This window comes from Nonomuraea sp. NPDC049152 (genome assembly GCF_040648355.1).
Lineage (GTDB): Bacteria > Actinomycetota > Actinomycetes > Streptosporangiales > Streptosporangiaceae > Nonomuraea.
Map to the genome: position 1 here is coordinate 1 of NZ_JBEZDO010000021.1, position 56139 is coordinate 56139.

55 protein-coding genes (1 of these 55 only partly in view) are annotated in these 56139 nt (G+C 70.6%); 29 read left to right on the forward strand and 26 right to left on the reverse strand.

Annotated features, from left to right (window positions below):
- From AB0B45_RS32235 to AB0B45_RS32245, 3 genes are all read left to right on the forward strand, one after another.
- Window positions 1-463 (forward strand): ATP-binding cassette domain-containing protein (locus AB0B45_RS32235; RefSeq protein ID WP_358138283.1); only part of this gene is annotated, 463 nt, incomplete at its 5' end.
- Window positions 464-748: 285 nt separating this feature from the next.
- Window positions 749-913 (forward strand): hypothetical protein, encoded by a 165-nt coding sequence (locus AB0B45_RS32240; RefSeq protein WP_358138613.1) that lies wholly within the window; start codon window positions 749-751, stop codon window positions 911-913.
- Window positions 914-936: 23 nt separating this feature from the next.
- Entirely contained in the window at window positions 937-1128 is a 192-nt protein-coding gene (locus AB0B45_RS32245; protein WP_358138285.1) for a hypothetical protein, read from the forward strand.
- On the opposite strand, the gene AB0B45_RS32250 is transcribed toward AB0B45_RS32245, so the two are convergent.
- Both AB0B45_RS32250 and AB0B45_RS32255 read right to left on the reverse strand, forming a co-directional pair.
- The gene (locus AB0B45_RS32250) at window positions 1109-3013 is read right to left on the reverse strand and encodes a hypothetical protein (protein ID WP_358138287.1); all 1905 of its coding nucleotides are present in this window, start codon (window positions 3011-3013) and stop codon (window positions 1109-1111) included. The two genes, AB0B45_RS32245 and AB0B45_RS32250, sit on opposite strands and share 20 nt — an antisense overlap.
- A gap of 31 nt (window positions 3014-3044) precedes the next feature.
- The gene (locus tag AB0B45_RS32255; RefSeq protein ID WP_358138289.1) at window positions 3045-3257 is read right to left on the reverse strand and encodes a DUF2277 domain-containing protein; all 213 of its coding nucleotides are present in this window, start codon (window positions 3255-3257) and stop codon (window positions 3045-3047) included.
- A gap of 128 nt (window positions 3258-3385) precedes the next feature.
- Here AB0B45_RS32255 and AB0B45_RS32260 point away from each other — a divergent pair, with 128 nt between their 5' ends.
- Window positions 3386-4279 carry an SPFH domain-containing protein gene (locus AB0B45_RS32260; protein WP_358138291.1) on the forward strand — a complete coding sequence of 298 codons (894 nt, stop codon included), beginning with the start codon at window positions 3386-3388 and terminating at the stop codon, window positions 4277-4279.
- A gap of 15 nt (window positions 4280-4294) precedes the next feature.
- Here AB0B45_RS32260 and AB0B45_RS32265 read toward each other — a convergent pair whose 3' ends face one another.
- From AB0B45_RS32265 to aceB, 5 genes are read right to left on the reverse strand one after another with little or no spacing between them, the layout of a single operon-like run.
- A complete protein-coding gene (locus tag AB0B45_RS32265) occupies window positions 4295-5044 on the reverse strand; it encodes an IclR family transcriptional regulator (protein WP_358138293.1) in 750 nt (249 codons plus the stop codon).
- Complete coding sequence (locus AB0B45_RS32270; RefSeq protein ID WP_358138295.1) at window positions 5041-6297, reverse strand: heterodisulfide reductase-related iron-sulfur binding cluster; 1257 nt, start codon at window positions 6295-6297, stop codon at window positions 5041-5043. The genes AB0B45_RS32265 and AB0B45_RS32270 overlap by 4 nt, the downstream gene beginning before the upstream one ends.
- A 4-nt stretch (window positions 6298-6301) precedes the next feature.
- Complete coding sequence (locus tag AB0B45_RS32275; RefSeq protein ID WP_358138297.1) at window positions 6302-7471, reverse strand: FAD-binding oxidoreductase; 1170 nt, start codon at window positions 7469-7471, stop codon at window positions 6302-6304.
- Window positions 7471-8913 (reverse strand): FAD-linked oxidase C-terminal domain-containing protein, encoded by a 1443-nt coding sequence (locus AB0B45_RS32280; protein WP_358138299.1) that lies wholly within the window; start codon window positions 8911-8913, stop codon window positions 7471-7473. The genes AB0B45_RS32275 and AB0B45_RS32280 overlap by 1 nt, the downstream gene beginning before the upstream one ends.
- A gap of 52 nt (window positions 8914-8965) precedes the next feature.
- A complete protein-coding gene (aceB, locus tag AB0B45_RS32285) occupies window positions 8966-10543 on the reverse strand; it encodes a malate synthase A (RefSeq protein ID WP_358138301.1) in 1578 nt (525 codons plus the stop codon).
- Between the two features lie 132 nt (window positions 10544-10675).
- Here aceB and AB0B45_RS32290 point away from each other — a divergent pair, with 132 nt between their 5' ends.
- The 5 genes from AB0B45_RS32290 to AB0B45_RS32310 all read left to right on the forward strand — a co-directional run bounded on the left by AB0B45_RS32290 (window position 10676) and on the right by AB0B45_RS32310 (window position 16611).
- Window positions 10676-11368, forward strand: coding sequence for a DUF4097 family beta strand repeat-containing protein (locus AB0B45_RS32290; RefSeq protein WP_358138303.1), 693 nt, complete (start codon window positions 10676-10678; stop codon window positions 11366-11368).
- Window positions 11369-11432: 64 nt separating this feature from the next.
- Window positions 11433-12887, forward strand: coding sequence for a GTPase HflX (hflX, locus tag AB0B45_RS32295; RefSeq protein ID WP_358138305.1), 1455 nt, complete (start codon window positions 11433-11435; stop codon window positions 12885-12887).
- Between the two features lie 430 nt (window positions 12888-13317).
- Window positions 13318-14526, forward strand: a complete 1209-nt coding sequence (gene hutI / locus AB0B45_RS32300) for an imidazolonepropionase (protein ID WP_358138307.1) — start codon at window positions 13318-13320, stop codon at window positions 14524-14526.
- A gap of 13 nt (window positions 14527-14539) precedes the next feature.
- Window positions 14540-15358: a DegV family protein gene (locus tag AB0B45_RS32305; protein ID WP_358138309.1), complete on the forward strand. Its 819-nt coding sequence runs from the start codon at window positions 14540-14542 to the stop codon at window positions 15356-15358.
- A 389-nt stretch (window positions 15359-15747) separates the two neighbouring features.
- Window positions 15748-16611, forward strand: a complete 864-nt coding sequence (locus AB0B45_RS32310) for a ComEA family DNA-binding protein (protein WP_358138311.1) — start codon at window positions 15748-15750, stop codon at window positions 16609-16611.
- Window positions 16612-16855: 244 nt separating this feature from the next.
- Here AB0B45_RS32310 and AB0B45_RS32315 read toward each other — a convergent pair whose 3' ends face one another.
- The gene (locus AB0B45_RS32315; RefSeq protein WP_358138313.1) at window positions 16856-17044 is read right to left on the reverse strand and encodes a hypothetical protein; all 189 of its coding nucleotides are present in this window, start codon (window positions 17042-17044) and stop codon (window positions 16856-16858) included.
- Between the two features lie 157 nt (window positions 17045-17201).
- Here AB0B45_RS32315 and AB0B45_RS32320 point away from each other — a divergent pair, with 157 nt between their 5' ends.
- Window positions 17202-19361 carry a ComEC/Rec2 family competence protein gene (locus AB0B45_RS32320; RefSeq protein ID WP_358138314.1) on the forward strand — a complete coding sequence of 720 codons (2160 nt, stop codon included), beginning with the start codon at window positions 17202-17204 and terminating at the stop codon, window positions 19359-19361.
- Between the two features lie 74 nt (window positions 19362-19435).
- On the opposite strand, the gene AB0B45_RS32325 is transcribed toward AB0B45_RS32320, so the two are convergent.
- Window positions 19436-19876: a DUF4440 domain-containing protein gene (locus tag AB0B45_RS32325; protein WP_358138316.1), complete on the reverse strand. Its 441-nt coding sequence runs from the start codon at window positions 19874-19876 to the stop codon at window positions 19436-19438.
- Complete coding sequence (locus AB0B45_RS32330) at window positions 19873-21015, reverse strand: NmrA family NAD(P)-binding protein (RefSeq protein ID WP_358138318.1); 1143 nt, start codon at window positions 21013-21015, stop codon at window positions 19873-19875. The genes AB0B45_RS32325 and AB0B45_RS32330 overlap by 4 nt, the downstream gene beginning before the upstream one ends.
- Before the next feature lie 70 nt (window positions 21016-21085).
- On the opposite strand from AB0B45_RS32330, the gene AB0B45_RS32335 reads away from it, so the two are divergent.
- On the forward strand, window positions 21086-22042 hold the full coding sequence (locus AB0B45_RS32335; protein WP_358138319.1) for an AraC family transcriptional regulator: 957 nt from the start codon (window positions 21086-21088) through the stop codon (window positions 22040-22042).
- Window positions 22043-22430: 388 nt separating this feature from the next.
- Complete coding sequence (holA, locus tag AB0B45_RS32340) at window positions 22431-23369, forward strand: DNA polymerase III subunit delta (RefSeq protein ID WP_358138321.1); 939 nt, start codon at window positions 22431-22433, stop codon at window positions 23367-23369.
- A gap of 139 nt (window positions 23370-23508) precedes the next feature.
- On the opposite strand, the gene AB0B45_RS32345 is transcribed toward holA, so the two are convergent.
- Window positions 23509-23922 carry a MarR family transcriptional regulator gene (locus AB0B45_RS32345; RefSeq protein ID WP_358138323.1) on the reverse strand — a complete coding sequence of 138 codons (414 nt, stop codon included), beginning with the start codon at window positions 23920-23922 and terminating at the stop codon, window positions 23509-23511.
- 121 nt (window positions 23923-24043) lie between these two features.
- Between AB0B45_RS32345 and AB0B45_RS32350 the strand changes: the two genes are divergently transcribed.
- Complete coding sequence (locus AB0B45_RS32350) at window positions 24044-25216, forward strand: MFS transporter (RefSeq protein WP_358138325.1); 1173 nt, start codon at window positions 24044-24046, stop codon at window positions 25214-25216.
- Here the strand turns inward: AB0B45_RS32350 and AB0B45_RS32355 are convergent.
- The 6 genes from AB0B45_RS32355 to AB0B45_RS32380 form a co-directional block, all read right to left on the reverse strand.
- Complete coding sequence (locus AB0B45_RS32355) at window positions 25173-25871, reverse strand: ABC transporter ATP-binding protein (RefSeq protein WP_358138327.1); 699 nt, start codon at window positions 25869-25871, stop codon at window positions 25173-25175. The genes AB0B45_RS32350 and AB0B45_RS32355 overlap by 44 nt on opposite strands.
- Complete coding sequence (locus AB0B45_RS32360; RefSeq protein ID WP_358138329.1) at window positions 25861-26790, reverse strand: ABC transporter ATP-binding protein; 930 nt, start codon at window positions 26788-26790, stop codon at window positions 25861-25863. The genes AB0B45_RS32355 and AB0B45_RS32360 overlap by 11 nt, the downstream gene beginning before the upstream one ends.
- Entirely contained in the window at window positions 26787-29411 is a 2625-nt protein-coding gene (locus AB0B45_RS32365) for a hypothetical protein (RefSeq protein WP_358138330.1), read from the reverse strand. The genes AB0B45_RS32360 and AB0B45_RS32365 overlap by 4 nt, the downstream gene beginning before the upstream one ends.
- Complete coding sequence (locus tag AB0B45_RS32370) at window positions 29408-32578, reverse strand: ABC transporter permease (protein WP_358138332.1); 3171 nt, start codon at window positions 32576-32578, stop codon at window positions 29408-29410. The genes AB0B45_RS32365 and AB0B45_RS32370 overlap by 4 nt, the downstream gene beginning before the upstream one ends.
- A 282-nt stretch (window positions 32579-32860) precedes the next feature.
- On the reverse strand, window positions 32861-33133 hold the full coding sequence (rpsT, locus tag AB0B45_RS32375) for a 30S ribosomal protein S20 (protein ID WP_358138334.1): 273 nt from the start codon (window positions 33131-33133) through the stop codon (window positions 32861-32863).
- 247 nt (window positions 33134-33380) lie between these two features.
- Entirely contained in the window at window positions 33381-34385 is a 1005-nt protein-coding gene (locus AB0B45_RS32380) for a hypothetical protein (RefSeq protein ID WP_358138336.1), read from the reverse strand.
- Between the two features lie 56 nt (window positions 34386-34441).
- Here AB0B45_RS32380 and lepA point away from each other — a divergent pair, with 56 nt between their 5' ends.
- Window positions 34442-36271, forward strand: coding sequence for a translation elongation factor 4 (lepA, locus tag AB0B45_RS32385; protein WP_358138338.1), 1830 nt, complete (start codon window positions 34442-34444; stop codon window positions 36269-36271).
- A 138-nt stretch (window positions 36272-36409) separates the two neighbouring features.
- Window positions 36410-36718, forward strand: coding sequence for a hypothetical protein (locus tag AB0B45_RS32390; protein ID WP_358138340.1), 309 nt, complete (start codon window positions 36410-36412; stop codon window positions 36716-36718).
- 347 nt (window positions 36719-37065) lie between these two features.
- On the opposite strand, the gene AB0B45_RS32395 is transcribed toward AB0B45_RS32390, so the two are convergent.
- Window positions 37066-38313 (reverse strand): glycoside hydrolase family 18 protein, encoded by a 1248-nt coding sequence (locus AB0B45_RS32395; protein ID WP_358138342.1) that lies wholly within the window; start codon window positions 38311-38313, stop codon window positions 37066-37068.
- A gap of 123 nt (window positions 38314-38436) precedes the next feature.
- Between AB0B45_RS32395 and hemW the strand changes: the two genes are divergently transcribed.
- The gene (gene hemW, locus AB0B45_RS32400; RefSeq protein WP_358138344.1) at window positions 38437-39657 is read left to right on the forward strand and encodes a radical SAM family heme chaperone HemW; all 1221 of its coding nucleotides are present in this window, start codon (window positions 38437-38439) and stop codon (window positions 39655-39657) included.
- 201 nt (window positions 39658-39858) lie between these two features.
- On the opposite strand, the gene AB0B45_RS32405 is transcribed toward hemW, so the two are convergent.
- The 3 genes from AB0B45_RS32405 to AB0B45_RS32415 are packed head-to-tail and all read right to left on the reverse strand — an operon-like array spanning window position 39859 to window position 41934.
- Window positions 39859-40527 (reverse strand): DUF4870 domain-containing protein, encoded by a 669-nt coding sequence (locus AB0B45_RS32405; protein ID WP_358138346.1) that lies wholly within the window; start codon window positions 40525-40527, stop codon window positions 39859-39861.
- Window positions 40524-41333 carry a DUF3097 domain-containing protein gene (locus tag AB0B45_RS32410; protein ID WP_358138347.1) on the reverse strand — a complete coding sequence of 270 codons (810 nt, stop codon included), beginning with the start codon at window positions 41331-41333 and terminating at the stop codon, window positions 40524-40526. Before AB0B45_RS32410 ends, AB0B45_RS32405 begins: the two co-directional genes overlap by 4 nt.
- Window positions 41320-41934 (reverse strand): hypothetical protein, encoded by a 615-nt coding sequence (locus AB0B45_RS32415; RefSeq protein ID WP_358138349.1) that lies wholly within the window; start codon window positions 41932-41934, stop codon window positions 41320-41322. The genes AB0B45_RS32410 and AB0B45_RS32415 overlap by 14 nt, the downstream gene beginning before the upstream one ends.
- Before the next feature lie 141 nt (window positions 41935-42075).
- Here AB0B45_RS32415 and hrcA point away from each other — a divergent pair, with 141 nt between their 5' ends.
- The 3 genes from hrcA (at window position 42076) to AB0B45_RS32430 (ending at window position 45087) form a co-directional block, all read left to right on the forward strand.
- Window positions 42076-43080, forward strand: coding sequence for a heat-inducible transcriptional repressor HrcA (hrcA, locus tag AB0B45_RS32420; RefSeq protein WP_358138351.1), 1005 nt, complete (start codon window positions 42076-42078; stop codon window positions 43078-43080).
- A gap of 11 nt (window positions 43081-43091) precedes the next feature.
- Window positions 43092-44228, forward strand: coding sequence for a molecular chaperone DnaJ (dnaJ, locus tag AB0B45_RS32425; RefSeq protein WP_358138353.1), 1137 nt, complete (start codon window positions 43092-43094; stop codon window positions 44226-44228).
- Window positions 44229-44355: 127 nt separating this feature from the next.
- A complete protein-coding gene (locus tag AB0B45_RS32430; protein ID WP_358138355.1) occupies window positions 44356-45087 on the forward strand; it encodes a 16S rRNA (uracil(1498)-N(3))-methyltransferase in 732 nt (243 codons plus the stop codon).
- 2 nt (window positions 45088-45089) lie between these two features.
- Here the strand turns inward: AB0B45_RS32430 and AB0B45_RS32435 are convergent, their stop codons facing one another.
- Together AB0B45_RS32435 and AB0B45_RS32440 are read right to left on the reverse strand one after the other, a co-directional pair.
- Window positions 45090-45707 (reverse strand): hypothetical protein, encoded by a 618-nt coding sequence (locus AB0B45_RS32435; protein ID WP_358138357.1) that lies wholly within the window; start codon window positions 45705-45707, stop codon window positions 45090-45092.
- A complete protein-coding gene (locus tag AB0B45_RS32440) occupies window positions 45704-46183 on the reverse strand; it encodes a SigE family RNA polymerase sigma factor (RefSeq protein ID WP_183660508.1) in 480 nt (159 codons plus the stop codon). Before AB0B45_RS32440 ends, AB0B45_RS32435 begins: the two co-directional genes overlap by 4 nt.
- A gap of 300 nt (window positions 46184-46483) precedes the next feature.
- Between AB0B45_RS32440 and AB0B45_RS32445 the strand changes: the two genes are divergently transcribed.
- The 8 genes from AB0B45_RS32445 (at window position 46484) to era (ending at window position 52524) form a co-directional block, all read left to right on the forward strand.
- Window positions 46484-46828, forward strand: coding sequence for a histidine triad nucleotide-binding protein (locus tag AB0B45_RS32445; RefSeq protein WP_358138359.1), 345 nt, complete (start codon window positions 46484-46486; stop codon window positions 46826-46828).
- Window positions 46829-46918: 90 nt separating this feature from the next.
- Complete coding sequence (locus AB0B45_RS32450) at window positions 46919-47953, forward strand: PhoH family protein (protein ID WP_358138361.1); 1035 nt, start codon at window positions 46919-46921, stop codon at window positions 47951-47953.
- Between the two features lie 40 nt (window positions 47954-47993).
- Window positions 47994-48470, forward strand: coding sequence for an rRNA maturation RNase YbeY (gene ybeY / locus AB0B45_RS32455; protein WP_358138363.1), 477 nt, complete (start codon window positions 47994-47996; stop codon window positions 48468-48470).
- Complete coding sequence (locus tag AB0B45_RS32460; RefSeq protein ID WP_358138365.1) at window positions 48467-49759, forward strand: hemolysin family protein; 1293 nt, start codon at window positions 48467-48469, stop codon at window positions 49757-49759. The genes ybeY and AB0B45_RS32460 overlap by 4 nt, the downstream gene beginning before the upstream one ends.
- Before the next feature lie 380 nt (window positions 49760-50139).
- Window positions 50140-50793: a hypothetical protein gene (locus AB0B45_RS32465; RefSeq protein ID WP_358138367.1), complete on the forward strand. Its 654-nt coding sequence runs from the start codon at window positions 50140-50142 to the stop codon at window positions 50791-50793.
- A gap of 9 nt (window positions 50794-50802) precedes the next feature.
- The gene (locus tag AB0B45_RS32470) at window positions 50803-51123 is read left to right on the forward strand and encodes a cytidine deaminase (RefSeq protein WP_358138369.1); all 321 of its coding nucleotides are present in this window, start codon (window positions 50803-50805) and stop codon (window positions 51121-51123) included.
- Window position 51124: 1 nt separating this feature from the next.
- Window positions 51125-51607: an NUDIX domain-containing protein gene (locus AB0B45_RS32475; protein WP_358138371.1), complete on the forward strand. Its 483-nt coding sequence runs from the start codon at window positions 51125-51127 to the stop codon at window positions 51605-51607.
- A 14-nt stretch (window positions 51608-51621) separates the two neighbouring features.
- On the forward strand, window positions 51622-52524 hold the full coding sequence (era, locus tag AB0B45_RS32480) for a GTPase Era (RefSeq protein WP_358138373.1): 903 nt from the start codon (window positions 51622-51624) through the stop codon (window positions 52522-52524).
- A 307-nt stretch (window positions 52525-52831) separates the two neighbouring features.
- Here era and AB0B45_RS32485 read toward each other — a convergent pair whose 3' ends face one another.
- The gene (locus AB0B45_RS32485) at window positions 52832-53293 is read right to left on the reverse strand and encodes a hypothetical protein (RefSeq protein ID WP_358138375.1); all 462 of its coding nucleotides are present in this window, start codon (window positions 53291-53293) and stop codon (window positions 52832-52834) included.
- A gap of 40 nt (window positions 53294-53333) precedes the next feature.
- On the opposite strand from AB0B45_RS32485, the gene AB0B45_RS32490 reads away from it, so the two are divergent.
- A complete protein-coding gene (locus AB0B45_RS32490; protein WP_358138377.1) occupies window positions 53334-53696 on the forward strand; it encodes a DUF1304 domain-containing protein in 363 nt (120 codons plus the stop codon).
- Here AB0B45_RS32490 and AB0B45_RS32495 read toward each other — a convergent pair.
- Window positions 53645-54868, reverse strand: a complete 1224-nt coding sequence (locus tag AB0B45_RS32495) for an MFS transporter (protein ID WP_358138379.1) — start codon at window positions 54866-54868, stop codon at window positions 53645-53647. The genes AB0B45_RS32490 and AB0B45_RS32495 overlap by 52 nt on opposite strands.
- 100 nt (window positions 54869-54968) lie before the next feature.
- Here AB0B45_RS32495 and AB0B45_RS32500 point away from each other — a divergent pair, with 100 nt between their 5' ends.
- Window positions 54969-55430 carry a MarR family transcriptional regulator gene (locus AB0B45_RS32500; RefSeq protein WP_358138381.1) on the forward strand — a complete coding sequence of 154 codons (462 nt, stop codon included), beginning with the start codon at window positions 54969-54971 and terminating at the stop codon, window positions 55428-55430.
- 165 nt (window positions 55431-55595) lie between these two features.
- Here the strand turns inward: AB0B45_RS32500 and AB0B45_RS32505 are convergent, their stop codons facing one another.
- Window positions 55596-56139, reverse strand: partial view of an urease accessory protein UreD gene (locus tag AB0B45_RS32505; RefSeq protein WP_358138382.1) — the 3' portion only. Its footprint extends 374 nt past the window's final position; the window shows 544 of its 918 coding nt (coding positions 375-918); its start codon lies off the right edge, out of view — the gene reads right to left on this strand; it ends in the stop codon at window positions 55596-55598.

The following is a 56139-nucleotide window of genomic DNA, read 5'->3' on the forward strand; positions in this document are numbered from 1 at the left end:
GATCGAGGAGAACGTGCGTCTCGGCCGTCCCGACGCCGACGAGGCCCAGGTGCGGGCGGCGGCGACAGCGGCCCGGCTGGACGAGGTGATCGAGCAGCTGCCCGGCGGATGGGCGACGAATGTCGGCGAGGGCGGCGCGCTGCTGTCGGGTGGTGAGCGTCAGCGTGTCTCGATCGCGCGAGCGCTGCTGAAGAACGCGCCCATCGTGCTGCTGGACGAGGTGACCTCCGCGCTGGACCCGGTGAACGAGGCGGCCGTCCACGAGGGTATCGAGCGCCTGATGGCGGGCCGGACGGTGGTGATGGTGGCGCATCGGATGCGCACCGTCCGGCGCGCCGACCGCGTCGTCTTCCTGGACGGCGGCCGGATCGTGGAGGAGGGCAGCCACGACGAGCTGCTGCGCCGTGGCGGCCACTACGCCGATTTCTGGTCTGTCTCCGCGGCGCCCGCACTGGGTGAATGACCGATGACCTGCGCAGATCTGCTCACCTTGGGGCTGGGGCCGCGTTCGGGAGGAGGACGCCGAGTCAGTCGTCGTCCCCGTGGCGACCCCTGTCGTCGCGGCTCCTGTCGTCCCGCCCTCTGTCGTCGTCGCGGCCCTGGTCGTCCCGGCCCCTGTCGTCGTCGCGGTCCCTCTCGAACTTCACGATCCTGCCGCACCTGCCACACCTCGGTGAGCAGCTCGCGCTTGGTCACCACCTCGCCCGGCCTGGCGGCGAGGTAGAGCAGGACGTCGAACTCGCGCGGCGTGAGATCGAGCGCGACGCCCGCGAGGGTCGCCGTCCTGGCCCTCGCGTCCAGGAGCTGGTCGCCGACCGTGAGCTCCGGCTTCTCCCTGACGTCGCCCGCCCTCCTGAGCACCGCCCTGATGCGGGCGTCGAGCTGGGCCGAGCTGTACGGCTTGACCACGTAGTCGTCCGCGCCCGCCGTCGAGCCGTGGTCGCGGCGTGCGAGGCGGGCCTGGTGCGGTTGCGCTCGTGGAGCCCCGCCCAGGGCTACACCACCGACGACGTCGAGACCGAATCCCGCGACAGGGTCGAGGTCGAGTTCGAGTCGGGCGACCGCGACGTCAAGATCGAGATCAGCTGCGACGGGCAGGACCGCCCCGTCATGACATCTCGGCGCTGAGCGCCTGCTTGGTCAGTTTCGCCTGCCGGCTGATCTGGCCGAGCACGATGGGGTTGATCCCCTTCGCGGCGAACGTGGACACCATGTCGTCCATCAGGTCGAACGCGCGATCCAGGTCGCCTCCCCTCGCCACGGCCCGCGCCAGGCGGCGCGTCACCATGTTGAGCGTGATGTTGTCGACCGTCGCCTCCCTCGCCACCTGACCGAGCAGCTCGATGCTCTCCCTCGTGTCGGGCGGGCGCACGTGCAGCTTCTTGTCCGCGCCGAGGTCCTTGAACTCGCGCTCCGCGTTCAGGCCCTTCACCATCCGCGCGTAGACGGCCAGCGGGTGGTCGCCGAACCTGCCGATGACCTCCTCCAGCGCCTCGTTGCCCGAACGCAGCGTCGGGGAGTCCGAGCCCAGCAGCGAGAACAGCTTGCCCTGCTCCTCGCCCAGCATCAGCTCGCCCACCTGGTGGTCGTCGGTGGTGATCGGATGGCGCACCCGCACCAGGCAGGGGGCGGAGACGATGCGGGAGCCGTCGACCCCGATGTACTGCGCGCGCACCAGGTAGTCGCCCGGCTGCTGGAAGTAGTGCCCGTCGCGGCCGTGGCCGATGTAGGCGCTGCGGTACATCGCCGGATTGCCGGCGTCCAGCCTGATCTCGACCGATTCGTCCACGCAGTGCCGCATCATCGGGCGGTACAGGACGGTCCTGCCCGACGGCTGGGTGATGGAGAGCTGCGTGAACTCGGTGTCGGGATGCAGGTGTCCGTGCGTCGTGCGGGCCTCGCCCTTCGACGACAGCTTCAGCTCGACGACGACGGGCTCGCCGTACCCGAAGGAGTCCTTCGCCCGCACCTCCAGCAGCAGCCCCGACCGGTCGTCGACCGGCTGCTCGAACGGGTCGACCTCCGCCGCGCCCGTGCCGAAGGCGTTGGCGCCCATGACCACGTCGCGGAAGAAGCCGTGACGCAGGTGGACGAGCTCGGGGTCGGTGAACTGGAACGGGAAGGCCTGCCAGTAGGCCGGCTCGCCGCCTGGCACGTAGTTCTGCACGTAGTTCATCCACGACAGGTCGCCGAAGCCGCCGCGCGGGCCGAGTGGCTGCGGCGGGCGGGCCAGGTTCTTCTGCCAGGAGTGCAGGAGGTTGAAGGCGTGGCCGAGTTCGTGGACGTACGTGCGCAGCTGGGCCCGCTGGGCCTGCGGCGAGTCGCCCTTGATCGCGTCATGGAAGACGGCCGCGCCCTGACGCTGGCAGCCGTCGTTGTAGTCGAACATGATGCCGCGGAACCCGCCCACGTGCTTGCTGGCGACCAGTAGCCACACCCGCCACGCCGCCTGGTCGCCGAACGAGGAGAACTGCCTGGTCATCGCGTTGTGCAGTTCGGAGTCGTCCCATGCCAGATCCTCGCCCGCGCCGTCCACCGGGATCACGCCGGGCTCGGCGACGTGCAGCTCCACGCCCGCCTCCGCGTACGCCTCCGCCACCGTCAGCACCCGCCTGCCCGAAGGGCACGGCAGCGAGCCCGTGTCGTAGGACACGAACGGCACCGCCCCCGCCACCGAGTCCTGCTCCAGCAGCACGCTCCTGAAGTACGGCGACACGCGGCCGAGCCGATACGTTCTCCCCGCGACCGTCGCGGTGGCGGAGTCGGCGGTGATGGTGACGGTCACGTGCCTGTCGGGCGAGGGGAACGTGAAGGCGCCCTGCCCCTCGACCCTGTCGCCCTGCCTGGTCGTGGAGTGCACGACGAACGAACCGTGGTAGTTGGTCGTCGCGCCGGTCGTGGTGAACAGGTCGCCGCTGAGCCGCCCTGTCGGTCTCGCTCCGTCGACGTCGACTCTCAGGTCGAGCTGGGATTCACCGTCCTGGCCGCGGTACAGGCCGCTGATGGGGGGCATACGAGGAACATTCCCCCGCCCTGTGTGGCTGTCAATGGGCTCCGCGGATCTGCAGGCCCGCCAGGAGCTCCTCGGAGGCCTTGGTGACGGCCTCGACGGCGGCGTTGAAGGCTTCGGCGTTGTGCGCGGCGGGGGCGCGGAAACCGGAGATCTTCCTGACGTACTGCAGGGCGGCGGCGCGCACGTCGTCCTCGGTGACGTCGTCGGTGTACGGCGGGCGCAGCGTCTTGATGCTTCTACACATGCCTCGCACGCTACCTTCCACGACCGACCTTTCTCGGGCGCCGGGTCAAGCGGGCGGTGGCGAGCGGGTCGTGGCGAGCGGGTCACCGTCCGTCGAAGGAGTCCGAGCGCCCAGTAGGATCTCGCCGCGTGAGAAAGGGACTCTTAATCGCAGCGGCAGGTGCGGCGCTCATCGCCCTGATCGCCATCGCCACCGGCTTCTCCCGCGTCAGCACCGAACCCGACGAGGTCGTGCTCCACTACGCGGGCGGAACCTTCGAGGCGATCAAGTTCGAGCGGTGCATCAGCCCGTCCAGCGGCGCCACCTGGCTTGGTCCGGGTGACACCGACTACCACTACCCCTTCGGCCAGCGGACCTTCGACTTCTCAGGCTCGGACGAGGCGGAGTCGGGCGGGATCAGCATCGTGTCGAAGGACAACGTCGAGATGAAGGTGTCAGGCTCGGCGACCTTCACGCTCAACACCGACTGCAAGGTCCTCCAGCAGTTCCACGAGAAGATCGGCCGCAAGTTCGGCGCGTACTTCGAGGACGGCACGTCTCGTGGCTGGACCAAGATGCTCAACTTCTACTTCAAGCAGCCGCTCGACCGGGCGATGGACGCCGCCTCGCAGGAGTTCGAGTGGAAGAAGTTGTTCAACGATCCTACGGTCAAGCAGCAGTGGGAGCAGCGGGTCGGCCAGCTGGCCAGGCAGTTCATCAAGGAGACCGCCGGCGCCGAGTACTTCTGCCAGCCCAACTACTCGGGAACGGGCGACTGCGGTGACGTGGTGCTGACCATCCAGAAGCCGCAGCCGCCCGAGAGCCTCATCAACGCACTGGCCGCCGAGCAGGCCGCCAAGCAGCAGAACCTGGCCCAGCAGCAGATCAACGCCAAGGTGAAGACGGAGCTCGAGTCGATCCAGGACCTGGTCAGGGTGCTCGGGCCGAACGGCGCGATCCTCTGGAAGGCGATCCAGGACGGCAAGGTCGACGTGGTGCCCGTACCGCAGAACGGCACGATCAACATCACGCCGAAGCGCTGAGCTTCTGAGAGGGACTCACCAGCTGTTCGTGGAGCTCAGCTCGCGGCCGAAGTCGAGGGCGATCTTCCGCATGCCCTCGGCCAGCTCGTCCCTGTCGAGCGCCTCGATGCGGTCGGCGGGTCCCGACACCGACATGGCGGCCACCACGCGAACCCCGTCGTTCACCGGCACGGCGAGGCAGTGCACGCCGAGCTCCTCCTCCCCGAGGTCCATGGCGTACCCCCGGTTCCTGACCGTGGCCAGCTCGGTCCGCATGGCCTCGCTGTCGGTGATCGTGTTGGCGGTGCGCCTGGGCATGCCGGTCCGCTCGAACACCGCCATCGCCTCGCCGTCCGGCCTGTCGGCGAGCAGCACCTTGCCCACGGCCGTGCTGTGCGGCAGCACCCGCCTGCCGACCTCGGCGAACATCCGCAGCCTGCGCGGTGAGGGCACCTGCGCGACGTACACGATGAAGTCGCCCTCCAGCACGGCGAGGTTGGCGGTCTCGCCCGACAGCTCGACCATCCTGGTGAGATACGGCTGCGCCCACACCCCCACCATCCGTTCGGCGACCCCGCCCAGCCTGACGAGCGCGCCGCCGAGCGCGTACCTGCGGTCGGACTCCTGCCGCACGTAGCCGCGGGCCAGCAGCGTCTGCAGCAGGCGGTGGATCGTCCCGTACGGCAGGCCGGTGCGAGCCGCGATCTCCGACAGTCCCGCCTCGCCGCCGTGCGCGGCCAGGGCCTCGAGCACGTCCAGCGCCCGATCGACCGACTGCACGCTCACGCGCCCCTCCCAACGGCGCCGCTGAGGACAGAGGGGGAGACGCCGCGAAGGGAGGCGTCCAGCACCTCGGCCGTGTGCGCGACCCTGATCTCCTCGCCCCGCCGCCGCATCGCCGCCGCGATCTGCATCGTGCACCCGGGGTTGGCCGACACCAGCAACTCCGCCCCCGTCGACCGCACCCGCTCCGCCTTCCTGTCCCCGAGGTCGCGCGCCGCGGCGGGCTGGAAGATGTTGTACGTCCCAGCAGACCCGCAGCACAGGTCCGACTCGGGGATCTCCCGCAGCGACAGTTCGGGGATGCCGCGAAGCAGCTCCCTCGGCTGCGCCCTGATCCCCTGGGCGTGCGCCAGGTGGCAGGCGTCGTGGTAGGCCACGGTCACCGGCAGCGGATGCCGTTTCGCCACGGGACCCAGCTCGGCCAGCCATTCGGCCAGGTCGACGGTCCTGATCGCGCGCGCTCTGGCGGCCCACTCCTGCGAGTCGCCCAGCAGATCCGCGTACTCCTTCATCGAGGAGCCGCAGCCCGCCGCGTTCACCACGACGGTGTCCACCCCGGCTCGCTCGAACGTCCTGATCGTCCGCTTGGCGAACCGCCGCGCCTGCTCCGACCGTCCCGAGTGCACGCTCAGCGCCCCGCAGCACCCCTGGTGCGGCGGGATCACCACGTCGCACCCCTCCAACGCCAGCACGCGCGCGGTCGCCGCGTTCACCTGGGGGAAGAACTCGCCCTGCACGCATCCGGTCAACATCCCGACCACCGCCCTGCGCGGCCCCACGGCCGTGACGCGGCGCGGCAGCCGCTGCCGCCTGGCCGGAGGCGGCGCGAGGGCGATCATCGCGCCCAGGCTCGGGTGCGCCCGTTCGAGCAGCGGCTGGAGCCGTCTGGCCAGCCCGAGCGTCGGCCGCAGCGCGCGCAGCCTGCGCGGATAGGGGAACAGCCCGAACACCAGCCCGCGCACCGCCCGATCCTGCGGCTCGCGCACGTGCTCGCGTTCGACCTCGGCGCGGGTCTGCTCGATCAGCCGGTCGTACCGCACGCCGGACGGGCACGCGGTCACGCACGCCATGCAGCCCAGGCACGCGTCGAAGTGGCCCGCCATCGCGGGCGTGATGGGCGTGCCCTCGACGTGCTGGCCCATCAGATGGATGCGGCCGCGAGGGGAGTCCATCTCCTCGCCCCACAGCACGTAGGTCGGGCACGTCGGCAGGCAGAACCCGCAGTGCACGCAGTCCTTGATCAGCTCGGGTTCCATCGGGTCAGATCCCTCCCACGAACCTGCCGGGAGACATCCTGCGCCCGGGATCGAAACGTTCCTTCACGCGCCGCATCAGCGGGAGCGCGCTGATCTCACCCCATCTGTCCAGGCCCGGGTACGGCGGAGCGGCCACCACGGTGACCCTGCCGCCGAACTCGCCGAGCCGCTTCCGTAGCGGCGGCACGGCCTCCACGAGCCGCTCGTCGCCGCCGAGCCACAGGACCCCTGAGGCCGGCGAGCCGCGGACCGCCGCGCCGAGCCCGAGCGTCTCCTGAAGCACCTGGTCGGCCCGCGAGGGCGGGAAACGCACCTCCAGCAGTACCTGGTTGTCGGGCAGCACGCCCCACCACGACGGGGGCCGCGGCTCGATCGCGGCAGGACCGCCGAGGAGGGCGGCGATGGACTCCGCGCGAGACCGGGCGGCCGTCCCCTCCACCAGGACGGCCAGCTCGACCCCCGCGCCGTCGCCCGGCCGGTCGACCTCGATGGCCGCGGGCTCGGCCTGGGAGACGGCGAGACCGGTGGCGATGGAGCCCAAGGCGGTGGCCTGCGGTACGGACAGGGTCACCCAGCGGCGATCGGCGGCGCGAGGGTGGAGGCGGAAGGTCGCCTCGGCGATCACGCCGAGCGTGCCGTACGAGCCGGTGAAGAGCTTGCCGAGGTCGTAGCCAGCCACGTTCTTGACCACCTTGCCGCCCGAGTGGGCGACGGTGCCGTCGGCGAGGACGACGGTGATGCCGATGAGCAGGTCGCGGGCCGTGCCGTACCGGAGGGAACGCGGGCCCGCGGTCGCGGTGGCGAGGGTGCCGCCGACGGTCGCGCCCTCCACGGGGACGTCGAGCGCCAGCTCCTGGCCCTGCGCGGCGAGGGTGTCGGCCAGCGCGTCCATGGTGACGCCCGCCTGCGCCTTCACCACGAGATCACCCGAGGCGTGTTCGACGACCTGGTTGAGACAGCAGGTGTCGAGCAGCACGTCGCAGCGCTCGGGCGGCGGGCCCCAGTGCAACTTGGAGCCGCCGCCGACCGGGACGACGGCCAGGTCCCGCTCCGCGGCGCTCTTCAGGACGGCGGCGATCTCCTCGGTGGTCTCGGGCAGCGCGACCCAGCGCGGCCGTACGCCCGCCACCTCGTCGTCCGGACCCGCCTGCCTGACGGTGACCCCGCTCGGCATCAAAACTGCTCCGCCTTTCCCGACTCGACCAGCGGGTGCACGCCCTTGCGCACGCCCGGCACCTCGCCGCACAGGCGAGGTGTGGGGAACACCTTGCCCGGGTTCGACAGCCCGCGCGGGTCGAAGGCGCACCTGACGAGCTGCATGGTGTCGAGGTCGTCGGCCGAGAACATCCTCGGCATGTAGCGCGCCTTGTCGACGCCCACGCCGTGCTCGCCGGTGATCGAGCCGCCGTGCTCGATGCACAGGTCGAGGATCCGGCCGGAGACGATCTCGGCCCGCTCGCCCGCTCCCGGCTCGGCGTCGTCGAAGAGCACCAGGGGGTGCAGGTTGCCGTCGCCGGCGTGGAAGACGTTGGCGACCTTGATGCCGTGCTCCTGGGAGAGCCTGTCGATGCCGGCCAGGACCTCGGGAAGCGCCGTGCGCGGGACCACGCCGTCCTGCACGATGTAGGCGGGGCTGATCCGGCCGACGGCGGCGAACGCCGACTTGCGTCCCTTCCAGATCGCCGCCCGCTCGTCGGGCCCGGCGGCCACCCGCAGCTCGAAGGCGCCCGAGCAGATCTCCTTGAGCTGCTCGAACTGCGTGTCGACCTCCGCGCGCGGCCCGTCCAGCTCGACGATCAGTACCGCGCCCGCGTTCTCCGGGTACCGGCAGGCCACGGCCGCCTCGGCGGCGGCGATGGCCAGCGCGTCCATCATCTCGATCGCCGCGGGCACGATGCCCGTCGCGATGATCGCGGACACGGCCTCGCCGCCCCGCTCGATGCTCTCGAAGGCCGCCAGCACCGTGATCACGCTCTCGGGCGCACGGCTGAGCCGTACGGTCACCTTGGTCGTGATCCCCAGCGTGCCCTCGGACCCGATGAACGCGCCGAGCAGGTCGTAGCCGGGATCGTGCCGGTCCAGGACCACGATGTCGCCGTCGGGCGTGACGATCTCGCAGGCCTCGACGTGGTTGACGGTGAAGCCGTACTTCAGGCAGTGCGCGCCGCCCGAGTTCTCCGCCACGTTGCCGCCGATCGAGCAGATCTGCTGGCTGGAGGGGTCGGGCGCGTAGTAGTAGCCCTGGTCGCGGACCGCCTGGGTGATCGCCAGGTTCGTGACGCCCGGCTCGACGACGGCCCTGCGGTTGGGCAGGTCGATCTCCACGATCGACCGCATCCTGGAGGTGACGATCAGCACGCCGTCGGTGCGGGGGAGAGCGCCGCCCGACAGACCGGTGCCCGAGCCGCGCGCCACGAACGGCACGCCGTGCTCGTTGCACAGCCTGACCACCGCCGCGATCTGCTCAGCGGTCTCCGGCAGGACGGCCACGCCCGGCATGGCGCGGTGATAGGTGAGGCCGTCGCACTCGTAGGTGCGCAGCCGTACCGGATCGGTGATAACCGAGTCCTCCGGCAGGAACGCCCGCAGGCCCTCGGTGAGCGCGGTCGAGATCATGGGCACCTACCTCCCCGGGACCGGCCGCTCTCGCCGGCCCCGGGTCAGAAAGCTACGGCATACGGGCATAGGCGGGGAGGGTGAGGAACTCGGCGAAGTCGTCGTTGAGCGCGACCTCCTTGAACAGCGCCTCGGCCTGGCCGTACAGCCGCTCGTCGTAGCCGGGCTCGGCGGCGATCCCGGCGAGCTCCTCGGCGATGATCTGCTCGACCAGTTCCCTGGTCACCAGCGCGCCGGTGTCGGCGAGCGTGATGCCGTTGTGGATCCACTGCCAGATCTGGGAGCGGGAGATCTCGGCGGTGGCCGCGTCCTCCATGAGGTTGTGGATCGCGACCGCGCCGAGCCCGCCCATCCAGGCGGCCAGGTAGCGCAGGGCGACCTCCACGTTGTTGCGCAGGCCGTTCTCCGTGATGTCGCCAGGAGTGGCGGAGACGGCGAGCAGGTCGGCCGCTGACACCTCGACCTCCTCGCGGAGCCTGTCGAGCTGATTGGGCCGCTCGCCGAGCACGGAGGTGAAGATCTCGTCGCAGATCGGCACCAGGTCGGGGTGGGCCACCCAGGAGCCGTCGAAGCCGTCGCCGGACTCGCGGGTCTTGTCGGCCCTGACCTTGTCGAGGGCGACGGCGTTGACCTCGGGGTCCCTGCGGCTGGGGATGAAGGCGGCCATGCCGCCGATGGCGTGGGCGCCGCGCTTGTGACAGCTGCGCACGAGCAGCTCGGTGTAGGCGCGCATGAACGGCGCGGTCATCGTCACGGCGTTGCGCTCGGGCAGCAGGAACTCGCGGCCCCTGGTGCGGAACTTCTTGATGACGCTGAACAGGTAGTCCCAGCGGCCCGCGTTGAGGCCGGCGGAGTGGTCGCGCAGCTCGTAGAGGATCTCCTCCATCTCGAACGCCGCGGGATAGGTCTCGATCAGCACGGTCGCCCTGATCGTGCCGTTGTCCAGGCCGAGCGCGCGCTGGGCGTGGACGAAGACGTCGTTCCAGAGCCGGGCCTCCAGGTGCGACTCCATCTTCGGCAGGTAGAAGTACGGACCCTTGCCCTTGGCGAGCTGCCTGGAGGCGCAGTGGAAGAAGTAGAGGCCGAAGTCGAACAGCGAGGCCGAGACCTCCTGCCCGTCGACCAGGGCGTGCTTCTCGTTGAGGTGCCACCCGCGCGGCCGCACGACGATGGTGGCCAGCTCGGCGTCGGGCCTGAGCGTGTAGCTCTTGCCGCCGGTCTCGAAGTCGATCGTGCGGTCGAGCGCGTCGCGCAGGTTGAGCTGGCCGCTCACGCAGTTCTCCCACTGGGGGGAGTTGGCGTCCTCGAAGTCGGCGAGCCACACCTTGGCGCCGGAGTTGAGGGCGTTGATGGTCATCTTGCGGTCGACGGGCCCGGTGATCTCGACTCTGCGGTCCTCGAGGCCGGGCGCGGGCCGCGCGACCCGCCACTCGCCCTCCCTGACCTCCTTGGTCTCGGCGAGGAAGTCGAGCGTGCCGCCGGCGGACAGCTCGGCCTGTCTGGCCTGCCTCGCGTCCAGGAGTTCCAGGCGCCTGGCGTCGAACTTCCCGTGGAGCTCCGCCACGAAGGCCAGCGCCTCCGGCGTGAGGATCTCCTCGAACCGGTCGAGCATCGGGCCGGTGATCTCCATTGGGGCCTCTTTCCGCAATGTGGAAAACTAGTTCTGGATTATGGAAGTGACGCTACTTCACAGGGTCGGTCCGGGACAAGGCAAGGGTGATCCCCGAGGCTGCCTTTTCCTTTCCCGGGAGAACATGGAGACATGAGGACGAAAGGCGTGATCGCCCTAAGTGCGCTGGTGGTCGGCGCCACGGCGCTGACGGGTTGCGGGCTTGTCGGGATGGGCAGAGCCGCGGACGAGAAGACCGAGACCTACGTGGTGTCGGACAAGGTCGCCGGCCTGGACGTCATGAGCGGGGCAGGCGACGTCGTGGTCAGCGAGACCGAGAGGACCGGGATCAAGGTCACGGAGAAGCGGCACTGGCGCGACCGCGAGCCCGAGACCTCGCACGAGGTGAAGGCCGACACGCTCGAGCTCACCTACAGCTGCGCGACCGGCGACAGTTGCTGGGTCGACTACACGATCGAGGTCCCCAAGGGCCTCCGGATCAAGGCCGACACCGGTTCTGGCGACCTCACCATGCGCTCGCTGACAGGGGAGATCGAGGCCAAGACGGGCTCGGGCGAGATGGACGCCGACGGCCTCGGCGGCAAGCGCGTCGTCGCGGAGACCGGCTCGGGCGGTATCGAGCTGAAGTTCGCGCGCCCGCCGGACAGCATCGAGGCGGAGGCGGGGTCGGGCGACGCCACGCTCTACCTCCCGCAGGGCCCCTACGACGTCACCACCGAGGTCGGCTCGGGCGACGCCGAGGTGAAGGTGACCGACGACTCCGGCGCGCCGCACAAGGTCAGCGTTCGCACGGGCTCGGGCGACATAAAGATCCTGCCCCTTTAACCAGGTGACTGACGGGCCGTATGTCGGGGATGATTCTGGGGCGTCCGAACGTTGCCTACTAGAGATGACACGAATGCACAACGACTCCCGTACTCGCTACACGCGTGACTCCGCCACCGACTCCGCCACCGACGACGTCGAGCTCGGCGAGCTGGATCTGGAAGAGCGCCATGCGCTCCGCCGTGTGGCGGGCCTGTCCACTGAGCTTCAGGACGTCACCGAGGTCGAGTACCGCCAGCTACGGCTGGAGCGGGTCGTCCTCGTGGGCGTCTGGACCTCGGGTACGGCGGCCGAAGCCGACAACTCGCTCCTGGAGCTCAAGCTCCTGGCCGAGACCGCAGGCTCGGAGGTCCTCGACGGCCTCATCCAGCGGCGGCAGAGCCCCGATCCCGCTACCTACATCGGCTCGGGCAAGGCGCTCGAGCTGCGCGACGTGGTCGAGTCGACCGGCGCCGACACCGTGATCTGCGACGGCGAGCTGAGCCCAGGCCAGCTGCGCCAGCTCGAAGAAGTGGTCAAGGTCAAGGTCATCGACCGCACGGCGCTGATCCTCGACATCTTCGCCCAGCACGCCAAGAGCCGCGAGGGCAAGGCCCAGGTCGAGCTGGCCCAGCTGCAGTACCTCCTGCCGCGCCTGCGTGGCTGGGGTGGCAACCTGTCCAGGCAGGTCGGTGGTCGCGCCGCCGGCGGCGTGGGCATCGGCGGCCGCGGTCCAGGTGAGACCAAGATCGAGCTGGACCGGCGCCGCATCCGCGAGCGCATGGCCAAGCTCCGCCGCCAGATCGGCGGCATGTCCACCGCGCGTGAGACCATGCGCGCGCACCGCGCGAGCCGCGAGGTTCCCGCCGTGGCCATCGCCGGTTACACCAACGCGGGCAAGTCCTCGCTGCTCAACCGCATCACCGGCGCGGGCGTGCTGGTCGAGGACGCCCTGTTCGCCACCCTCGACCCGACCGTGCGCAGGGCGCGCACGCCGGAGGGCAGGGTGTTCACGATCGCCGACACCGTCGGTTTCGTACGGCTGCTGCCGACCCAGCTGATCGAGGCGTTCCGCTCCACGCTCGAGGAGGTCGCCGACGCCGACCTGATCCTCCACGTGGTCGACGGTTCCCACCCCGACCCCGAGGGCCAGCTCAGCGCGGTCCGCCAGGTCTTCTCCGAGATCGAGGGCGCGCTCGACGTGCCCGAGGTCGTGGTGATCAACAAGGCCGACGCCGCCGAGCAGGAAGTGATCGACCGGCTCACCAGGAGCGAGCGCAACAGCATCGTCGTCTCGGCCCGGACGGGCGCGGGGATCGACGAGCTGCTGGCCATGATCGAGCGCGAGCTGCCCAGGCTCGATCACGAGGTGTCGATGCTCGTGCCGTACGACAGGGGAGACCTGATCTCCCGTGCGCACAAGGAGGGTGAGGTGATCTCCGTCGAGCATGTCGGCGACGGCACCATCCTCCACGCGCGCGTCCTGTCGAGCCTCTTCCATGATCTGGAGCAGGTAGGGAAACCCGTAGAGCGGGTGTGAGCTGCGAAAATCGCGCGGGGATTCCCCGCGCGATTTTCTCATTCTCGGACAAAAACGGCGGTGGTCCTTGAACGCTTGGATTGCTACCATAAGTCAAGCCTTACGACACTGATGGCGCGGGTATCGAGATGGCTGCTGCGAGTGATGTCGCCTGCGGGGGCCGATGGGGATTGACGGGGCCGAGCTGCCCCAAGGGACGTATACGCCGTTTTGATGCGCATGCTTTCTTCCGAATAACCCTGTACAGCGAGCCGACCTGTGAAATAACGTAACTGAACTGAAATCGCCGGATCATGAGCCCGGCGACCGGTCACCGCACAATCGGTGCGGATGAGAGCAGGAGACCCCCGATGTCGGCCGGACCCGGAGCGGACTCAGTGGGCGCGGTAGCCGCCGCTCGCTCTCCGCTGCCCAAGTGCGGGGTGGTGCGATGACCGTTCGACTGCTCACCAATATCGGCCGCATGTGGACCGGCAACGACGTCATCAGCAACGCGGCCCTCCTCGTGCACAACGACCGCATCGCCTGGGTGGGCCGTGCGGCCGACCTCCCGCAGAGCGTTCCCGGCGTCGTCGACGACATCGTCGACGTCGACCAGGTCGAAAACCTCAGCGGCGCGCTCGTCACCCCCGGCCTGATCGACGCGCACACCCATCCCGTCTACGCGGGCAACCGCTACGCCGAGATGGCCATGCGCTCCAGCGGCTCCTCCCCTTCGGCGATCAACGCGGCGGGCGGCGGCATCGGCTCCACCGTCACCGTGACCCGCGGCACCGACCCCTGGACCCTCTGCAACGGCGTGCGCGAGCGGCTGCGCTCATGGCTGCTCAGCGGCACCACCACGGTCGAGGCCAAGACCGGCTATCACCTCACCCGCGACGGCGAGCTCGCCGACGTGCGGCTCCTGCGCGAGCTGGAGAAGGAGCCGATGATGCCGCGCGTGCACGTCACGTTCCTCGCCGCGCACGTCGTGCCCCCCGAGTACTTCGGCCGCCAACGCGACTACATCGAGGCCGTGGGCGCGTGGTGCGCCGACGCGGCGGCGGCGGGCGCCGACAGCGTCGACGTCTACTGCGACGAGGGCCACTTCACCACCGACGAGTCGCGCTGGGTGCTGGCCTCCGGGCGCAACGTCGGCCTGCTGCCCCGCGTCCACGCGGGCGCCTACAGCCGCCGCGGCGCCGTCCAACTGGCCGCCGAGCTCGGCTGCGCCTCGGCCGACCTGCTCCACCACACCTCCGACGAGGACATCGCGGTCCTTTCCCGATACGGCGTGCCCGCCGTGCTCTGCCCCGCCACCGCGATGCAGCGCGGCAGCCTCCCGCCGGTCCGCCGGATGATCTCCCAGGGCGTCACCATCGCCCTCGGCAGCGACCACAACCCTGGACACTGCGGCATCACCTCGATGGCGCTGGTCATCAGCCTGGCGGTGGCGGCCTTCGGGATGAGCGTCGGCGACGCGCTGCGGGCGGCCACCCTCGGCGGCGCCACCGTGCTCGGCGCGCCCGACAGGGGCGTGCTCGCGCCCGGACGGCTGGCCGACATCGTGCAGTGGGACGCCGACCACGAGGGCGCCTTCGCCTGGTCCTTCGGGCTCAAGCCGCGCAGGGTCTGGCGGGGCGGAACGCCGGTCCAGTAGCTAACCTCTGGGTATGTCACCTTCGGTTGCGATCGTCACCGATTCCACGGCCTACCTGCCTGCCGTTCCTCCGGGGGTGACGGTGGTGCCGCTCCAGGTGATCGTGGGCGGCCGGCCGTACGACGAAGGGACGCAGGTCGGCATCGGCGAGTGGACCCCCGTGACCACCTCCCGCCCGGCCCCCCACCGCTTCGCCGCGGCCTACGCCGCCGCCTTCTCCTCCGGGGCCACCGGCGTGGTGTCCGTGCACCTTTCAGGCGACCTCTCCGGTACGGCGGAGGCCGCCAGGCTCGCGGCCGCGGAGGCGCCGGGGCCCGTGGAGGTGGTGGACACCCGATCGATCGCCATGGGGCTCGGCTTCCCGGTTCTCGCCGCGGCTCGGGCCGCCGACGCGGGACGATCCCTGGAGGAGGTCGCGACGACCGCCAGGACGTCGGCCGCCCGCACCGAGACGTACTTCTACGTCGACACCCTGGAGTACCTGCGGCGGGGCGGACGCATCGGGGCGGCGGCGACGCTGGTCGGATCGGCGCTGGCGATCAAACCGATCCTGCATCTGGAGGGCGGCAGGATCGTGCCGCTGGAGAAGGTCCGCACGGCCGCGCGGGCCATCTCGCGCTTGGAGGACCTGGCCGTGGCCACGGCCGGTGAGGAACCGGTCGACGTGGCGGTCCAGCACCTGTCGGCGCAGAGCCGGGCCGAGGCGTTGGCCGAGCGGCTGACCAAGCGGCTGCGGAAGCTGGTACGGCTGAGCGTCGTCGAGGTCGGCGCGGTCATCGGCGTCCACGTGGGCCCAGGGGCGTTGGGCATCACGGTGTCGCCCACCTCCTGACCCCGGCCATCCACAGCCCATCCGGTTTTCCACAGAACCGGGTTCGGCACTCTGGCCTGTGGGGCGCGTGGCCTAGCTTTCCGCCTGTGCGCAACTCAGAGGAGAACGTCGAGCGCGCCGTGGCCGCGAGGCGTCTGCAGCGGCTCTGGCACGCCGGGGGCGGCGCGTCCAGGCTCTCCCTGGCGCGCTCAGCCCTTCGGAACGCAACCGGGGCACCCGCCGACGGCTCTTCCGCGTCCCTCGGTCGCCCCACGCCCGACCCGCCCCCCTCTCGCCGACCACCAGACGACATCTCACCACCTGGATCCTCGACCGGCGGTCCTGTGGATGCGCGTCGGGTCGAGGGTGACGTCCCGCCTCCTCCATCCGGGTCCCCGTTTGAAGGGCCTGTGGATACGCGTGCCTCGCGCTGGGCGCCGGGCGATGTCGCGCCTGCCCCACGTCGGATCTCAGCCGACGGTATTGCCACACCCGCCTCCGGCTGGGCGTGGGACGACGACGAGGCTCTCCTCCTCTCCTCCACCACCGAGCGGAACCACCGCGACAACCTCGCCCCCGATCACGGTCGATCAGGCGACGACGCCCCCGCCACCCTCTCGCCACCCATCCCCACCTCCTTCGCCGCCTTCCGCGCCGCCGTCACCGCTCAAGCGCCGGCCCTCGACCCCGGACGCCCCGGTCTACGCGTCCTCCTGGTCCTCGGGCTCGTCGCCGCCATCGTGGGTGGGATCTATGCCTGGCGCTCCAGCCCCACCCCCGAACCCCTCGCCGCCCCACCCCCGATCAACGGCTCAGCCGCGCCCCCAGCCGTCGTCACCACCCCCACGGTCATGTCATCGGTGATGGTCCACGTCGCAGGCAAGGTACGAAAGCCGGGCGTCTACACCCTGCCCAGCGGATCCCGGGTCACCGACGCGGTCCAGGCGGCGGGCGGCGTACGCACCGGCACCCCCACCGGCTCGGTCAACCTCGCCAGACGCCTGATCGACGGCGAACAGATCGTCGTCGGCGCACCAGGCGCCCCAGGCGCAGGAGGAACCGTCGCCGCGGCACCCGTCTCCGACGTCCTCGACCTCAACGCCGCCACCCCCGACCAACTGGAGCAGTTACCAGGGGTTGGCGAGGTGCTCGCGGCCAGGATCGCCGAGTTCCGCACGACCCACGGCGGATTCCGCAGCATCGACCAACTTCGCGAGGTCACAGGAATCGGTGATCGAAAGTACGCCGAGCTGAAGGACAAGGTCCGCGTCTGACGCCATCCGAAGGGGAGCGTTCTGACAGCACCGCGTTTGTGTCCGGGCCGCGAGGGACGCGTCAGGACAGCGGGTGTGCGGGTCGCAAGAGTGCGCGCTCGGGCGACCACGAAGGGTGCGTTCGGATGGCAAGGGAGGTGAGGGAGCGGATGCCGCCGTCGAATCGGGGCCACCAGGCCGCGTCAGTGCCGAAAGCGCCAGATGATCAAGCTGCTCAGGACGGAGGCGGAGAATGTGCGCCTGCCTACTCGCTGGTCCTGGTGCTACCCGCGCTGGCTTCATGGGCGACGGCGCTGGTCCTGTTGGGCTGTCCCGCACCAGTGGGCGCGACTTGCGCGGCGGTGGCCGCCATGGGAGCCACCGCGATCCCGATCGTGGCCGCCTGTCGTCGCATCCCGGCCCCGATGATCCACCGCCTTGCCCACTCGCCCATCCCGCGCCCACCTAATACCCCCAGCAACCTCGTCTCGCTGGCCCGTGGTGTCTGGCGACGAGGCCACGAGTCGAGCCTGCCTTCGGATCAGCCCCCGAGGAAGCCTTCGGAACTGCCCCCGAGGAAGGGGCTCCGGCGCTCCAAGATCTGGGTCAACGTGGCCGTCGCAACGCTCGCCTGCGTCGCCGCGACCTCGGCAGGGGTGGCCTTCAGGGTGCATGCCGTCACCACCGGCCCGGTCGCCGAGCTGGCAGCCAGGGACGCCACCGTGCACGGCGACATCGTGCTCACCGGCGACCCCCGCGTGAGACACGCCAAAGCAGCCTTCCACGGCGAGAGCGTGGTCGTCGAAGCCACACTCGAATCCCTCGACACCCCTGACGGGCGGCTCGCCGTACACGCCCCTGTCATGGTGTTCGGATCAGGAGGCGGGTGGCGATCGCTTCTGCCCAGCCAGCGGCTGCGTGTGACCGGCAGGCTGGGCGCCGCCGAGCCGGGCGAACTGGTCGGCGCTGTGCTGCTCGTCCGCGGCCCGCCAGTGGCACTGTCCGCGCCCTCGGGCCTGCAGAAGGCCGCGGCTGAACTGCGGGCGGGGTTGCGCCGTGCGGCGGACGTCCTTCCGCCCGACCAGCGGGGTCTGCTGCCCGGCCTCGTGGTGGGCGACGTGTCGCGGTTGGATCCGAACATCAGCGCCGACTTCAAGGACGCCGGCCTCAGCCATCTGACCGCCGTCAGCGGAGCCAATCTCGCGATCATGTCAGGGGCGGTCGTGGCGCTGTCGCGGCTGGCGGGGATGCCGCTCGCCGTGCGGGCGGTCCTGGCGGCCGTCGCCATGCTCGCGTTCGCGGTCGTGGCCCGCCCTTCGCCGAGCGTGTTGCGTGCGCTGTTGATGGGGCTGGTCGGAGCGATCGCGCTCGGCACGGGCCGCGCCAGGGACGGTGTCGCGGCGCTGTCGGCGACAGTGCTGCTCCTGATCATGTTCGATCCCGGCCTGGCCCGCGAGTACGGCTTCGCGCTGTCAGTCTGCGCCACCGGCGGCATCCTGCTGCTCGCGCCGCGATGGCGCGACAGGCTGTCGGCCAGGATGCCGCGCTGGGCCGCTGAGGCCGTGGCCGTACCCGCGGCGGCGCAGGCGGCGGTCACCCCCGTGCTGGTGCTCATGGCCGGACAGCTACAGCTGGTCGCGGTGCCCGCCAACCTGCTGGCCGGTCCCGCGGTCGCGCCCGCTACCGTCATCGGGTTCGCGGCGGCGCTGGTGGCGCCCCTGTCGGTGGACCTGGCACGGCTGCTCGTGGTCCCCGCAGGCTACGCCGTCGGCTGGATCATCACCGTGGCCGAGCACGCCTCCCGTGTCCCCCTCGCCGGTCTCCCGTGGCCAGGCGGCCTCCCCGGGCTGCTCCTGCTGGCCGGGGCCGCCGCGGTGGCGTTCCCCCTGCTGCGGCGTGCGGGTGCGCGAACCATCGTCCTGGTCATGGGTACGGCGGGCCTGGCCACCGTACTCATCGCAGGACCGGTGATCGCCCCATGGCCGCCGCCTCGATGGCTGTTCGTGGCATGTGACGTTGGACAGGGTGACGCACTCGCGGTCGCCGCAGGGCCGGGGAAGGCCGTCGTCGTCGACACCGGGCCCGACCCCACCCTGATGGACCGCTGCCTCCGCGATCTGGACATCCGTGAGATACCGCTCGTCATCCTCACCCACCCGCACCGCGACCACGTGGGCGGCCTCGACGGCGTCTTCAGATCGGGGCGGCGTGTGGGCGCCGTCATCGTCAGCCCAGGCCGTGCCCCCGCCGCCGAATCCACGCGCATCTCGAACGACCTGATCAGACGCCGCATCCCCGAATGGGTCGCCACGCCGGGCGCCCGGTGGCGTTTCGGACCGTCCGAGCTGAACGTCCTCGGCCCTTCACCAGGCTCCGTGCCCAGTGGCCCAGGCGAGGGCAGCGTGATCAACAACGAGAGCGTGGTCGTCCTCGTGCGGTGGGCGGCAGGCTCCATCCTGCTCAGTGGCGACGTCGAGTCGGAGGCGCAGATGGAGTTACTGCGGGCGGGTCTGCCGCGCGCTGACCTGCTCAAGGTCCCCCACCACGGGTCCGTACGGCAGGATCCGCGCTTCCTCGCGGCGATCGGAGCGAGAGCGGCGTTGATCAGCGTGGGTTCGGACAACGGGTACGGGCATCCGGCGCCGCGCACGGTGGGGTTGCTGCACGGACTCGGCATGCGCGTCCACCGGACCGACCAGTCGGGCGCCCTCGCCGTCATCGACCAGTCGGGCCGCCTCGCGGTGGTGTCCAGTGGACGGCCCGACGGGTGACACGCCACCTCGCGACCTTGGCGGATGTCCAGGGAGGGTGGCCCGATGTGATGTGTCGCCACGGCTGCCTCGTGCTAGATCCAGGTCTCGTGGAGGTGGCGCCAGCGCAGGCCATGGGGAGCGGTGGTGTCGCGGACGAAGACGACGGTGGCACGGCGGCGGCGTGGGTCGGGGCCGTGGTGGTGCTCCTCGTACGTGGCTACGACAACGGTGTCGGCGCTGGCCACGACCTCCACGTCGAGGATCTCGATCGCGAGGTCGGGCGCCGCGCCGTGGGCGGGTTCGATCACGGCCAGCAGATGGGGCATCCGCAGCGTTTGGCCCTCTGGGGTCGTGTAGGCGAAGTCGGTGGTGTGAGCTCCGGCGAAAACGTCGAGCTCGGGTTGTGGGGCGCGTCCAGTGAGCCAGCTTTCGATGATCTCGTGATGGCGGACGATCTCAGCCCGGCAGTCGGCAGCTTCTGCGGTGAAGGCGCTGTCCTGTCGAGGCGCGGAGTTTGCGGTGTCGGCTGTCATCCGGCGATCTCCTTCCAGGGGCGGGAGGTGAGCCAGTCGTGCAGCCTGGTGAGGCGAACGCCGAGGGTGGCTTCGACGTCGGCGGAGTTCTGGCCGTAGAGGGTCTGGTCCTTCTCCGCGACCCAGCGGTAGGCCGAAGCCACACCTTCCGCTGTGGACGGACCGAAGGCGAAGGCCAGGCCTGCCTCGAACTCGTCGATGTCCTGGGCGACATACCGGACGGGGCGGCCGAGGACGGTGGTGAAGGCGGCGGCGAGTTGGGTTCCCGTCACGGAGTCTGGACCGCCGAGGTCGAAGGCGAGGAACTGCGTGCTGGTGGGGAGGTCGGCTGGGGCGGAAGGGGTGGTGGCTGCGAGGCCGGCCGCAGAGGAAGGGCTGGTCTCTAGAGGACTGGCAGCGGGGGCTGTGGTGGCCGGGAGGTTGGCCGCAGAAGGAGGGACGGTGGCTGGAGTGTCGGCGGTGGTGGAAGGAACGGTGGTCGGAAGGTTGGCGGAGATGGGAGCTGCGGGAGGGGTCGGAAGACCGGTGGAGGGGGTGGCGGTGGTCGGAAGGCTGGGGGAGGGGGTGGTGAAGAGATCGGGGGTGGTGAGGGCGGCGACGGTGGCGGTGGCGAGGTCGTCGTGGCTGAGCCAGGAGACCGGCACGTTCGCGGGCAAGGGATACCCCAGCACCCCCTCGTGGACGAGCGGCCCCGCCACCCAAGGCGCGCACAGGTTGTCCAGGTATACGGGTGGCCGTAGCACCACGGTCGGTACCCCCGAAGCCGCCAACACCGCCTCCGCGGCTCTGCGCGTCTCGAACGCCTTCACCGACGTGGGCCCGGACGGGATGCGGTTGCCCGTGTTGAACACCAGGCGCCGCACCCCCGCCTCGGCGGCCGCCGCGGCGATGTTGCGCACGTACGATTCCACGACGGCAGCCTCGTAGACCATGGGCAGCAGCACGCTGGCGTGTGTCACCCCGTCGAACGCGGCCCGTACGGCGGCGGCGTCCGCAAGGTCGCCGAGCGCGGGCTTCACGCCCTCGGGAAGCCCCATGCCGGTCCTGGTGAAGCCGCTCACCGCATGTCCCATACCGACCAGGCGTCGAGCCGTGGCACCGCCCTGGGCGCCGCTGGCTCCGATCACGAGAATGTTCATGCCGATCAGCTTGCCGACCGTGCCCGCTACGATCCATAAAGACGAGTCTTCAAGAGTTTAAGGATCGTCCGTGGATGAAGACCTGTTGAGCGAACTGCTGACCCCGCTCCGGCTGCACGGCGTCTTCCACAGCCGGTGGTCGGCGCACGCCCCGTGGGGAGTGGCAGGCGAGCGGGAGAACTGTGCGCTGCTCCACTACGTGCAGGAGGGCGAGTGCACGGTGGAGTTGCCCGAAGTGCCCGAGCCTGTACGGCTGCGCGCGGGCGACCTGGTCGTCTTCCCGCACGGGACCGCCCACCGCCTGGCCGATCGGCCGGGCGGGCCGACGGTGCCGCTCGCCTCGATGCTGCCCCGACGCGAGCCTGGCGCGGTGCGGACCGTGGAGATCGACGGCCCTGGGGAGATCACCACGATGCTGTGCGGGGGGCTGCACTACGACGGGGCCGCCGCGGCACCGCTGTACCAGGCGTTGCCTCCGCTGCTGGTGCTGGACAGGGAACTGCTCGAACGCCAGCCGCTGCTGTCGGGCACGCTCGACATGCTGGCGCGGGAGTGGGCGGGTGGCGAGCCGGGCGCGGCGCTGGTGGCGTTGCGGGCGTTCGAGCTGGTGTTCGTGCTGGCGCTGCGGGTGGCGTTGAGCGACCTGGACACCCCTGTGCTGCACGCCCTGCGGCATCCGGGGATCAGCAAGGCGTTGCTCGCGGTGCACACGAGGTTCGCCGAGCAGTGGACGCTGGAGTCGCTGGCAGGGGAGGCGGGGTTGTCACGGTCGGCGTTCGCGGCGAGCTTCCGCGAGCTGGTGGGGGAGGCGCCGATGCGGCACCTCACGGCGCGCAGGATGCAGGAGGCGGCGCGGTTGCTGAAGGAGTCGGCGCTGCCGCACAGCCGGATCGCCGAGCGGGTGGGCTATCGGTCGGGGGTGGGGTTTCACCTGGCCTTCCGCCAGTGGTCAGGGCAGACGCCGGGCGAATATCGGCGCTCGGGCGGGGCTACGGCTGGTGGAGCGTTGACCGCGCCACAGGTGTGAGGGCGCCTCTGGTGTGAGGGTTGCTTGGGGGTGAAGGCGCCTTGGGTGTGGCGGCGCCTCAGGTGTGGCGGCGCCTCGGGCGTTGTAGGCGATGCGGGGTCGCGGCGCTGCGGGGTGGTGGACTCTGGGAACGCCGGGATGTGGTGATGGGGGGTGACGGTGACGGCCGTGCCGGTGATGGGTGGTGGCGTGACCGTGAGGGAGTCGCGGTGATGGGGTGGGCGTGGGGTGTGGGCGGGGTGGCTGTGGTTGTTCGGTGAAGGGGAGGTGGGTGGGGGATTCACGTAACGGCGGCCGGGGGTGTGGGCCCGCAGTAGCGTGATGGACAGGCGGTCACCGGTGACCGCGGTGGCCTATCGGGTGCTTGCCGTACAGGAGAATTGACCGCATGGTGACGTTGGTCGTCGGGGACGAGGAGTTGCTGGCCGAGCGGGCCGTCGGTGTCGTGGTCGCCGCCGCGAAGGCGCAGGAGGCGGGCGCGGAGGTGCACGACCTGGTCGGCGGCAAGGTCGAGCCCGGCGAGCTGACCCGCCTGACCTCGCCCTCGCTCTTCGGCGACAGGTCGGTGGTGGTGATCAGGTCGGCGCAGGACCTGTCCAAGGAGACGATCGCCGAGGTTCTCGGCTACGCCAAGAATCCCGCCGACGACACGGTCCTCGTGCTGGTGCATCCGGGCGGCGTCAAGGGCAAGGCGCTGGTCGACGGGATCAGGAAGACCAAGGCGGACGTCGTCACCGTCAGCAAGATCACCAAGCCCGCCGAGCGCCTCGACTTCGTGAAGGGTGAGATCAAGCGCGCTGGCCGCACGATCACCGGCGAGGCCGCTCAGGCGCTGCTCGACGCGGTGGGCAACGACCTGCGCGAGCTGGCCGCGGCCTGCAGCCAGCTGGCGTTCGACACCGAGGCCAAGAGCATCGATCTGAACGCCGTCGCCCGCTACCACAAGGGCAGGGCGGAGGTGAGCGGGTTCACGGTGGCCGACTCGGCGGTCGAGGGTCGCCTGGCCGACGCGTTGGAGCAGGTGCGCTGGGCGCTCGGCACGGGGGTCGCGCCTGTGCTGCTGGTGAGCGCGCTGGCGAGGTCGTTGCGGTCGCTGGCCAAGGTGGGCGGTGCGGGGCGCAACGTCCAGCCTGCACAGCTCGGCATGGCCCCGTGGCAGGTCAACAACGCCAAGCGGCAGCTCAGGGGGTGGGGGCCCGAAGGGCTGTCCGCCGCGCTGATGGCGGTCGCCAACGCCGACGAGCAGGTCAAGGGCGGGGGCGCCGACCCCGCCTATGCGCTGGAGCACGCAATCCAGACGATCGTGGCGAGCAGGAACGGCCGATGATGATCTCCTGAGGGGTCCTGAAGCCGCTCGACGGCGATCTCCTCAGGCGTGCGAAGGGCACTCGATGGCGATCGATCTGCTGGGCGACTCGAAGGTCGCTCATGAGTTCATGAGCGCACCCACGACCCCACGGTGGCGATCATGAAGGGCGGCGGGCGGTTTCCAGGCTGACCAGCATGCGCTTGAGGAGTCCGTCGAGCGTCTCCTGCTCGCCCGGCTCCAGCGCGGCCACCATCTCCGCCTCCGCCGTCGCTCGGACCGCCATCGCCGCCTGCCACAGGTCGTGTCCCTTGGGGGTGAGCGCAACGTCGACCCTGCGTCTGTCCTCCTCACTGCGAATCCGGCGTACCAGTCCCGCCTTCTCCAGCGTGTCGATGCGCCCCGTCATCCCCGCGGGCGACAGCATCAGCTCGCTGGCCAGCTCCGACGGCGTCGCCTGCCGCGAGTCGCGGGACACGAGCCTGTGCAGGGTCTCGAACTCGAAGTCCTGGATCCCGACCTCGGCCAGCGCGGTCTCCTTGGCGAGGCGGACGTGCTTCACCAGGAACTGCATGCGCGTGATGATCGCCTCCACCCGCTCGTCGTAGGGCGCCTTGCCGCGCCAGCGCGAAAGGTGCTTGTCAACCGAATCATACGTTGACGAAACATTCGCTGGCGAACTATTATCCGAGGCCATGCTGACCAGACTAGTGATCGGCCGCGCACTCTCGGCGCTGGCGACCGCGCTCATCCCGACCACCTTGACGCTCGTCGTCCTCAGGATCACGGGCGACGCCTCCGACCTGGGTGTGGTGCTGGCGTGTGAGCTGGTCCCGATGCTGGTGCTGCTGCCGTTCGGCGGTGTGCTCGCCGAACGCTTCCCGCCGGAACGCGTCGCGTTGCTCGCCGACCTGACCAGGTGCGCGGCCCAGGCGGCGATCGGCATGGAACTCCTGCTCGGCGTGGAGAGGATCGCCGACCTGGCGGTGCTCGCGGCGGTCACCGGCGCCGCGGTCGCGTTCGGCACGCCTGCCGTACCCAGGCTGGTGGCGGCGACCGTGGAAGGACCGGCGCGGCTGCGCGCCAACGCGCGCATCAGCCTGGCCACCAGCCTGTCGGCCGTGGGCGCGCCCGCCCTCGCGGGCGCGCTGGTCCTGGGCGCGGGGCCCGGCTGGGCGTCGCTGGCTACCGCCGCCCTCTTCGCGGCCTCCGCGTTCACCCTCGGCGGCGTCCGTACGGCCAGGGCCGTCCCCACCGGCAAGCACTCGCCGACCAGGGGCTGGACGGAGATCAGACGACGCCCGTGGTTCCTGGTCAGCGTCATGGGCCATGGCGTCTGGCACTTCTGCGCGGGGCTGTTCCTCACCATCGGCCCGTTGATCACCATCCGGAGCGGTGAGGCCACGTGGGTGATCATCGTGCAGTCCGGCACGGTCGGCATGCTCGCGGGCGTGTTCGCCGCGCCCCGGCTGCCCATCCGCAGCCCGCTCGTCGGCTGCGCGGTCGGCGCGTCGCTCTACGCGGTGCCCCTGGCGGCGCTGGCCGTGCCGCTGAGCGGGTGGGCGGTGGCGGTCGCGTACGGGGTCGCGATGTTCGGTCTCGGCGTGCTCGTGCCGCTGTGGGAGACCGTCGTCGCCGACCGGATCCCCGTGGAGGCGCTGGGCAGGGTGCGCTCGTTCGACTCGCTGATCTCGTTCGCCAGCCGTCCGCTGGGCCTGGCCGTCGCCGCGCCGCTGGCCGGCTGGGCGGGTACGGCCCTGCCACTGTGGGTCGCCGCCATCGCGGTGGCCGCGGCGAGCCTCGGCGTGCTGGCCGTACGCGAGGTCAGGACTCCTGAAGCGCAGCCTCTCGCAGCACACCGTCGCTGATCTCCAGCACCCTGTCGGCAAGCGTGATCAGGCTCTGGTCGTGGGTGGCCACCAGCGCGGTGACACCCTCACTCCGCACCAGCGCCCTGATCAGCTGCATGATCTGCCGCCCGGTCTGCGAGTCGAGCTGCCCCGTCGGCTCGTCGGCCACCAGCAGGCGCGGCCTGTTGGCCAGGGACCTGGCGATCGCCACGCGCTGGCGCTGCCCGCCCGACAGCTCGTAGGGGCGCTGGTTGGCGTGCTGCTCCAGCCCGACCAGCGACAGCAGCATGCGCACGCGCCTGTCCCGCTCGTCGACGGGTGTGCGGGCCAGGCGCATCGGCACGCCGACGTTCTCGGCCGCCGACAGCACGGGGATCAGGCCGAAGGACTGGAACACGAAGCCCACCACGTCCCTGCGCAGCGCCAGCAGCCGGTCCTCTGGCAGCGAGGTCACCTCCTGCCCGGCAACCACCACGCGGCCCGCGTCAGGCTTGTCCAGCCCGCCGATCTGGTTCAGCAGCGTGGTCTTGCCCGAACCCGACCTTCCCCTGATCGCCACCAGCTCGCCGGGGTAGGCAGCGAAGGACACCTCGCGCAGCGCGACGACCTCCTTCGGCCCCGTCCTGTAGACCTTGCGCAGGCCCTCCACGACCACCAACGGCTCACTGCTCATCGGAAGCCTCCTCACGGGACGGCCACACGCCGATGTGGTCGGACTCGAGCTCGAGGCGCACCCTGCGCTCCATGTCGAGGGCGTTCATGAAGTCGCGCGGCAACTGCAGGCGGCCGACGCGGTCGAGGACGGCGTACTCCTCGGCGATGATCTCGCCCTCGGCGCCCTCCCTGCGCAGCGTCTCGCTGCTGGTACGGCCGTCGCGGATGCCGATCGTCCGATCGACCTGCTCCGACACCAGGGAGTCGTGCGTCACGATGACCACGGTGACGCCGAGCTCCCTGTTGGCCCTGCGCAGCGCCTCGAACACCTCCTCCGAGGTGTCGCTGTCGAGCTCGCCCGTCGGCTCGTCCGCCAGGATGAGCTGCGGCGAGTTGGCCAGCGCCACGGCGATCGCCACGCGCTGCTGCTCGCCGCCCGACATCTCCGACGGTTTCCTGCCCGCGCAGTAGTCGACGCCGAGCAGGGTCAGCAGCTCCATCGCGCGGTCCTTGCGGTTCCTGCCCGCCAGCTTCATGGGCAGCTCGACGTTCTCCCGCGCCGTCAGGTAGGAGAGCAGGTTGCGCGCGGTCTGCTGCCAGATGAAGCCGACGACCTCGCGCCGGTAGCGCAGCCTGTCCTTGGCCGTCATCGACAGCAGGTCCATGCCGGCCACCCTGGCCAGGCCCGCGGTCGGCACGTCGAGACCCGACAGCACGTTGAGCAGGGTCGACTTGCCCGAGCCCGACGCGCCGACGATCGCGATCAGCTCGCCCTTCTGGATCAGCAGGTCGAGGCCCTGGAGGGCGACGACCTCGACGCCCTCGGTCTTGTAGATGCGGACCAGGTTGTCGCAGACGATGTGCGCGTCACCGCCGAAGACGGCCCGCTCCCGCGTGGCCTGCGCTTCCAGGTCGGACATGGTGGGGGTGTTCGTCACTGGTCACCTACTCGTAGGACGGAGCCGAGGCCGCGCCGACGGCCGATGGCGGTGTGCGCGTACGCGCCGAGCACGGAGACCGCGGCGAGGCCCGCGGACAGCAGGATGGGCGTCAGGAGCTCGACGTTGGAGATCGAGCCGTAGTCGGTCACGGCGAGGCCGCCCGCGTAGGAGGACAGGTCCATACCGGGCCCCAGGGCCGCGGGCAGGCCGAGGCCGAGCGCGAGCCCGGCCAGGGCCGTGATCAGGATCATGGGGGAGATCTCCAGGACGGTCAGGCGGCGCGCCTGGCGAGGCGACAGCCCCAGCGTACGCAGAAAGGAGAGCGCGCCCGCGCGGGCCGGGCCCGTGATCACCAGCGTGAGCACGACGGCGACCAGGGAGTAGGCGGCCAGCGCGGCGGTGACGATGGTCAGGGTGGCCAGGACGGTCCCCGTCAGCGGCGAGCCCTTGATCGCGGCCAGCGCCTGGGCCCTCGACTTGACCACGGGCGGCAACCCGCCCTGCGTGCTCGCCGCCCTGAGCACCGCGGCCGGGTCGGCGGAACCCTTGACCAGCAGCACGTTCGGCCTGGTGGGCGCGCCCGCCCGCTCGTTGGCGTCGGCGGGCAGCACGACGAGGTTGCGCTGGGTCTCCAGGCCTGGGAAGCCGGTGACGGAGCCGCGCGGGTTCACCCGCATCGCCACCTGCCAGCGGACCGACAACGGTTCCCTGCCCAGCAGGGGCGAGGCGAGCGCGGGGGTGCCGGGGCCTCCGGGCCGCGCGGGCACCTCCAGCGGACCGCCTGCCACCAGGTCCCTGTAGGCGTCCAGGTCGATGGAGACGACCTTGATCGGGGTCCTGCCGACGACCGCGTCACCCGTCATCGCGGTGAGTACGCCCTCGACGCCCGGCACCCTCCTGACCCGCGCGACGGCCTCAGCGGTGATCGCGACGGGGTGCTCGACCCTGATGTCCGCGCCGACCTTCTGCCATGCGGCCAGCTCCTGGGTGCTGGAGACGCCGCCGGAGACGATCGAGGCGAACACCGACACGGCCAGCGCGGGCAGCAGGATCAGCACGGGGAGCACGGTGAACGACTTCGATCTGGCCGCCATCGTCAGGCCGAGGAACGGCACGGCGGGGCGGCGGCGCGCGGCCAGCCGTACGAACGCCCTGAGGGGGAAGGGGTAGCAGCGCAGGGTGATCAGGGACGCGGCCACCGCCAGCGCGACGGGGACGAGCAGCAGGAACGGGTCCGCGCCCTGCGCCGCCGCCTGGGTCGACACGCCGCGCGAGCGCACCAGGTAGGCCCCGACCAGGGCCAGCACGACGGTCGTCAGCTCCAGCGTGATCCGGCGGGGCGACGGCCGGGCGGCGGCCACGTCGTCGCGGCGCTCGTGCAGCGGCGCGCGGTGGGTGATCGCCAGCCTGGTCGCGGCGAACCCCGCCGCCGTCGCGAGCACGATCAGCGGGCCCATGTGGGCGATCGGCGTGACCGGCCCAGGCACCAGCCAGGACAGCAGGTAGCCCGCAACCGCCGCGGGTACGGCCGCGACGGCCACGACGGCCGTCCCCGCGCCGACGACCTGGCCCAGCGAGCCGCCTCGTGCGCGTGTCAGAGCGAGCGCGGCGTCCATCCGCTCGGCCATCAGCTGTACGGCGAGCACGATCACGCCCAGCGCCACCGCCAGCAGCCCGCCGAGCACCAGGAACATCGTCGTCTGCGCGGTGGACAGCGAGCCGGCGTAGCCCGTCAGCAGCCTGGGCAGGCCGGTCGCCACGCTGTTGGCCGCGTACTCGTCGGCCTCCAGCGCCACCGCGCCGCTGTAGTCCTTGAGCGACCTGAGCACCGAGGGCAGGTCGATGGCGACGGCCTTCCCCGGGTCGACGCCGAGCACCCAGGAGTAGACGGTCCTGCGGGCGCCGTAGTCGATGAGCTCGAGGCCCTTGTCGCTGGTCAGCGTCGTGACGTAGAGGTCGGGCTCCAGCTGGCCCGGTGGGAGCCGCTTGTCGACCGTGATCGTGTCGCGCTCGTGGTCCCAGTAGGGGTCGGCGGGGTTCCTCGGACGGTAGACGCCCGAGACCCTGACCGCGATCTGCTGACTCTGGCCGATGACCACGGTGCTGCCGATACGGAGCTTCATGGCGGTGGTCGCGCTCTCCGGCACCCCCACCTCGAGCAGCGGGATCGTGCCAAGCCTGCCCGCGTCGAAACTGCCCGGAGGGCCGGGCTCGCCGCCTTCGACCCAGGTCAGCCGCCGGTCGAAGTCGGAGAGCCAGGCCACGTTGACGTACTGCTTCGGCCGGTCGAAGGCGGGCGTGTCCACCGTCCTGACCGAGAAGTGGCTGGTGCCGCCGCTCGTCGCGATCGCGGCCAGCTCGGGCGGCAGCAGCGCGCGGAACGTCTGGTCCCTCGCCGCCAACTCCGCGCGCCTCCTGATGGGCGTGGCGTTCTGGGCCAGCACGCGCAGGTCCCTGTCCTGGGCGGTTGTCGCGGCGAGGGTCTGCCGGAGCCCCCGGTCGTAGGCCAGCTGGAGCGCTCGGGGCATGCCGGAGAGCAGCAGGCACGCGCTCAGCGTCAGGACCGACAGCACGGCGGCCGCGCCCGCGTGCGCCCGCATGAGCGTCAGGATCTTCACTGGTCCTCTCCGACGCGCAGGCCGCCCAGCCCCCGGCCGCGCAGCACGCGCGCCAGCCCCGCCACGATCGCGAACAGCAGCGCCGCGACCAGGACCAGCATCAGCGCGGTCGCGGGCCATGGGACGGCGAGCAGCACGTCGGGCGTGACGGCCGCGGCCTGCCCCGTCAGCACGATGTGGGGCACGACGAGGGCGCCGACCACGAGCGCCAGGATCGTTCCCGCGACCAGGGAGAGGACGATGACGAACGCCTGCTCGATCGCCAGCAGCGCGAACACCTGGCGGAAGCTGACGCCCAGCGCCCGCAGGATCGCGAACTCCGCGAGTCGCTCACGCGCCGCCACCGCCGCGCTGGTCAGGAACCCGAGCGCGGCGAAGACCAGCGCGGACAGGAAGCCGAGCGTCAGCGCGCCCTGCAGTCCGCCGGCCAGCGGGTCGTCACGGAATCGCGTGGTCAGCTCTCGCAGGTCGACGGCCGTGGCCACCCACTGCGGCCTGCTCGCCAGCACGTCCATCGCGGCGGCGGTGTCGCCGTCACGCGCGGCCAGCCACCACTCGGTGGCGGGGCGCAGCCGCTGCGCCGCCGCGAGCGCCCTGCCCTGCAGCGTGCCCCAGTCGACGAGGATCGAGGGCTGGTCGGGCTGGGTGCTCGGCATCCGGTCGACGACGCCTGCCACCTTCACCTCGATGTTGGCGCCGTCGAGGTTCACCGGCGCGACCTGGCCCGTGGTGAGCCGCAGCCTTTGGGCCAGGTCGGCGGTGAGGACGACGGGCAACGGCTTGAAGATCCGCTGTTCCTCAGACCCGCGAGGTGGGGCGAACAGGTCACCGTCGCCTTTCGCGGCGACGACGCTGAAGGCGGAGTTCTCGGCCGTGCCGGGGATCGGCAGTGTCCAGAGCCCGCCGTCCGAGGTCACCGGCTGCCTGGCCGCCCAGCGCAGCCCGGACGGCAGCGTGATACCAGGGTCGACGGTCACCGTGACGCCCGACGCCCTCACCACGAAGCCGCGCAGCCGCAGCGGGTGGGTGAGCCCTCCCGTACGGCCGGCGAGCGTCCTCAGGTCGAGCTCGACCCGGTTGACGCCTGCCCGCAGCGGGCCGGCGGGCAGTTCGCGCCAGACGCCGAGCCCGTCCTCCACCGCCACGCCCAGCTCGACGGGCCGGTCCCGCGGCCCGCTGACGCTCACGGTCAGCGGTAGCCGCTCGGGTATCGTCACCGGCTCGATCTCGGGGCGGGCCGAGCCGAGCCGTGCCGCCATCTCCCGCACGCCGTCCTCCGACAGGTCGGGGCGCAGCTTCAGCAGCGCCGCCAGCTTGCCGGAGTCCAACGCCATCAGCGTGGCGGGCTCCCCGCCCACCGTGGTCGGCCCCCTGAACGCGGGACTGGCCGCGGTGATGCCCGGCAGGCTTCCGAAGGCGGTGCCCCTGCCGAGAGCGCCGAGCTCGCGGGCCTCCGGCGGGCCCGAGACGCGCAGGTCGGCGCCTGCCTGGTGGCGGGCCTGGTCCTCCTGCGAGGAACGCCAGGTGGCGGCGGTGGCCATCGACACCACGCCGATCGCGATCGCCATCGTGAGCAGCAGCGCGGGGCCCGAGTAGCGGGCGGGCCTGCGGCTGACCTGCCAGGCACCGAGCGCGGGGGCCAGCCCCTCCCACCTGGTGGTGAACCGCTCCGCGAGCGCCGAGATCCTCGGCACCAGACGCAGGCCGAGCAGGCCTCCACAGAGCAGGGCGAGAGCGGGGCCAGTGATGATCAGCGGGTCGATGCCGATGTCGCCGCCCGCCGTGGCCGTCACGGGCGCGCCGTAGTGCCGCAGCTGCCAGATCGCCAGCGCCGCCAGCACCAGCAGCGCCACATCCGCACCCGCCCGCTGGACCAGCCCCCTGCCACCTGACCGTCCGCGCGCCGCCTGCTCGTCGACATAGGTTCGGCGGACGCCGCCCAGCGCCGGCAGGGCCAGCAGGACGGCGGAGGCCAGGGCCACGGCCACCGACACGGCGAACGTGCCGGGGACCGCCTCGGGCGCCGGCCGTACACCCGACGCCCTGATCCAGGGGATCGCGTTGACCAGGTGGAGCAGCGGCGGGCCGAGCAGCGGCGCAGCGATCGCGCACGGAAAGGCCACCACCAGCGCCTCGCCGCCGCCGAGCAGCGCGAGCCTGCCCGCGCCGGCACCCCTGGCGCGCAGCAGCGCCACCTCCATCCTGCGGTGGTCGGCCAGCAGGCGGGCGGTCAGCATGAGCGCGTAGGCGGCCAGCAGGAGCAGCTGCAGGACGGGGATCAGCATGGTCGAGCGGGCGACCAGCGATGCGGTGCCGAGCTGGGTCAGCATCTCGGGCAGCCGCGTGGTGGCCCTGCACTCGGGGCACCCGCTGTCCCTGAGCCGGTCCTGGAGCGGCACGAGGCCCTGGGCGAACGGGCGCAGCCGTTCGGGGGAGAGGCGGGTCAGGTCGGGCAGGGCCGTCCAGGTGGCGCTGACGTTCGTGGCGAACCGGGCGAGGAAGGTCTGCTCGGTGACCATCAGCGGGCCGAAGGTGGTGAAGTCGCCCACTTGGACGCCCGCGCTCAGCAGTTCCTCACCGGCCCAGCGATCGCCGAAGGTGTCGTCCAGCTGGAAGACGCCGGTGATCCGCACCTTGACGCGCTGCCTGGCGTCGATGCGGCTCTCGGTGGTGAACTCCTGGCCGGCCTTCAGCCCCGCCGCAGTGGCGGCGGACAGGGAGACGGCCGCCTCGACCCGCGTGGAGTCGGCTGCCGGCCATGCGCCGTCGACGAGCCTGGCGTGCCGGTCGAGGCCCTCGTAGCTGCTGAAGCGATACAGCTCGGGCTTGGCCTGCCGTTCCTGACCTGGGACGACGTAGGAGTCGGAGCGCATGCTCGCGGTGAGCGCGACGGGAGCGCCCGTGTAGACCTGGGCGGTGACGGTTCGGATCGCGCGCTCGACCCCGGGGAGGGAGGCGGCGGTGACGGGGGTGGTGATGGTGGCCGCGGTCGTCCTGATCGACGCGTTCTCGATCGTACGGCGCACCCCCGCGTCGGCGATCGAGGAGGCGTACATCGTCAGCGCGACGAGGGTCGTTGTGGCGAGGAGAACGGAGCCGAAGGCGGCCAGCAGGAGCAGTGGCTCGCTGGCGGCTCGCCTGAGTACCAGCGGAACGCGCGCCCGCATGTCGCCTCCGCTCTTTACTCGCTCCCGTTCTGTGAACCCTTGAGGACGATGCGGGGCGTCGGCAAGTCGATCTTCTCAACGGTGACACAGCCGATACGCTGGAGTGATGTCGAAACTGTGACACGTTCGCGACGAGGTCCGGATATTTCTGGTGTTGGCGCAGTGGTCAGCGCGTGGAGCGATCGGATCCGGATCTCATGCGCGGTTTCGGGAAGGTGCCGTCGCACACGAAAACGCCGCACTCCGAGATCGCGGAGTGCGGCGTCGCTGGTGCGTCTGCGACTACTTGGCAGCCTGCAGAGCGGCGGTGCGCTGAGCGATCGCCGACTTGCGGTTGGCGGCCTGGTTCTTGTGGATGACGCCCTTGCTGGCAGCCTTGTCGAGCTGGCGAGCGGCGGCGCGCTGCAGCGCCACGGCCTCGTCGACGTTGCCCTGCTCAGCGGCCTCGCGGAACTTGCGGATCGCCGTCTTCAGGGAAGACTTGACAGCCTTGTTGCGCAGACGAGCCTTCTCGTTCTGCTTGTTGCGCTTGATCTGGGACTTGATGTTCGCCACGAAGAAGCCTCGGTGAAGGTCAGGAATCGGATGGGGCGCGCGGGCTCGATGAGAGGGCGCGCCACACGCAGTTGTACAGGTTACCAATAATCCAGGTCGCCGCTCAAATCAACGACCTGCACCTCGCCAGCATACGTGGTGTCCTGCGGGCCCGACCTCCAGAACTCCCATCCGCGGGCCCGCTAGACCTCGCGTTCGGAGACCTCGCGTTCCGGGAGACCTTGCGGGTCCGAGTGTTCGGTGGGGGTTATGGGTGGTTCGGGGGGATGGCCCAGTGGTCGGTGTATTCCTTCCAGTCCTCCTCCGTCGCCGCGAAGTCCACGTACAGCGCCAGCCCGAACCCCTCCCGCCTGCCGTACGACGAAAGGGCGAGCCGAGCCCCCTCGCCCGCCCCCGCGACGCTCTCCGACCCGTCGAGGAACGGCACGCCGTGGTCGTGGTAGGCGGGCGCCCCGATGAGGATCGACGTCGTGGCGGGGGTGAGGTCGAGCGCGAGCTCCGCCTGCCGGACGACATACCCGCCGTACAGGGACTGCGCGGGCATGAACGAGTCGTAGGTCATGATCGCGACCTGGTCGGTGCGGCGGGCGACCTCCTGGTAGAAGCCGTGCGACCAGTACTTGTCGTGCCCGAGTGTCGCGCGGGCGGCCAGGCGCATGAGGGGGTACGGCTCGAGCTGCGGCGTCGACACCGAGAGGAGCTTGGTCAGCGGCCGGGTGCGGTCGAGCAGGTCGAGAAAGTCGGTGTCCCCGTCGCCGATCGGCTCGAAGTTGTAGTGGATGCCGTCGAACCCGAGGTCCATGATGTGCTTCGCCCCGGCGAGCACCCGGGCGCGGGCGGCGGGGTCGTCGAGGTCGAGGCCGTTCTTGACGGACTGTCCGAGCCAGGCCGAGACCCGCACGTCAGGCAGATGTTGCCGCCACCATTTCAGGAAATTTCCGGCGTTGGGATGCTTGGCGGGGTCGAGGGTGCCGTCCCATTCGAAGGGGCCGGAATGGACGAAGACGTCCCTGATGCCGGTGGTGCGCAGCCGTACCGCAAGGGCCTCCACATCGCGCTCGGTGCGGCGGCCGTCGACCCACGCGTGCCCGAGCCACAGCGCATCGTTACCCGTGCTCTTCGCCCAGGCCTCTGGCGCCCCGGTAAACTGAAGGCGGAGCGCCACTGCCACGAAGGCGGTGAGCGCGACCAGGACGGCCAAGGCCAGCGCCAGGACGCGCAGACCGCGGCGGATGACGGTTCGGGCAATCACCCGGGCATGTCACCATGAAAGACGCTTGACCTCAACCCTTGTCGAAACGGACTTCGGTGCGCAATCAGCCTGGCCAGACCGACCCCGCGTTGATCCGCAACTTCTGCATCATCGCGCACATCGACCACGGCAAGTCGACGCTTGCCGACCGGATGCTGCAGATCACCGGCGTGGTCGACGAGCGCTCCATGCGCGCGCAGTACCTCGACAGGATGGACATCGAGCGCGAACGCGGCATCACGATCAAGTCGCAGGCCGTGCGACTGCCGTGGAACGGCCACGTCCTCAACATGATCGACACGCCGGGCCACGTCGACTTCACCTACGAGGTCTCGCGGTCGCTGCAGGCGTGTGAGGGCGCGATCCTCCTGGTCGACGCCGCGCAGGGCATCGAGGCGCAGACGCTGGCCAACCTCTACCTGGCCATGAACAACGACCTGCACATCATCCCGGTGCTCAACAAGATCGACCTGCCCGCCGCGCAGCCGGAGAAGTTCGCCGAGGAGCTGGCGGGGCTCATCGGGTGCGACCCCTCCGACGTGCTCAGGGTGTCCGGCAAGACCGGCGTGGGCGTGGCCGAGCTGCTCGACCATGTGGTGGCGACCGTGCCCGCGCCCGTGGGCCGGGCCGAGGCGCCGGCGCGGGCGCTGATCTTCGACTCCGTGTACGACACGTACCGCGGCGTCGTCACCTACGTCAGGGTCGTCGACGGCCACCTCGGCAAGCGCGAGCGCATCCTCATGATGTCGACCAGCGCCCACCACGAGACGCTGGAGATCGGCGTCATCTCACCCGAGCCGACCATCGCCGACAAGGGCCTCGGCGTGGGCGAGGTGGGCTACCTGATCACCGGCGTGAAGGACGTGCGCCAGTCGCGGGTCGGTGACACCATCACCTCCGCGGTCAAGCCCGCCGGTGAGATGCTGGCCGGCTACGACCACCCCAAGCCGATGGTCTTCTCCGGGCTCTACCCGATCGACGGAGACGAGTACCCCGAGCTCCGCGAGGCTCTCGACAAGCTGCAGCTCAACGACGCCGCGCTGGTCTACGAGCCGGAGACCTCCGCCGCGCTGGGCTTCGGGTTCCGCGTCGGCTTCCTCGGCCTGCTCCACATGGAGATCGTCCGCGAGCGTCTGGAGCGCGAGTTCGGCCTGTCGCTGATCTCCACCGCGCCGAACGTGGTCTACCGCGTCGTCATGGAGGACGGCAAGGAGCTCACGGTCACCAACCCGTCGGAGTTCCCGACCGGCGGCAAGATCGCGCAGGTCTTCGAGCCGGTCACCAAGTCGACGATCCTGGCCCCGTCCGAGTTCATCGGCGCGATCATGGAGATCTGCCAGGGGCGGCGCGGCCAGTTGCTCGGCATGGACTACCTGTCGGAGGACCGCGTCGAGATCCGCTACACACTGCCGATGGGCGAGATCATCTTCGACTTCTTCGACCAGCTCAAGTCGCGCACCCGCGGCTACGCCTCGCTCGACTACGAGCCCGCGGGCGAGCAGGAGGCCGACCTGGTCAAGGTCGACATCCTGCTGCAGGGTGAGCCCGTCGACGCCTTCAGTGCGATCGTGCACAAGGACAAGGCGTACGGCTACGGCGTCGACATGGCCAAGAAGCTGCGCGAGCTGATCCCCAGGCAGCAGTTCGAGGTGCCGATCCAGGCGGCCATCGGCGCGCGCGTCATCGCCCGAGAGAACATCAGGGCGATCAGGAAGGACGTCCTCGCCAAGTGCTACGGCGGCGACATCTCGCGTAAGCGCAAGCTGCTGGAGAAGCAGAAGGAAGGCAAGAAGCGCATGAAGATGGTGGGCAGGGTCGAGGTGCCCCAGGAGGCCTTCGTCGCCGCGCTGTCCACCGAGTCCAGCGTGGACAAGGCCAAGAAGTAGCCACAAGCGAAAGGCCCGGTGCTCGACGCCCGGCCCTTTCCAGACGGCGGTCTGGACGTCATGGTGGCCTTCTGAATTTGTCGGTGCGGTGCCGTAGCTTCTCCACTGATCGAACACGTGTCCGACAATGGAGGTGGCATGGACGGCGACAACGCCGAGTCCGAGCGGTTCGTCAAGGCCGCCATGCTGGGCGTGGCGGTGGCCGAGGAGACCCGGCGGCTGCTGCGGCTGCACTTCACGCCGAGCGAGGTGGGCACCGACGGGAGGGTGCACGTGGAGGTGCCTTACCCCGACTCGGCGGTGGTGGAGGCGGTGCTCGATGTGGCGGCGGAGTGTTTCGGGGAGAAAGGGGCCTCGGTCGAGGAGATGCGGCGGGCCGCGCTTGACAGCTTGTTACAACTGGCCGAGTTCGACGAGGAGTCGCTGCTGAACCGGCCAGCCTGCTGACGCTCGGTCAGGGGACCAGTCCGTGCCGGAAGGCGTGGGCGACGGCTTGCGCGCGGGTGGTGACCTGGATCTTGGCGAACAGGTTGTTGATGTGAGTCTTTTATGCGGGTTTGCGGGCGATGTCCCGCGATGATCTCGGCGGCGGAGACAGGCACGCGCGCCTCCGTGCGCGTCGGCCGGCGGTCACCGTCGTTGGTGGTCCAGGTCGACGGCGGAGGTGACGGCAGGCCCGGCACGAGGACGCAGGCCCGGCGCCAGGACGCGGGGACGGCGCGAACCCCTTGCGCCGTCCCCGCGAGTCATGGTCCCCGCCTGCCGCTCAGCATGCTCGCGGCAGGCGGGGAAGGTCAGCGGAGGATCTGGTAGAGAGCCGAGGTGAGCGAGGCCCTGGCGTCGTCCTGGTCGATGGACCACATCATCGAACCGCCCAGCCCCTTCAGCCTGATGTAGGTCGCCTTCTGCGCCAGCACCGCCGGATCGTCGTACGACCAGAACTCGTTCCCGTCGTACAGCCACACCGTGCCGGTCCGCAGGTCGCGGAAGCGCTTGCCAGGCTTGCCCACCAGGTCCTTGTAGTCCTCGGTGCCGGCCGCCCACTTGCCGGGCGCGGGCCCTGTCGCGGGCTTGTACAGGCCGTCGCCGCCGGCGGTGACCCCGGTCCAGCCCTGGCCGTAGGCGGGGACGCCGACCACGATCTTCCTGGCGGGAGCGCCGCGCGACAGGTAGTCGCGGACGGTCTGGTCGACGCTGTAGCGCACCGGGTTCGGGTCGCGGCGGTCGGTGAGGAGGTTGCCGTTGTGCCCGGTCTGCGCCTCCCATGAGCCGCGCAGGTCGTACCCCTGGACGGTGGCGAAGTCGAGCAGCTTGAACACCTTGCGCACCTCGAACCCGGCGTCGATCTTCGTCGCCGCGGCAGGGAGGAAGGCGGTGAGCTCGGCGGAGCGGGAGTGCGCGTTCATCCGCGACCTGAGCTCGGCCAGGAAGAGCGTGAAGTTCCGCTTGTCCTCCGGCCTGATCACGTTGCCCGGCGAGCCCTCGGAGCCCGGCCACTCCCAGTCGAGGTCGAGGCCGTCGAACACGCCCGCGCCGGCGCCCGCCTCGAGTCCAGGCAGGTTGCCCTTGAGCCACATGTCGACGCAGGAGGTGGCGAGCTTGGCGCGCGCTTCGGGGGTGAGGACGGCGTCGGAGAAGGAGCGGGAGCCCGTCCAGCCGCCGAGGGAGAGCAGGACACGCAGCCCGGGGTGCTTGGCCTTGAGCTTGCGCAGCTGGTTGAGGTTGCCGTTGAGCGCCTGGCCTGGGGCGTCGGCGACGCCGTCCACGCTCTGCTCGGCGGGCACGGGGCGCTGCCAGTCGGCCCACGGGTCGGCGGAGACGCAGGTGCCGTCGGCGCCCACGAAGCCGAAGGCGTAGTTGACGTGGGTCAGCTTGGCGGCCGCGCCGCTGGCGTCCATGTCCTTGACGTGGAAGTTCCTGCCGTAGACGCCCCATTGGATGAAGTAGGCGACTCGCTTGAACCCGCCGTGGGCCTCGGCGGGCAGCGCCACTGCCGTCAGACCCAGGACTAAGCAGGACAGGACGATGAGGGCTCTCTTCACGGGCGTCTCCAGTGGCGCACTTATAGGAAACTTTCCTTAAAGTTGACCCGGATCGTAGGCCCGCCCGATCGGCTCGTCAATGGGGGGGACAAGGTGGTCCGCGACGCACGGCAGACTGGAAGCGTGCCATCCACCCTTCCCGACGGCGATCCCGCGCCCGCGTCGGGCGAACTGCCCGCGAGCGCGCTGAACGGCCTGGGCGAGCGCCCCTTCGGCTTCTACGTTCACGTGCCCTTCTGCGTGACCCGCTGCGGCTACTGCGACTTCAACACCTACACCGCCGCCGAGCTGGGCCCTGGCGCCTCCCACCGCGACTACGCCGACACCGCCATCGAGGAGGTACGGCTGGCCCGCCGCGTCCTCGGCGACGCAGGGCTGCCCGTCGAGACCGTGTTCTTCGGCGGGGGCACGCCCACGCTGCTCCCCGCGACCGACCTGGCCAGGATCCTGCGCGCGATCGACGAGGAGTTCGGCCTGGCCGAGGGTGCCGAGGTGACGACCGAGGCCAACCCCGAGTCGGTCGACCCCGCCTACCTGGAGAAGCTGCGCGAGGGCGACTTCAATCGCGTCAGCTTCGGAATGCAGAGCGCCAGGGAACACGTGCTGAAGGTCCTCGACAGGCACCACACCCCCGGGAGGGCGGCGCAGGCCGTACAGGAAGCGAAGAAGGCCGGGTTCGACCACGTCAACCTGGACCTGATCTACAGCACCCCCGGAGAGAGCGACGACGACTGGCGGGCGTCGCTGCGGGCGGCGATCGAGGCCGAGCCCGACCACGTCTCCGCCTACTCGCTGATCGTCGAGGACGGCACCAGGCTGGCGGCCAGGATCAGGCGCGGCGAGCTGCCGATGCCCGACGACGACGTGGCGGCCGACCGCTACCTCATCGCCGATGAGATGCTGTCGCAGGCGGGCTTCGAGTGGTACGAGGTGTCGAACTGGGCCACCTCCGACGCGGGCAGGTGCCGGCACAACCTGCTCTACTGGACCGGCGGCGACTGGTGGGCGGTCGGGCCGGGGGCACACAGCCACGTCGGCGGCACCCGCTGGTGGAATGTCAAGCATCCGGCCGCCTACGCGCAGCGCCTGGCGGCGGGCGCCTCGCCCGCGCACGCACGCGAGGTGCTCGCCGCCGACGACCGCGAGGTGGAGCGGCTGATGCTGGAGCTGAGGCTGGTCTCCGGCTATCCGCTGGCCGACGTGGCGGGCGACGCGCGCACCGTCGTGGCCAGGGCGCTGGGTGACGGGCTGCTGGAGACCGAGCCGTTCAAGGCGGGGCGCATGGTCCTCACCCTGCGCGGGCGGTTGCTGGCCGACGCTCTGATCCGTGACCTGACCATTTGACGCGCTCCCCGCGGTGTTCGGCCTCGCCGTCGCCGCGGAACGTGGAGAGTGGGGCGCGAGCTGGTTCGCCGCCGGCAAGGGACCCGCGTGGCCCGGACGAGGGCGAGCGCGAGGTGATCAGAGCCGGGTCCCGTTACCGCGTGGCGGCGCGCTCGGCGAACACGCCCGGCTCCGCCAGCGGCAACTGCGGGTTCAGGGCCGTCAGCTGACGAAGTTGATGTTGACGGGGTAGCGGTGGTTCTCGCCCCTGTTCGCCGCCATGGCCGCGATGATCTCGAAGGCGAGCGCCGCGATCCACAGCACGAACATCAGCACGAAGCCGATCAGCACGAACGCCAGCACGGTGCAGACGATGTAGCCGATGAACACCGTGATCTGGAAGTTGAGCGCCTGCGCGGACTGGTCGCGGACGTAGGGGGACTCGTCACGCTTGACCAAGTACAGGATCAGCGGGCCGACGAAGCCGGTGAGGATGCCGAGCAGGTGGGCCAGCATCGCCATGTTGGTGTCGTCGCTGCCCGGCCTGGGGCCGTACTGGCCTGGCGTGTACGGCGGGCGCTGGTAGCCGGGAGGACCGTAGCCAGGCTGCGGACCGTAACCCTGCGGGGGCGGGTAGCCCTGCGGAGGCGGGTAGCCCTGAGGAGGTCCATAGCCCTGAGGAGGGCCGTAACCTCCTGAGGAGGGTGGGCCATAACCGCCGGACGGCTGGCCGTAACCCCCTGAGGGCTGGTTGTGGCCCCCAGAGGGCGGCTGGCCCCCGGGCGGCGGGCCGTAGCCCGGTGGTTGCTGCGGGCCCGAGCCCGGCAGGTCGGAACGCTCGACGCGCCTGGTGGCGTCACCATCGGGCGGTTGCGGGAAGTTCTCGCTCATCCTGTCTCCGTCACGAAGTCGATCAGCTCTTCGACCCTGCCGAGCAGCGAAGGCTCGAGGTCGGCATATGTGGACACCGCACCGAGGATCCTGCGCCACGCGTCGGCGGGTTCGAGCCCCCAGCCCAGCGCGGCGATCACGCCCTCCTTCCACGGCAGCCCGCGCGGCACCTGCGGCCACGCGGGAATGCGCAGCACGGAGGGCTTGACCGCCTGCCAGATGTCGACGAAGGGGTGCCCGACGACCAGCACGTGCGGCGAGGTCACCTGAGCGGCGATACGGCTCTCCTTCGAGCCGGGAACCAGATGGTCGACCAGCACGCCGAGCTTGCGCTCAGGCCCTGGACCGAACTCGGACACGATCGAGGGCAGGTCGTCCACGCCCTCCAGGTACTCCACCACTACGCCCTCGACGCGCAGGTCGTGGCCCCAGATCTTCTCCACGAGCGCCGCGTCGTGCACGCCCTCGACGTAGATGCGGCTCTCCCTGGCCACCCGCGCGCGCAGGCCCTCGACGGCGACCGAACCCGAGGCGCTGCGACGCGGACCCGTGGCGGCGGGAGCGGCCGGCCGTACCAGTGTCACGGGCCTGCCGTCCAGCAGGAAGGCGGCGGGCGCCAGCGGGAACAGGCGCCGCTTGCCGAAGCGGTCCTCGAGCGTGACGGCCTCCTTGTCGCAGGCCACCACCGCGCCGCAGAACCCGCTGTCGGCGTCCTCGACGACCAGGTCGCGTTCGGCCGGCACGGTCGGGATCTTCCCCTTACCCGGGCGCCGCCAGTTTCCCGCAAGCACGTCACGCTCGTACATGGGGGGACCGTAGCAAATCGCCGTTCCTGCGCGCGTTGCTCCTGCGCACGAGGATCGCGATCGTCATGATGATCGCGAACAGGATGCCCGCGCCCGGCACGGCCAGCAGCACGACGACGCTGCCGGCGATCTCGGCTGTCGCCGCGGTGACCTGGCGGCCGACGCCGAACAGCGCGTGGGCGTCCTCCTCGATGTCGCAGTAGACCTCGTACTCGCCCTTCTCCGGCACGTCGATCAGCTGGATGAGCTTCCACTCGTTGACGGTCTGCCTGCCGTTCGGCTCTGCCAGGTCGCCGCCGTGGATCTCGCACGAGTAGTGGACGGGCCGCCGGCTCGACAGGAAGAGCCCCGGCTGGTCGGCCGGGTCGATCGGCACCGTGACCGGTTCGCCGGGGGCGAAGGGCCTGGCGGGAACCAGCTCCTGCAGGGTGGAACGCATGCCCGAGGCGAACCCGACGACACCGCTGACCGCCGTCAGTAACGCCAGCACCCAGACCACCGCGATCCACCAGGCACGCGGCCTGATCTGCCTCGGGTCAGGAGGTGGAGCGTAGGCGCCGTACCTCGGGTCCTGCCGGTACGGCGGTCGAACGTCGGTCATGCCCACTATTGTCGACCTGCGGCTTGCAGTCGGCTTGACTCGGTGTGTTATCGCACCTTGTGGGTGAGAGCCGTACACTTGGCACTCGGGAACACAGAGTGCTAGACCTGTCGTTTCCTTCACAGGCAGGGAGGTGAGCACGTGCTCGATGATCGGAAGCTTGCGGTGCTCCGCGCCATTGTCGAGGACTACGTGTCCACCAACGAACCGGTGGGCTCCAAGGCGCTGGCCGAGCGCCACAATCTCAACGTCTCTCCGGCCACGGTCAGGAACGACATGGCCGCGCTGGAGGAGCAGGGCTACATCGCCCAGCCCCACACCAGCGCGGGACGGGTGCCGACGGACAAGGGCTACCGGCTCTTCGTCGACAAGCTCTCGCAGATCAAACCGCTGTCGAGCGCTGAGCGCAGGGCGATCGAGACGTTCCTCGCCGGTGCGGTCGACCTCGACGACGTGGTCACCCGCACGGTCAGATTGCTGGCGCAGCTGACCAGGCAGGTCGCGGTGGTGCAGTACCCGGCGCTCTCGCAGTCGACGGTCCGTCACCTGGAGCTGGTGCCGCTGACCGACAGGCGGGTGATGTTCGTGCTGATCACGAACACCGGCAGGGTCGAGCAGCGGGTCATCGAGCTGCCGGAGACGATCGAGGAGTCGAGGATCGCGCATCTGCGCGCGGTGCTCAACGCCTGCCTCGACGGCTGCGGGCTCAACCAGGTGCCCGACCAGATCTCCGACCTTCCTGAACGGCTGCCCGTCGAGGACCGGCCGGCCGCGGCGACGATCCTGTCGGTGCTGCTGGAGACCCTCGTCGAGCGGCACGACGAGAAGATCGTCTTCGCCGGCGCGGCCAATCTGGCGGGCGCCGACTTCACCACGGGCCTGCGCGACGTGCTCGAGGCGCTGGAGGAGCAGGTCGTGCTGATGCGCCTGCTCGGCGAGACCTCCGACATGCCGACCACGCTCACCGTCAGGATCGGCTCGGAAAACCCCTACACAGGACTGCGTGGCACCTCCCTCGTCGCCACAGGGTACGGTTCGGGGGCCCGCCTCGGCGTGCTCGGTCCCACCCGGATGGACTACCCCGTGACGATGGGCGCTGTGCGCGCGGTGGCACGCTACGTCAGCCAGATCCTGGCTGCTTCATAAGAGGTCGATAAGTGGCAAACGACTACTACGGCACCCTCGGGGTCCGCCGTGACGCCAGTCAGGACGAGATCAAGAAGGCATATCGTCGCCTGGCTCGCGAGCTGCACCCCGACGTGAACCCCGATCCTGCGACGCAGGAGCGCTTCAAGGAGATCACGCAGGCCTACGAGGTCCTGTCCGATCCCAACAAGCGGCAGATGTACGACCTGGGTGCCGACCCCTTCGCGGGGGCGGGCGCGGGCGCCGGAGCCGGCGGATTCGGCGCGGGCTTCCCCTTCAGCGACATCATGGACGCCTTCTTCGGCTCGGCCGGCGGGGCTCGAGGCCCCCGCTCGCGCGCCAGGAGGGGGCGCAACGCCACGATCAGGGTCGAGCTCGACCTGCGTGAGTCGGCGTTCGGCACCACCAGGGAGCTCAACGTCGACACCGCGGTGCTGTGCGAGGTGTGCTCGGGTTCGGGCGCCGCTCCTGGCACGCATCCCGACACCTGTGACATGTGCCAGGGGCGCGGTGAGATCTCCCAGGTCACCAGGTCCTTCCTGGGCCAGGTCATGACCTCGAGGCCGTGCCCGCAGTGCGGCGGGTTCGGCTCGATCATCAGGCACCCCTGCCAGGAGTGCTCGGGCGACGGCAGGGTCCGCACCCGCCGTACGATCAAGGTCCGCATCCCCGCGGGCGTCGAGGACGGCACCCACATCCAGCTCGCCGGCGAGGGCGAGGTCGGCCCCGGCGGCGGCCCTCCTGGAGACCTGTTCCTGGAGATCGTCGAGAAGCCGCACGAGATCTTCGAGCGGCGCGGCGACGACCTCCACTGCACGGTCCAGATCCCGATGACCGCGGCGGCCCTCGGCACGTCGCTGACCGTCCAGACGCTCGACGGCGCGGAGGAGATCGACGTCCGGCCGGGCACACAGTCCGGGCAGGTCATCACGATGTACGGCAGGGGCGTCCAGCGTCTCAACGAGACCGGCCGCGGCGACCTGCTGATCCACGTCAACGTGGAGACGCCCACCCGCCTCGACCAGTCGCAGGAGGACCTGCTGCGCGAGCTGTCCAAGCTGCGCGGCGAGGAGCGCCCGCCGGGCAAGTTCGCCCCCGGCCAGCAAGGGTTCTTCTCCAGGCTGAGAGATGCCTTCAACGGCCGTTAGATCATCTTCTGCTACGGCAGGCCGGCTCGGCCCCACCGCGGTCACGTGGCCGGGGCCCGTCCATCACGCTGCGCCAGCGGGACTCCGGCCGGCCGCCGTCACGTCGCCCGCCTAGGGGGAGGCTGCTGTGACCGTGCCCGTGTTCCTCGCCGACGCCTCGGACTTCGGCCGTGCGGAGTTCGTCCTCGGCGGCGCCGAGGGGCGACACGCCGCGGCCGTGCGGCGCATCCGTCAAGGAGAGCGGGTCGACCTGACCGACGGGGCCGGGTCGGTCGCCGAGTGTGTGGCCGTTGAGGTGCTCAAGGACTCGTTGCGGGTGCAGGTGCTGCGCCGCTTCGAGGTGCCCGCGCCCTCGCCGCGCCTCGTCGTGGTGCAGGGGCTGCCCAAGGGCGACAGGGGCGAGCTGGCCGTCGAGATGATGACCGAGGCGGGCGTGGACGTGATCGTCCCGTGGTCGGCCTCGCGCAGCGTCACGCAGTGGAAGGGCGACAGGGCGGCCAAGTCCCTGGCGAAGTGGCAGGCGACGGCCAGGGAGGCGGGCAAGCAGGCCCGCAGGTTCCACGCCGCCACGGTCACACCCCAGCACTCGACGGCGCAGGTGGCCGAGCTGCTCGCGGACGCGGCGCTGGCGCTGGTGCTGCACGAGGAGGCCGAGGAGGGGCTGGCGACGGTCGAGCTGCCCGCGACGGGCGACATCGTCCTCGTGGTGGGGCCCGAGGGCGGGATCGCGCGGGACGAGCTCGACAGGTTCACGGCGGCGAAGGCCGTACCCACGTTGCTGGGGCCGACGGTGCTGCGGACCTCGACGGCCGGGGTCGCGGCGGCCGCGGTCGTGCAGGCGCGCACGGGACGCTGGTAGCCCTAGGGGCTGGACAGCGGACTGGCGATCTCGCTCGGCGTGGGCGCGGGGTCCTCAGGCGGGCACTGGTCGACGCCGCAGTCGGGATTGTCGGGGTTCTCCACCGTCTCCGACGGGGTGGCCGACGGTGAGGGCGACGGGGTGCCGTCGGCGCACTCCTGCGGCGGCTGCGAGCTGCCCTTCGCGCACGGGGTCGGGGTGGGCGTCGGCGTCGGTGCCTTCTTGCTCGGCGCGTGCGTCTCCGACGTCTCGGTGGGCGGCACGCTGGTCACGGGAGGCGGCGGCACGGCGGGCTGGCTCCGCTTCGTCGGCGGCAGCTTGGAAGGCGGGCGGGTGGTCGAGGAGATGTCAGGCGGCAGTTCGGTGATGTTGTCGACGGGGACCGCGGGGACGATCACCATGTTGCGGAGGTCGGGGACGACCATCACGATCGTCCCTGCCACGAGGACCGCGCCCGCCGCCGCGGCGCCCGCCCGCAACCAGAAGAGTCCCCGTAGCCCGCGCCTTTCGATGCGGGCGCGGATGATCTCCAAACCCTCGGGAGACGGCACGACCGCGTCCGCCTCCGCGCGCAGCACCCGGCGCAGGATCTCGCCGTGCTCGTCGGGCGGCAGGGTCATGACATCTTCTCCAGAACGGAACGCAGGGCGGCCATGCCACGAGCCGTGTGGCTCTTGACGGCACCCTTGCTGATGCCCATGGCATGGGCGATCTCGGCCTCGGACAGGTCACCGTAATAACGAAGAACGAGCGCCTCTCTCTGTCGCGCAGGCAGGGCCCGCAGCGCCTCGATGACCGCCGAGCGCTCAAGCTCGCCGATCGCGCCGTTCTCGGCGCTCGGGGCGTCGGGCAGACCCTTGGGAGCATACTTTTCGACGACCGCGCGGTGACGCAGCACGGAACGGGACCGGTTGACGACAGACTGACGTAGGTAGGCGAGTGCTTTGTCGGGGTCGCGAAGCCTGCGCCAGGCGCCATGGATGGCGACAAACGCGTCCTGCACGACTTCCTCCGCGGTTGCTATGTCGCGTACCAGCAACACAGCGAGACGCACCAATGACCGAAAGTGTGCACTGTAGAGCGCAGTCACGGCCATGTCGGCATCCCACCCGACCGGCACCGCCCCTAACGACCTGTCGGCCAGAAGGGTTTCGGTGGTCACATCAGTGGGACGCTCAGCCTTCCCGGAGGGTTTACGCTCCTGCGGTTCCTTAGGGGGCATGACCCAGTCGTGTCCTCGCCAGGTGGTCTCGCCCGACCCTGAATCGTCTTAGTTTCCGGTGGATTGTCGCACAGACACCCTAACCGCGGGGATCTTTGTACGCACGGTATGACGGATTACCGATTGGCAACAGCGGGTCACCTCCTTTCTCTTGAGTGACGATAGGGTTCCGGCGTGACCGACTGTCTCTTCTGCAAGATCGTGGCCAAGGAGATTCCTGCCGAGATCGTTTACGAGACCGACAGGACGCTGGCCTTTCGCGACATCAATCCGCAGGCGCCCACGCACGTCCTGGTGATCCCGAAGGCTCACCACGCCAACGCGGCCGCGCTGGCCGAGGCCGACGACGGCCTGGCCGACGACGTGCTCAAGGCCACCCATGCCGTGGCCGTGCAGGAGGGCGTGGCCGAAAGCGGCTACCGCGTGGTCTTCAATACGGGAGCCGGCGCGGGCCAGACCGTTTTCCATGTGCACGCGCACGTTCTCGGCGGTCGTGGGCTCAACTGGCCGCCCGGCTGATATTGACGCGAACCAGGTGGGGGTGCCCGGCTACCATGAAGTGAGAACACCCGACCGAGACCGGGAGGCATCAGGCCGGCAGGCCTGCCCATGTCCGAACTAAACGAATCCCGCAGAACGGCACCACCCTCGCGCACTCAGGCAAAGGTGCTGATTCCGGACGAATACCCGATGGTCAGCCTCCTTGGCTCTCGCGACGAGTTGCTGCGCGTCATCGAGGGCGCTTTCCGCGCCGACATCCACGTCCGTGGCAACGAGATCACCGTCACCGGCAGCCCCGACGAGAGCGGCGCGGTCGTGCGCCTGTTCGAGGAGTTGGTGGAGGTGCTGCGCAGCGGCGGCGACCTGACCGCCGACGCCGTCGAGCGCAGCATCGCCATGCTGAAGATGACCTCCGAACGCCCCGCTGAGGTGTTGTCGCTCGACATCCTCTCCTCGCGCGGGCGCACCATCCGGCCCAAGACCGTCAACCAGAAGCGCTACGTCGACGCGATCGACAAGTACACGGTCGTGTTCGGCATCGGCCCCGCCGGCACCGGCAAGACCTATCTCGCCATGGCGAAGGCCGTACGCGCGCTTCAGGAGAAGAAGGTCAACCGGATCATCCTGACCAGGCCCGCCGTGGAGGCGGGGGAGCGGCTCGGCTTCCTGCCGGGCACGCTCTACGAGAAGATCGACCCCTACCTGCGCCCGCTGTACGACGCGCTGCACGACATGCTCGACCCCGAGTCCATCCCCAAGCTGATGGCCGCGGGGACGATCGAGGTCGCGCCGCTGGCGTACATGCGCGGTCGCACGCTCAACGACGCCTTCATCATCCTCGACGAGGCACAGAACTCCTCGGCCGAGCAGATGAAGATGTTCCTGACGCGTCTGGGCTTCAACTCCAAGATCGTCGTGACCGGTGACGTCACCCAGGTCGACCTGCCCAGCGGCACGGTCAGCGGCCTGCGCGTGGTGCAGGAGATCCTCGACGGCATCCCCGACATCCACTTCGCGCGGCTGACCAGCTCCGACGTGGTGCGTCACAAGCTGGTCAGCGACATCGTCGACGCCTACGGGCGCTACGACGCGCTCCAGGAGCCGAAGCAGATCCACCAGCAGCGGCGGGGGAAGCGGCCATGAGCGACTTCGGGGGCTTCACTCGCGTGATCGAGGTGATCGCATGAGTATCGAGGTCAACAACGAGTCCGGGGTCGAGGTCGACGAACAGGGGTTCGCCGCCCTCGCCGGGCACGTGCTGCAGGAGATGGGCATCAACCCCCTGGCCGAGCTGTCGATCCTGGTGGTCGAGGAGGGGCCCATGGCAGACCTGCACGAGAAGTGGATGGGCGAGCCAGGCCCCACCGACGTGCTGTCCTTCCCGATGGACGAGCTGCGCCCCGGCGGTGGCGCGCGGGGCGACGGCGACGGCGCCACCGACCCCGCGCTCCTCGGCGACGTCGTGCTGTGCCCGCAGGTGGCGGCCAAACAAGCCGCCACCGCGGGTCACAGCACGCAGGACGAGCTCGACCTGCTGCTCACCCACGGCATCCTGCACCTGCTCGGCTACGACCACGCCGAGCCGGAGGAGCACAAGGAGATGTTCGGCCTGCAGGCCAAGCTCCTGGAGTCGTGGCGGGAGGTGCGCACCCAGCGGTGAACGCGTGGCTGCCCTCGGCCGTCGTTCTCGTGGTGATCGGCGGTTTGATCGCCAGTGCGGAAACGGCCCTGTCCCGCATTTCCCGGGTGCGTGCGGAGGAGTTCGTGCGTGAAGGACGCAGAGGGGCGGCGCGGCTGCAGGCCGTCGTCGCCGACCCGCCCCGCTACCTCAACCTGCTCCTCCTTCTGAGGCTGAGCTGCGAGCTGGTCGCCACGGTGATCGCCACGCTGCTGTTCATCGACCTGCTCGGCGACCGGGGTTCGGCCTACGCCGCCGCGGCCGCCGTCATGATCGTGGTCAGCTACGTCATCGTCGGCGTCTCGCCGCGCACGCTCGGCCGCCAGCACGCCGAACCCATCGCGCTGGCCAGCGCCCCCATCGTGTACGGCCTGACCAGGATCTTCGGGCCGCTGCCCAAGCTGCTGATCCTGCTGGGCAACGCGCTGACGCCCGGCAAGGGGTTCCGCGACGGGCCCTTCACCTCCGAGGCCGAGCTGCGCGACCTGGTCGACCTGGCCGAGGAGCGCAGGGTGATCGAGCCCGACGAGCGCGAGATGATCCACTCGGTGTTCGAGCTCGGCGACACCCTGGTGCGCGAGGTCATGGTGCCCCGTACCGACATGGTCTTCATCGAACGGGGCAAGACGCTCAACCAGGCGCTCTCGCTGGCGTTGCGCAGCGGCTTCTCCCGCGTGCCCGTGGTCGGTGAGAACGAGGACGACGTCATCGGCATCGCCTACCTCAAGGACATCGCGCGGCGGGTGCAGGAGTCGTCCGACGACGCCGGCGCGAAGGTCGAGTCGATCATGCGGCCGGCCACGTACGTGCCCGAGAGCAAGCCGATCGACCAGCTGCTGCGGGAGATGCAGGCGCGCCAGATCCACCTGGCGATCGTCATCGACGAGTACGGCGGCACGGCGGGCCTGGTCACCATCGAGGACATCCTCGAGGAGATCGTCGGCGAGATCACCGACGAGTACGACCAGGAGGCACCCCGCGTCGAGACCCAGCCCGACGGGGCGATGCGGGTGACGGCCAGGATGCCGGTCGACGAGCTGGCCGAGCTGTTCGGTACCGAGATCGACGTCGACGACGTGGAGACGGTGGGCGGGCTGCTCGCGCACGCGCTGGGGCGGGTGCCGATCGCCGGGTCGGAGGCGGTGGTGGCGGGGCTGCGGCTGACCGCCGAGAGCCTGGCGGGGCGGCGCAACCGGATCGGCACGGTGGTCGTCCGGCGCGTCACGCCGCCCGAGGACGAGGCCGTCGTCGCGGCCGCCGAGCAGGACTGACCCCGGTCATCGCAAGACGGCGCAGACGTCACCAAAGCCGCAAGTGTTCTACAAGCATCTTGCAAGGACCCCCGTCCACGATGTTTCTCGACACCCTGTGCGGTGGGTGTCACAAGGGGGTCTCCGAAGTGCCGGAAGGGGTTCGCGGCGCGGAGGGGCTCCGGGGGGAAACGCGACGCCCGGCCTGCTAACCGCGGCCAGGCGTTGCATTTCGTGCAGGGTGCTCTCGCCCGGGTTGAACCGGGTGAGAGCACCCTCGCTTGTTTGCCGCCTGCTGAAATGGTTTGCGGTAACACGCACTGAATTGGCGACTCCGGTGGATTGCCGTATTCGTCGACGGGGCAGAAATGCCGTCGGCTGAGCGATCATCGGGGGAGATCATGAAGCTGATCATCAGAGTGGCGCTCGCCGCCATGGCCTGCGGGCTGCTGGCGACGAGCCTGGTCGGCTGCGGCGAGCGGCGCCCTTACGCGGAGTCGGCGGCCACCGAGGAGAGCGCCAGGCTGCGGCGGCTCCTGCGCGAGCAGCCCGCCCTGCCCGACGGCTTCTCCGTCAAGACGCGCGAGGCGTGGCACGCGCCGTTCCCCAAGATGGGCCCCAGCTGCATGGCCGCCTTCCAGACGGCGAGCGGACGCCCGCCGGTGCGGTCGCTGGAGGCGCACGCGGCGGCCAGCTACCAGGGTGACGTGCTCGGCGAGGTGGCCGCGGTCGGGGTGGCCGTCTACGGGTCGGCGCAGGCCGGATGGCACCTGGGCGAGCTCGGCAGGGCCATGGACCGCTGCCCCAGGATGGTGGCGGCTCAGCCGGGGAAGGCCACGCGGCTGAGGTCGTCGCCGCTCGTGGTTCCCGACCTGGACGGCGACGTGGTCAGCAGGCAGCTGCGCGGGCGGCTGAACGGCTACCCCTACGCGCTCGACGTGGTGTTCGTCCGCGAAGGCGACAAGCTCCTCTCTGTGGTGCACACGGGCCTGGGCACGGTCGACGTCCACCGGACGGCGGAGCTCGCCAAGACGTTCGTCGAGCTGGCTCGCTAACCTTGGCTCGTGACTCTCGATGCCGAAGACTCCAAGATCATCACGCTGGCGCGCGCGACCAGGGCGCGCAACGGCGCGCGGGAGGGCGCGGCGGTGCGCGACGAGACGGGCCGCACCTACTCCGCGACCAACGTCGCCCTCGCCTCGCTGACGCTGTCGGCCGTGCAGGTGGCCGTGGCCATGGCAGTCTCCAGCGGCGCGCAGTCGCTCGAGGCGGCGGCGCTGGTCACCGAGGGCGAGGGCGCGAGCGAGATCGACGAGGCGGTGGTCCGCGAGCTGGGCGCCAAGGCGCTGTACGTGGCGGGGCCCGACGGCACGCTCAGGAGCTGACATGGCCATGTCGCCGTTCCTCGCCGACCTACGCAAGCTGGTCGGCAACAGCCTGCTGATGCTCCCTGCCGCCACCGGCTGCGTCTTCGACGACGAAGGACGGCTGCTGGTGGCCCGCCACACCGGCGAGAAGAGCATGTGGGCGCCGCCGGGCGGCGGCATCGACCCCGACGAGCGCCCCGAGCACACGGTGGTGCGCGAGCTGCGCGAGGAGCTCGCCGTCGACATCGAGGTGCGCGGCCTGATCGGCGTCTTCGGCGGGCCCGAGTTCCGCACCACCTATCCCAACGGTCACCAGGTGTCCTACGTCAACGCCGTCTACGGCTGTGCGCTCGTCGGCGGCACGATCACGCCCGACGGTGAGGAGATCATCGAGGCCCGCTTCGCCACCGAGGCCGAGCTCGAGGGCCTGTCGATGCCCGCCTGGTCGCCGCGGGTCCTGCCGCAGGCTTTCGCCTGGTGGCGAGAGCGCTGGTCGGCATAGGCGAGAATTCTTAGGTGACCAGTAACCATCGCGCCGGATTCGCCTGCTTCGTCGGCCGCCCCAACGTCGGCAAGTCCACGCTGATGAACGCCCTGGTCGGCACCAAGGTGGCGATCACCTCCTCCAAGCCGCAGACCACCAGGCGCGTCATCAGGGGCATCGTCCACCGCCCCGAGGCGCAGCTGATCATCGTCGACACCCCCGGCCTGCACCGCCCGCGCACGCTGCTCGGCGAGCGGCTCGACAGTCTGGTGCTGTCCACGCTCACCGAGGTCGACGTCATCGGATTCTGCGTGCCCGCCAACGAGCCGATCGGCAAGGGCGACCGCTTCATCGCCGACAAGCTCGCCGCGGTCAAGCGCACGCCGGTCGTGGCCGTGGTCACCAAGTGCGATCTCGCGTCCAGGGAGCAGATCGCCGAGCAGCTGCTGGCGGTGTCGCAGCTGGCCGAGTTCGCGCACGTCGTGCCCGTGTCGGCCGACAACGGCGACAACCTCGACGCGCTGGGCACCGTGCTGATCTCGGAGCTGCCGGAGTCGCCGCCGCTGTACGAGGGCGGGCAGCTCACCGACGAGCCCGAGCAGGTGCTGGTGGGCGAGCTGATCAGGGAGGCGGCGCTCGAAGGCGTGCGCGACGAGCTGCCCCACTCGATCGCCGTCGTGGTCGACGAGATGCTGCCGCGGGAGGGGCGCGACGACCTGCTCGACATCTACGCGCACATGTTCGTCGAGCGTCCATCGCAGAAGGCGATCGTCATCGGGCACAAGGGCGAGCGACTGCGCGAGGTCGGCACCAGGGCCCGCAAGCAGATCGAGGCGCTGCTCGGCACGCGCGTCTACCTCGACCTGCGCATCAGCGTCGCCAAGGACTGGCAGCGCGACCCGAAGCAACTGCGCAGACTGGGCTTCTACGACTGAGGCCGCGCGGGGGCTGTCCGGCCGAGGCCATCCGTGCGCTGCGGGGCTGTCCGGCCGAGGCCATCCGTGTGTGTGGGGGCTTGTCCGATCGAGGGCATCCTGTACGGCACGCCGGGCTCGGCGCCTCCGTCCGCGTGGGGTGCCGTCCGTCGAAGGCGCGCGCCCAGCAGGACTCCGGTCCCCGCCGTCACGGCGCCCGTCGTTGGCCTGGACAGGCCGGCGTGAGGCGCGCGGACGGGTCAATGCGGGGCGCACGGGCGGCGCAGCCCGGGGTGCGCGTGCGGGTCAGCCCGGGGGCGTGAGCGGGTCAGCGCGGGGTGTGCGGGCGGGTCAGGGCGAGCAGTGCCAGGGCGGTGACGGCGAGCGCGGCGGCCAGGGCGGCGAACCAGCCGAGCCGTAGTCCCGGCTCGATCGACAGCACGCCGAGGTCCACCGACACGCGGTCGGCGATGCCGCGCGGGTCGGCCACGTACATCACCAGCAGCACGGCCGCGGCCACGCCGGGCAGCGCGGCGAGCGCGGTCATCAGCCGGCCGCGCAGCAGGCCCGCGACCCCGAGGGCGGCGGCGGCCAGGCCCGCGACGAGCGTGTAGACCCCGAACGGGTCGTCGACGCCGCGCACGTCCTGGCTGACACCCGCCCCCAGCACCTCCAGCCTGGCGTCGATGCCCGCCCACGGGAACAGCGCTGACAGGGCGAGGAGCAGGCCCGCGAGGACCACGGCGACGGCGACGCCGCGCCTGCTGGGGCGTGCGAGAGTGTCGGCCACGCCCTCACGATACGCCGCAAGGGCGTGGGAGACTGATCATGTGAGCGTCCTGGCGAACATCCTGGTGGCGGCCGTCGCGCTGCTTCACGTCTACATCCTGGTTCTGGAGATGTTCCTGTGGACGACGCCGCGGGCGCGGAAGGCCTTCGGTATGACCAGGGAGTTCGCCGAGCAGACGAAGGCCCTGGCGGCTAACCAGGGCCTCTACAACGGCTTCCTCGCGGCGGGGCTGATCTGGAGCCTGGTGGCTGCCGACCCCGTGGGCTTCCAGGCGAAGGTGTTCTTCCTGAGCTGCGTGGCGGTGGCCGGCCTGTACGGCGCGGCCACCGCGAGCAGGAAGATCCTCTTCGTTCAGACCGTTCCGGCGGTCGTGACGCTTGCTGTCGTGCTGATCGGGCGCTGAGCCCGCCTGCGCTCCAGCAGTCCCGAGATCACGGCCAGCGCGAGCGCCGAGCCCGCCATGAGCGCGCCCACCCAGTTGGGGGCGGTGATGCCGAACCCGCCGGAGATGACCAGCCCGCCCAGCCACGCGGCCAGCGCGTTGCCCAGGTTGAAGGCGCCGACGTTGACGGCGGAGGCGAGCGTCGGCGCGCCAGAGGCGAGGTCGAGCACCCGCTTCTGCAGCGGCGGCACGGTCGCGAAGCCCAGCAGGCCGATCAGCACGACGGCGACGGCCGCGGCGATCTGCGAGTAGGCGGCGAAGGTGAACAGCGCGAGCACCACGGCGACCGCCGCGAGCGAGACGTGGAGCAGCGGCATCAGCGCCCGGTCGGCCAGGCGCCCGCCGACCAGGTTGCCGATCACCATGCCGACGCCGAGCAGCACCAGGATCCAGGTGACGCCGGACTCGGCGAAGCCCGCGGCCTCGGTCATCATTGGCGCGATGTAGGTGATCGCGGCGAAGACGCCGCCGAAGCCGAGCACGGTCATGGCCATGGCCAGCAGCACCTGCACGTCGCGGAAGGCGGCCAGCTCCCGGCGGATGAGACCTCGCTCCCCATGGACGAGCTTGTTGGCGGCGGAGGGCGCCTCGTCGGCGGGGATGAGCAGGGCGACGCCGATCACCGCGAGGACGCCGAGCGCGGCGACGGCGGCGAAGGTGAGGCGCCAGCTGGTCTGCTGGCCGAGCAGGGTGCCGAGCGGCACGCCGACGACGTTGGCCAGTGTGAGCCCGGTGAACATCAGCGCGATCGCGCTGGCCCGCTTCTGCGGGGCGACGAGGTTGGCGGCCACCACTGAGCCGATGCCGAAGAAGGCGCCGTGGGCCAGGGAGGTGACGATCCGTCCCGCCAGCATGAGGCCGAAGGCGGGCGCGACCGCCGAGAGCAGGTTGCCCGCGACGAAGATGCCCATGAGGGCCATGAGCATGGTCTTGCGCGAGACGCGGGTGCCCAGGATCGTCATGAGCGGAGCCCCGATGAGGACACCCACGGCGTATCCCGAGGCCAGGTATCCGGCGGTGGGGATGGAGACGCCGTATTCCGCGGCGACCTGGGGCAGCAGCCCCATGATGACGAACTCGGTCGTCCCGATCCCGAAGGCGCCGATGGCGAGGGCCAGGAGTGCGATGGGCATGACAGATCCCCCGACTAGAAGAATGGAACGCGCCCACAATAGTTGCAGACGCCGGATAATGCAAGCGCCTTATATTGCACACGGGAGGTATCCTGGAGTCATGCGGAACCTTCTGGCGCAGAGCTGGTGCACGCTGTCGGCGCTGCACGACAGGATCGACGCGCACATCGAGCGCGCGCTGCAGGCCGCCCATGGTCTGAGCGTGCGCGAGTTCTCGGCGCTGCTGCTGCTCAGCGGGCAGCACCCGGGCGAGGGCGGGCACCTGATGATGAACCAGCTCGCCGACGCCGTCGGGCTCAGCCAGAGCGCCACCACCCGGCTGGTGACCAGGCTGGAGGACCGCGGGCTGCTGTCGCGCTACCTGTGCGCGACCGACCGGCGGGGCATCTACACCGACGTGACGCCCGCGGGGCACGAGCTGCTGGCCAAGGCACAGCCGACCAACGACGCGGCGCTGGCCGAGGCGCTGGACGAGGCGGAGCGCCAGCCGGAGCTGGCGCCGCTGGTGGCCGCCGTGCGCGCCCTCGACTCCAGCTGGCCCCAGGTGCCCACCTCCGCGTGAATCGCGGTACGGCGGCCCGCTTACCAGGCGACCAGGACGTCGGTACGGCGGGCCGGTCTCCAGATGACCGAGATCTCGGTTCGGTGTGATCGGTCTCCAGGCGACCGAGGCCTCGGCTCGGCCTGGCCGGTCTCCAGGTGACCGGCCCTCAACGTGGTGCGGCCGTCACCAGGTGGCCTGGGCCTCGCCCCACTCCAGGCGGCGGCGCAGCTCGACGGCGTCGGCGGCCAGCGCGGAGACCAGGGTGCCCGGCCCGGCCAGCGGGAGGACAGCCACGCCCTCCCCGACGACGGCGTTCCCGCGCGGCGGACCGACACCTTCACGGTGCCCGGGCGGGACTTCCCCACGAGTCAAGAGCAGGGCTTCCCCACGAGCCGGGGGCAGGGCTTCCTCGGAAGGCGGGGCTTCTCCGCGAGCCGGGGGTGGGGCTTTCCCGGAAGGCGGGGCTTCTGCGCCGGCCGGGGGCGGGGCGGAGGGCGGGAGTGGGGGAGCGGCGAGGAACAGGGTGCCGACGCAGCGGGCCGATCCGTAGACGGCGGGGGAGGAGTCGAACGCGGGATCTCCGACGGCGAACTCCTGGCGTAGCAGCGGCCGCCCCTCCACCGTGGCGTCGAACCTGGCGTGACAGCGGCCAGGCGCCTCGCCGTACCGGCCGAAGACGATCTCCTCGCGCCAGCGCACGCGCGCGCCCTCGGCCAGCGAGAGCAGT

Bases quoted from the DNA above. Each gene is read 5' to 3' on its own strand.
- AB0B45_RS32250 (WP_358138287.1), bottom strand. From the start codon at position 3,013: ATGCCCCCCATCAGCGGCCTGTACCGCGGCCAGGACGGTGAATCCCAG.
- AB0B45_RS32255 (WP_358138289.1), bottom strand. From the start codon at position 3,257: ATGTGTAGAAGCATCAAGACGCTGCGCCCGCCGTACACCGACGACGTC.
- AB0B45_RS32270 (WP_358138295.1), bottom strand. From the start codon at position 6,297: ATGGAACCCGAGCTGATCAAGGACTGCGTGCACTGCGGGTTCTGCCTG.
- AB0B45_RS32275 (WP_358138297.1), bottom strand. From the start codon at position 7,471: ATGCCGAGCGGGGTCACCGTCAGGCAGGCGGGTCCGGACGACGAGGTG.
- AB0B45_RS32280 (WP_358138299.1), bottom strand. From the start codon at position 8,913: ATGATCTCGACCGCGCTCACCGAGGGCCTGCGGGCGTTCCTGCCGGAG.
- aceB (WP_358138301.1), bottom strand. From the start codon at position 10,543: ATGGAGATCACCGGCCCGATGCTCGACCGGTTCGAGGAGATCCTCACG.
- AB0B45_RS32290 (WP_358138303.1), top strand. From the start codon at position 10,676: ATGAGGACGAAAGGCGTGATCGCCCTAAGTGCGCTGGTGGTCGGCGCC.
- hflX (WP_358138305.1), top strand. From the start codon at position 11,433: ATGACACGAATGCACAACGACTCCCGTACTCGCTACACGCGTGACTCC.
- hutI (WP_358138307.1), top strand. From the start codon at position 13,318: ATGACCGTTCGACTGCTCACCAATATCGGCCGCATGTGGACCGGCAAC.
- AB0B45_RS32305 (WP_358138309.1), top strand. From the start codon at position 14,540: ATGTCACCTTCGGTTGCGATCGTCACCGATTCCACGGCCTACCTGCCT.
- AB0B45_RS32315 (WP_358138313.1), bottom strand. From the start codon at position 17,044: ATGGGCGAGTGGGCAAGGCGGTGGATCATCGGGGCCGGGATGCGACGA.
- AB0B45_RS32325 (WP_358138316.1), bottom strand. From the start codon at position 19,876: ATGACAGCCGACACCGCAAACTCCGCGCCTCGACAGGACAGCGCCTTC.
- AB0B45_RS32330 (WP_358138318.1), bottom strand. From the start codon at position 21,015: ATGAACATTCTCGTGATCGGAGCCAGCGGCGCCCAGGGCGGTGCCACG.
- holA (WP_358138321.1), top strand. From the start codon at position 22,431: ATGGTGACGTTGGTCGTCGGGGACGAGGAGTTGCTGGCCGAGCGGGCC.
- AB0B45_RS32345 (WP_358138323.1), bottom strand. From the start codon at position 23,922: ATGCAGTTCCTGGTGAAGCACGTCCGCCTCGCCAAGGAGACCGCGCTG.
- AB0B45_RS32350 (WP_358138325.1), top strand. From the start codon at position 24,044: ATGCTGACCAGACTAGTGATCGGCCGCGCACTCTCGGCGCTGGCGACC.
- AB0B45_RS32355 (WP_358138327.1), bottom strand. From the start codon at position 25,871: ATGAGCAGTGAGCCGTTGGTGGTCGTGGAGGGCCTGCGCAAGGTCTAC.
- AB0B45_RS32370 (WP_358138332.1), bottom strand. From the start codon at position 32,578: ATGCGGGCGCGCGTTCCGCTGGTACTCAGGCGAGCCGCCAGCGAGCCA.
- AB0B45_RS32390 (WP_358138340.1), top strand. From the start codon at position 36,410: ATGGACGGCGACAACGCCGAGTCCGAGCGGTTCGTCAAGGCCGCCATG.
- AB0B45_RS32405 (WP_358138346.1), bottom strand. From the start codon at position 40,527: ATGAGCGAGAACTTCCCGCAACCGCCCGATGGTGACGCCACCAGGCGC.
- AB0B45_RS32410 (WP_358138347.1), bottom strand. From the start codon at position 41,333: ATGTACGAGCGTGACGTGCTTGCGGGAAACTGGCGGCGCCCGGGTAAG.
- AB0B45_RS32415 (WP_358138349.1), bottom strand. From the start codon at position 41,934: ATGACCGACGTTCGACCGCCGTACCGGCAGGACCCGAGGTACGGCGCC.
- AB0B45_RS32435 (WP_358138357.1), bottom strand. From the start codon at position 45,707: ATGACCCTGCCGCCCGACGAGCACGGCGAGATCCTGCGCCGGGTGCTG.
- AB0B45_RS32440 (WP_183660508.1), bottom strand. From the start codon at position 46,183: ATGGCCGTGACTGCGCTCTACAGTGCACACTTTCGGTCATTGGTGCGT.
- AB0B45_RS32450 (WP_358138361.1), top strand. From the start codon at position 46,919: ATGTCCGAACTAAACGAATCCCGCAGAACGGCACCACCCTCGCGCACT.
- ybeY (WP_358138363.1), top strand. From the start codon at position 47,994: ATGAGTATCGAGGTCAACAACGAGTCCGGGGTCGAGGTCGACGAACAG.
- AB0B45_RS32465 (WP_358138367.1), top strand. From the start codon at position 50,140: ATGAAGCTGATCATCAGAGTGGCGCTCGCCGCCATGGCCTGCGGGCTG.
- AB0B45_RS32475 (WP_358138371.1), top strand. From the start codon at position 51,125: ATGGCCATGTCGCCGTTCCTCGCCGACCTACGCAAGCTGGTCGGCAAC.
- AB0B45_RS32495 (WP_358138379.1), bottom strand. From the start codon at position 54,868: ATGCCCATCGCACTCCTGGCCCTCGCCATCGGCGCCTTCGGGATCGGG.
- AB0B45_RS32500 (WP_358138381.1), top strand. From the start codon at position 54,969: ATGCGGAACCTTCTGGCGCAGAGCTGGTGCACGCTGTCGGCGCTGCAC.